This window comes from Clostridium sp. MCC353, assembly GCF_018785315.1.
In the GTDB taxonomy this organism is placed as follows: Bacteria; Bacillota; Clostridia; order Lachnospirales; family Lachnospiraceae; genus CHH4-2.
Genome location: NZ_WQPN01000040.1, coordinates 1 through 49,286, shown reverse-complemented (window position 1 = coordinate 49,286; position 49,286 = coordinate 1). Strand labels below are relative to the sequence as shown.

General features: G+C 46.7%; 37 protein-coding genes and 1 riboswitch. Of the genes, 35 read left to right on the top strand and 2 right to left on the bottom strand.

From position 1 onward, the window contains the following. Positions 1 to 166 precede the first annotated feature (166 nt). A complete protein-coding gene (locus GPL15_RS09590) occupies positions 167 to 1,150 on the bottom strand; it encodes a D-isomer specific 2-hydroxyacid dehydrogenase family protein (protein WP_215698400.1) in 984 nt (327 codons plus the stop codon). A gap of 1,081 nt (positions 1,151 to 2,231) precedes the next feature. Between GPL15_RS09590 and GPL15_RS09585 the strand changes: the two genes are divergently transcribed. The 15 genes from GPL15_RS09585 (at position 2,232) to GPL15_RS09515 (ending at position 22,750) form a co-directional block, all read left to right on the top strand. Continuing rightward, the gene (locus tag GPL15_RS09585) at positions 2,232 to 4,712 is read left to right on the top strand and encodes a hypothetical protein (RefSeq protein WP_215698381.1); all 2,481 of its coding nucleotides are present in this window, start codon (positions 2,232 to 2,234) and stop codon (positions 4,710 to 4,712) included. Between the two features lie 559 nt (positions 4,713 to 5,271). After that, positions 5,272 to 6,564 (top strand): UDP-N-acetylglucosamine 1-carboxyvinyltransferase, encoded by a 1,293-nt coding sequence (locus GPL15_RS09580; protein ID WP_215698378.1) that lies wholly within the window; start codon positions 5,272 to 5,274, stop codon positions 6,562 to 6,564. Between the two features lie 129 nt (positions 6,565 to 6,693). Continuing rightward, on the top strand, positions 6,694 to 9,354 hold the full coding sequence (locus tag GPL15_RS09575; RefSeq protein ID WP_215698376.1) for a DUF5050 domain-containing protein: 2,661 nt from the start codon (positions 6,694 to 6,696) through the stop codon (positions 9,352 to 9,354). 380 nt (positions 9,355 to 9,734) lie between these two features. Further along, positions 9,735 to 10,652, top strand: a complete 918-nt coding sequence (locus GPL15_RS09570) for a sugar phosphate isomerase/epimerase family protein (RefSeq protein WP_215698374.1) — start codon at positions 9,735 to 9,737, stop codon at positions 10,650 to 10,652. Further along, complete coding sequence (locus GPL15_RS09565) at positions 10,633 to 11,418, top strand: HAD family hydrolase (protein WP_215698372.1); 786 nt, start codon at positions 10,633 to 10,635, stop codon at positions 11,416 to 11,418. Before GPL15_RS09570 ends, GPL15_RS09565 begins: the two co-directional genes overlap by 20 nt. 12 nt (positions 11,419 to 11,430) lie before the next feature. Then, positions 11,431 to 12,180, top strand: coding sequence for a nucleoside phosphorylase (locus GPL15_RS09560; protein WP_215698370.1), 750 nt, complete (start codon positions 11,431 to 11,433; stop codon positions 12,178 to 12,180). 16 nt (positions 12,181 to 12,196) lie between these two features. Next, positions 12,197 to 12,991: a GntR family transcriptional regulator gene (locus GPL15_RS09555; RefSeq protein WP_215698368.1), complete on the top strand. Its 795-nt coding sequence runs from the start codon at positions 12,197 to 12,199 to the stop codon at positions 12,989 to 12,991. Then, entirely contained in the window at positions 12,954 to 13,802 is an 849-nt protein-coding gene (locus GPL15_RS09550) for a Cof-type HAD-IIB family hydrolase (protein ID WP_215698367.1), read from the top strand. The genes GPL15_RS09555 and GPL15_RS09550 overlap by 38 nt, the downstream gene beginning before the upstream one ends. 1 nt (position 13,803) lies before the next feature. After that, on the top strand, positions 13,804 to 14,670 hold the full coding sequence (locus GPL15_RS09545) for a sugar ABC transporter permease (protein WP_252198253.1): 867 nt from the start codon (positions 13,804 to 13,806) through the stop codon (positions 14,668 to 14,670). Further along, positions 14,670 to 15,494 carry a carbohydrate ABC transporter permease gene (locus tag GPL15_RS09540; RefSeq protein WP_215698365.1) on the top strand — a complete coding sequence of 275 codons (825 nt, stop codon included), beginning with the start codon at positions 14,670 to 14,672 and terminating at the stop codon, positions 15,492 to 15,494. Before GPL15_RS09545 ends, GPL15_RS09540 begins: the two co-directional genes overlap by 1 nt. Before the next feature lie 97 nt (positions 15,495 to 15,591). Continuing rightward, entirely contained in the window at positions 15,592 to 16,968 is a 1,377-nt protein-coding gene (locus GPL15_RS09535) for an extracellular solute-binding protein (RefSeq protein ID WP_215698363.1), read from the top strand. Between the two features lie 182 nt (positions 16,969 to 17,150). Further along, a riboswitch (SAM riboswitch) is annotated at positions 17,151 to 17,275 on the top strand. Between the two features lie 91 nt (positions 17,276 to 17,366). After that, positions 17,367 to 18,554, top strand: a complete 1,188-nt coding sequence (metK, locus tag GPL15_RS09530; RefSeq protein ID WP_215698361.1) for a methionine adenosyltransferase — start codon at positions 17,367 to 17,369, stop codon at positions 18,552 to 18,554. Positions 18,555 to 18,749: 195 nt separating this feature from the next. Beyond that, positions 18,750 to 20,249 (top strand): HAMP domain-containing sensor histidine kinase, encoded by a 1,500-nt coding sequence (locus GPL15_RS09525; RefSeq protein WP_215698358.1) that lies wholly within the window; start codon positions 18,750 to 18,752, stop codon positions 20,247 to 20,249. Then, a complete protein-coding gene (locus GPL15_RS09520) occupies positions 20,242 to 20,931 on the top strand; it encodes a response regulator transcription factor (protein WP_215698356.1) in 690 nt (229 codons plus the stop codon). Before GPL15_RS09525 ends, GPL15_RS09520 begins: the two co-directional genes overlap by 8 nt. Before the next feature lie 457 nt (positions 20,932 to 21,388). Beyond that, positions 21,389 to 22,750: an MATE family efflux transporter gene (locus GPL15_RS09515; RefSeq protein ID WP_215698353.1), complete on the top strand. Its 1,362-nt coding sequence runs from the start codon at positions 21,389 to 21,391 to the stop codon at positions 22,748 to 22,750. A gap of 142 nt (positions 22,751 to 22,892) precedes the next feature. Here the strand turns inward: GPL15_RS09515 and GPL15_RS09510 are convergent, their stop codons facing one another. Further along, complete coding sequence (locus GPL15_RS09510; protein ID WP_215698351.1) at positions 22,893 to 23,960, bottom strand: LacI family DNA-binding transcriptional regulator; 1,068 nt, start codon at positions 23,958 to 23,960, stop codon at positions 22,893 to 22,895. 287 nt (positions 23,961 to 24,247) lie between these two features. Between GPL15_RS09510 and GPL15_RS09505 the strand changes: the two genes are divergently transcribed. The 20 genes from GPL15_RS09505 to GPL15_RS09410 all read left to right on the top strand — a co-directional run bounded on the left by GPL15_RS09505 (position 24,248) and on the right by GPL15_RS09410 (position 49,154). Beyond that, on the top strand, positions 24,248 to 25,720 hold the full coding sequence (locus tag GPL15_RS09505; protein WP_215698349.1) for a sulfatase: 1,473 nt from the start codon (positions 24,248 to 24,250) through the stop codon (positions 25,718 to 25,720). A gap of 22 nt (positions 25,721 to 25,742) precedes the next feature. Continuing rightward, the gene (locus GPL15_RS09500; protein WP_215698347.1) at positions 25,743 to 26,843 is read left to right on the top strand and encodes a tripartite tricarboxylate transporter substrate binding protein; all 1,101 of its coding nucleotides are present in this window, start codon (positions 25,743 to 25,745) and stop codon (positions 26,841 to 26,843) included. Between the two features lie 25 nt (positions 26,844 to 26,868). Further along, a complete protein-coding gene (locus GPL15_RS09495) occupies positions 26,869 to 27,327 on the top strand; it encodes a tripartite tricarboxylate transporter TctB family protein (protein WP_215698345.1) in 459 nt (152 codons plus the stop codon). A gap of 12 nt (positions 27,328 to 27,339) precedes the next feature. Further along, the gene (locus GPL15_RS09490) at positions 27,340 to 28,854 is read left to right on the top strand and encodes a tripartite tricarboxylate transporter permease (protein WP_215698343.1); all 1,515 of its coding nucleotides are present in this window, start codon (positions 27,340 to 27,342) and stop codon (positions 28,852 to 28,854) included. Then, the gene (locus GPL15_RS09485; RefSeq protein ID WP_215698341.1) at positions 28,851 to 30,311 is read left to right on the top strand and encodes a sulfatase; all 1,461 of its coding nucleotides are present in this window, start codon (positions 28,851 to 28,853) and stop codon (positions 30,309 to 30,311) included. The genes GPL15_RS09490 and GPL15_RS09485 overlap by 4 nt, the downstream gene beginning before the upstream one ends. A 251-nt stretch (positions 30,312 to 30,562) precedes the next feature. After that, the gene (locus GPL15_RS09480) at positions 30,563 to 32,308 is read left to right on the top strand and encodes a sensor histidine kinase (protein WP_215698339.1); all 1,746 of its coding nucleotides are present in this window, start codon (positions 30,563 to 30,565) and stop codon (positions 32,306 to 32,308) included. Beyond that, a complete protein-coding gene (locus GPL15_RS09475) occupies positions 32,305 to 33,174 on the top strand; it encodes a response regulator (RefSeq protein ID WP_215698337.1) in 870 nt (289 codons plus the stop codon). Before GPL15_RS09480 ends, GPL15_RS09475 begins: the two co-directional genes overlap by 4 nt. A gap of 219 nt (positions 33,175 to 33,393) precedes the next feature. Further along, positions 33,394 to 34,677: an ABC transporter substrate-binding protein gene (locus tag GPL15_RS09470; protein WP_215698335.1), complete on the top strand. Its 1,284-nt coding sequence runs from the start codon at positions 33,394 to 33,396 to the stop codon at positions 34,675 to 34,677. Positions 34,678 to 34,739: 62 nt separating this feature from the next. Next, positions 34,740 to 35,612, top strand: coding sequence for a sugar ABC transporter permease (locus GPL15_RS09465; RefSeq protein WP_215698333.1), 873 nt, complete (start codon positions 34,740 to 34,742; stop codon positions 35,610 to 35,612). Positions 35,613 to 35,622: 10 nt separating this feature from the next. After that, complete coding sequence (locus tag GPL15_RS09460) at positions 35,623 to 36,492, top strand: carbohydrate ABC transporter permease (RefSeq protein ID WP_215698331.1); 870 nt, start codon at positions 35,623 to 35,625, stop codon at positions 36,490 to 36,492. A 4-nt stretch (positions 36,493 to 36,496) separates the two neighbouring features. Next, complete coding sequence (locus GPL15_RS09455) at positions 36,497 to 37,921, top strand: sulfatase (protein WP_215698329.1); 1,425 nt, start codon at positions 36,497 to 36,499, stop codon at positions 37,919 to 37,921. Continuing rightward, positions 37,918 to 39,606 (top strand): alpha-amylase family glycosyl hydrolase, encoded by a 1,689-nt coding sequence (locus GPL15_RS09450; RefSeq protein WP_215698327.1) that lies wholly within the window; start codon positions 37,918 to 37,920, stop codon positions 39,604 to 39,606. The genes GPL15_RS09455 and GPL15_RS09450 overlap by 4 nt, the downstream gene beginning before the upstream one ends. Then, positions 39,587 to 40,234 (top strand): SGNH/GDSL hydrolase family protein, encoded by a 648-nt coding sequence (locus GPL15_RS09445; protein WP_215698325.1) that lies wholly within the window; start codon positions 39,587 to 39,589, stop codon positions 40,232 to 40,234. Before GPL15_RS09450 ends, GPL15_RS09445 begins: the two co-directional genes overlap by 20 nt. Then, a complete protein-coding gene (locus GPL15_RS09440) occupies positions 40,224 to 41,858 on the top strand; it encodes a trehalase family glycosidase (RefSeq protein ID WP_215698323.1) in 1,635 nt (544 codons plus the stop codon). Before GPL15_RS09445 ends, GPL15_RS09440 begins: the two co-directional genes overlap by 11 nt. Continuing rightward, entirely contained in the window at positions 41,821 to 42,762 is a 942-nt protein-coding gene (locus GPL15_RS09435; RefSeq protein ID WP_215698321.1) for an ROK family protein, read from the top strand. The genes GPL15_RS09440 and GPL15_RS09435 overlap by 38 nt, the downstream gene beginning before the upstream one ends. Then, the gene (locus GPL15_RS09430; RefSeq protein ID WP_215698319.1) at positions 42,759 to 44,489 is read left to right on the top strand and encodes a class I mannose-6-phosphate isomerase; all 1,731 of its coding nucleotides are present in this window, start codon (positions 42,759 to 42,761) and stop codon (positions 44,487 to 44,489) included. The genes GPL15_RS09435 and GPL15_RS09430 overlap by 4 nt, the downstream gene beginning before the upstream one ends. A 120-nt stretch (positions 44,490 to 44,609) precedes the next feature. Beyond that, on the top strand, positions 44,610 to 45,374 hold the full coding sequence (locus tag GPL15_RS09425; RefSeq protein ID WP_215698402.1) for a MurR/RpiR family transcriptional regulator: 765 nt from the start codon (positions 44,610 to 44,612) through the stop codon (positions 45,372 to 45,374). 215 nt (positions 45,375 to 45,589) lie between these two features. Beyond that, entirely contained in the window at positions 45,590 to 47,182 is a 1,593-nt protein-coding gene (locus tag GPL15_RS09420) for a PTS transporter subunit EIIC (protein ID WP_215698317.1), read from the top strand. 128 nt (positions 47,183 to 47,310) lie between these two features. Further along, entirely contained in the window at positions 47,311 to 48,636 is a 1,326-nt protein-coding gene (locus tag GPL15_RS09415) for a 6-phospho-alpha-glucosidase (protein ID WP_215698315.1), read from the top strand. Between the two features lie 26 nt (positions 48,637 to 48,662). After that, complete coding sequence (locus tag GPL15_RS09410; protein ID WP_215698313.1) at positions 48,663 to 49,154, top strand: PTS glucose transporter subunit IIA; 492 nt, start codon at positions 48,663 to 48,665, stop codon at positions 49,152 to 49,154. The last annotated feature ends 132 nt before the right edge of the window (positions 49,155 to 49,286 follow it).

Below are 49,286 nucleotides of genomic sequence, written 5' to 3'. Positions count from 1 at the left end.
GGGAGCAGAGGAGACGATCTGTCTAAAAAGACGGGGCCCCCACTCTTCAAAGTGTCCACACTTATGGGTACATTATATTTGTTTCCCCTGCCCCGGTCCCCGGCCTGGTTTCCCGCCATCCGGTCTCCCCGCTTCTCTGCGTAACTTTTACTAATTAAATCCCAATTTATTTTAACGCCATATCGCAAGTCCCCGTCTTTGCGCACTGCATTAAATTCTTAATGGAATAGACCACCATGCTTTCCACAGCCTCTTTGGTATAGAAGGCCATATGCTGTGTCATCGTAACATTGGGGAACTGCCTTAAATAGGCCATGTCTCTGTTTCGGATAATATCGCTTCTTAAATCTCTGTGATAAATCCCCTCTTCATTTTCTACAACGTCAAGCCCTACGGCTCCAACCTTTTTGCTTTCCACCGCATTGATTAAATCTTCCAGGCAGATGAGAGGGCCGCGGGCGCAGTTGATGATGATTACGCCGTCTTTCATCTGTTTGATGGTGTCTTTATTTATCATATGATAGGTGGACTCAAGGAGAGGAGTGTGAAGGGTGATGATATCGCATCTGTTATATAATTCTTCCAGTGATACGTACTCGGCCAGGCCCTGCACTGACGGATTCTCGTATACGTCATAGGCCAGCACTTTACAACGGAAGCCTTGAAGGTTTTCGATAACGGCAGCGCCGATTTTACCGGTACCTATAACGCCCACTGTTAAGTTGCGCATTTCCATGCCCTGGAGGCCGGTCAGTGAATAATCGTTGACATTTCCACGGAAAAGTGCCTGCTTATAGTGGCGCAGGGACATGAGGATCAGCATGATTGTATAGTCGGCAACGCCGTATGGGCCATAGTAAGTGTTGCTTATGACCATACCCAGTTCATTGGCGTGTTTGATATCAATGTGGTTGTAGCCGATGGTGCGGGTATTTAGAAAACGGATTCCCTTTTGGTAAAGCAGATCCAGAAGTTCGGAATCTAAATGGCTCATGCCCAAAGTGGTCATGTATTCAAAACCATCTGCCAGATCAATGTTTTCTGTGCTGACAGGAAAGGGGTAATACGTTATTTCTAAATCATGCTCTTTTTCCAACTGTTTAAATGTGCCCATTTCGTCGTCACGGACTTCAAATGCAATAAGTTTCATAGGAGGCCTCCTTCAATTAATTAATAAGCCTGGGATGGTCTGCAGGCTTTGTCTCTCTTTTATAATTAATATAGACATTTTTTCATATTTTTGCAAACACATGCTATAAAGCATAAACGCTATAAAGCGGCAAAGTGAAAAGCGATGGAAAAAGGGGGTTCAACGGCCCTGGGATTGTAACAGTCAGGCAGATACTGCATATGATATGATATAAAAGAATGCAGAGGAGAACATAATGCAGAATAATTATGCCAATGGAGAGCTGGAATATTTCAGAAGCTTGTATCCCATGAGGGCGAGAACCCTGCAGTCCTATGTGGACGAGGCTTGTGATAAAATGGAATATAAATTCAGCCCCATGTATGATGAATATCCTGATCAGTTGATGATTGAACAACTGTGCGGTGATATCTGCGCAAGAGTTTATCAGGAGAGGCCGGAACTGCTGAATGAACCGACGGAGGAACCATTGGAGGCAATTGATGTAGAGGAAGTGGAGACATACGAAACCACGAAAATGCAGCAGCTCCCTCCATGGGGACCGCCGCAGCCCCCACAGCCCCCAAGGCCGCCGCAGCCGCCGAGACCCCAGCCGCCTAGGCCGCCGCAGCCCCCAAGGCCGCCGCAGCCGCCAAGACCCCCGCAGCCCCCAAGGCCCCCGCAGCCATGGCCGCCGCAGCCGCCGAGACCGCCGCAACCCCCAAGGCCTCCGCAGCCATGGCCGCCGCAGCCGCCGAGACCACCGCAGCCCCCAAGGCCTCCGCAGCCATGGCCGCCGCAGCCGCCGAGACCGCCGCAGCCCCCAAGGCCCCCGCAGCCATGGCCACCGCAGCCGCCGAGACCGCCGCAGCCCCCAAGCCCCCCACAGCCATGGCCGCCCAGACCCCAGCCGCCCAGACCTCAGCCCTCAAGGCCGGGCAATAACTGGCTGAACGACATGATCCGGACCATGCTTTTGAATGAAATATACCGCCGCCGGTGCCAGAGCGGAAGATGCTAAAATTCATAAAAGATTAAGTTGAGGTTTTTATGGATAGCATATACAATAGAAAAATAAGAATGGCAAAGGGTGTTGTATTACATGGGAAAAATCATAAAAAAAGCAGGGATTTTGTGCGGTGTTTTTATTGCCGCGCTGGTCATATTTTTTGCGTTTGAAAAGAATACATCTGAGAAGTCCGATACGGTATATACTTCCATGGAAGAGGCAACTCTTCCAGTGGTATATACCGATATGTATAACAGTGAGATGAATATTCTTCACGGATATCTTCAGGAAATGGACCGGGTTGCCGGTGATGATGCTTTGACAATCCTGCCGCCGGACAGAAACCTGCGTCTGCGGATTGCCGATTACGGAGAAAGCGTCCTGGCTGTCCGTTACGAAATACGCAGTTTGGATCTGCAGAGGCTTGTGGAGCGGACTGAGGTGGAAAATTGGGAGGAAAGTTCGGGCAGCACCAATGTGGTTCTGCCGGTCCAGAACCTTCTTACCAAGGACAAGCAGTATCTGCTCCACCTGTTTGTGGAAACGGAACAGCATGGAGTTATCAACTATTACACCAGAATTATGTGGACAGACAATGAAAATATCGGGCAGATGGTGGATTTCGCCAGAGATTTTTCCACCAGGACATTTGATTATGAAGAGGCCCGGACGCTCACCACTTATCTGGAGAGCAGCAATACGGAGGACGATTCCTCATTGGGGCATGTGACCATCAGATCCAGCTATAACCAGATCACTTGGGCGGGCCTGGACATGCAGCTTGAGGGAAGCATACAGCTCACCCTGAAAGAAGTTGACGGAATCATGGGGAATGTCCAGGCGGATTATACCGCTTCCCGGGTAAATGAAGACGGTGTTAAGGAATATTATGAGGTCTGTGACAATTTCACGATGAAATGGAGCCCCCAGAGGATTTACCTGATGGATTTCCAGCGGAAGACCGATCAGATTTTTGACGGGGACAAGTATTTATTTTCCGGAAAGAGAATTCTGCTGGGCATTGGAAATGATGAGAATATCACGGTGCGGAAGAGCGGTAGCGGCAATATTCTGGCGTTCAGGGTGAATCGGGATCTGTGGAGCTATAATCAGGAAAAGAAAGAGGCTGTAAGGATTTTCTCATTCCGGAGCGGCAATGACGACAGCCCCAGAAGCCAGTATGACCAGCATGACGTCAGGATCATTTCAGTTTCGGACAATGGAGACGTGGATTTCCTTGTGTATGGGTACATGAACCGTGGAAAGCACGAAGGCATGATGGGAATCAGCATGTACCGGTATAAATACGAGGGAAATACCATCAATGAAAGCTTTTTCCTGCCCGCGACAGCCAGTTTTGAAAGCTTGTCTTCGGATATCAGCCGGCTAGCCTGTCTGGGTGGGACGGAGATGCTGTATTTTTATCTGAACCATGCGATTTATGGAATCGATTTAAACAGCAAGGAGTATATTGTGGTAGCCGATTCTCTGGATGAGGATGGTTTTGCAGTCAGCCAGGATGGAAAAAGGGTGGCATGGCAGGACGGTTCGGATCTGTATCAGTCAGAATTGATTCATCTCATGGATCTTCAGACCGGGCAGAAAGTGGAAATTACCAATTCTGAGGGAGCGGTCATGAGGGCTCTTGGTTTTGTCAACAATGATTTTATTTACGGTTTGGCTAAAAAGGAGGATCTTTGGACCGTCCATGGCCGGATCGAGACACTGCCTATGTATGCGCTGGAGATCATTGACGATAAGATGGAAATACTGACCCGTTATGAAAAATCAGGCCGTTATCTGGCTTCTGTCGTTGTGGAAGACGGCAGGATTCATATGGACCGCCTGACAAAGAGCGGTGACGGAGGTTATGTTAAGTCGGATAAGGATACCATTGTATGTAATGAAGAGGTAAAAGACCAGAGTATGGATGGAATTGGCTGGTATGCTTCCCCCGAACGCCGCCAGTTGTATTTTGTCCAGCTTACCGGTGAAATTAAGAATTCCAAAAGCGTAAAAGTGAGTACTCCGAAACAGATTTCAGGGGAAACCTCAGAAAATTTGGTGATACAGCAGAGCAATCCGTCCGGAAAATTAACTTTTTACGCATATGGAGCAGGTCAGCTTCTGAGGGTGACGGATGATTTTGCAGAGGCGGTGCAGCTCTCTTATGAAAAAATGGGATTTGTAACCGACAGCAATCATCAGATCCTTTGGGACCGGATCAATCGGAATCCTGCTAAAACCATTCGCGATCCCAAAACTGCCGCCTATAAGCTGACCAGCCGACTGGGGGAAATCACATCCAGCCAGGCATTTGAAGACGTTCTGATATTGGATGCCAGAGGATGTACTCTGAGCCAGATGCTGTATTTCATTGACAAGGGATGCCCGGTGGCGGCATACCGTGAAGATGGAAGTTATCTGCTTCTGTACGGCTATGACCAGTATAATGTTTCTGTTTACGATCCGGTGACGGAAGAAACTTACAAGATGGGATTGGGGGATGGAAACGTTTATTTCGAGAATATGAATAACGACTTTATCTGTGGACTTTCTGTTGATAAGAGTTAGAAAGATTAAGTGAAATGTGGATAACCCGCCTGCCTGAAGCGCGATGCGCTGATGGCGGCGGTGTTTTTGTTTTATGAGGGATAGAAACACGTGACAGTTTTATTTTCCGAAGCCGGGGAATGGGCGGTGTAAGTATAAATATTGCTGAAATATTTTGAGATAATAGATATATTTTTAACGAAAAAAACAGGAGTGCCCTCAGTCTTAGTTATATTGCTCATCATAACTCTTTGGGAAGCACAAATTTCATAAAGTCTTATAATATAAAACTCAGAAAAATTTAATACCGGGCTGTAAAAACAGCCATATTCAGTCTATTTAAACCGACAGACTTAAATTGCATAAATAGCAGTTACAAAAACCGTGTCGAATATGGTAAAATGTGGTATTTCTTAATATTTGCTGAAGAAAATACAGGTCTTTATTTGCGGGCTTTCAGCAGGGGAAAGCCCAGGAAAGCTTTACAAATCCTGTTCATGTGTTATAATTAGCAAAGGTATAGTTGTAAAAAAAATGTAAGAAAATAATTGAATAGAGCAAATGTATATAGAGGTGTAAGATGGAACAGTATATTATGAAGGGCGGTAACCCGCTGGTAGGGGAAGTGAATATCAGCGGAGCTAAGAATGCTGCTCTGGGGATATTAGCTGCTGCTATAATGACAGATGAAGACGTAGTGATCGATAATTTGCCCGATGTCAGAGATATAAATGTACTTTTGGAAGCGATTATGGAGATCGGAGCCGTTGTGGAGCGGATCGACCGCCATACGGTGAGAATCAATGCCGGGGATATAAAAGAAGTATCTGTGGATGATGATTATATAAGGAAGATCAGAGCGTCTTATTATTTTATAGGCGCGCTTCTTGGAAAATATAAAAGCGCTGAAGTTCCTCTTCCGGGAGGATGTGATATCGGCAGCAGGCCCATTGACCAGCACCTCAAAGGATTCCGTGCATTAGGGGCGGACGTATCCATAGAGCGGGGCGCTGTGGTAGCCCATGCCATTGACCTGGTGGGAAGCCATATCTATCTGGATGTGGTGTCCGTGGGGGCTACAATTAATATCATGATGGCAGCCACTTTGGCTGAAGGACAGACGATTATCGAAAATGCCGCTAAAGAGCCGCACATTGTTGATGTGGCCAATTTCCTGAACAGCATGGGAGCGAGCATTAAGGGAGCCGGAACGGATATCATCCGTATTAAAGGCGTGAGAAGGCTCCATGGAACCGAGTATTCCATCATTCCGGATCAGATCGAAGCCGGTACATTTATGTGCGCCGCCGCTGTGACCCGGGGAGATGTTATGGTAAGGAACGTAATTCCCAAGCATTTGGAGGCGATTTCCGCAAAGCTGATGGAGATGGGCTGTGAAGTTGTGGAATTTGACGATGCAGTCCGTGTGGTGGGAAAACCAAAACAGAAACCTACTAATATTAAGACCCTGCCGTATCCGGGATTTCCTACGGATATGCAGCCTCAGATTACGGTTACATTGGCGCTGGCAACCGGGACAAGCATTGTAACCGAGAGCATTTTTGAAAACCGCTTTAAATATGTGGATGAACTGGCCAGAATGGGCGGCAATGTCAAAGTGGAAGGCAATGTGGCGGTTATTACCGGGGTGAATGGATTCACCGGAGCTCAGGTAGACGCGCCGGATCTCAGGGCAGGCGCGGCTCTTGTGATTGCAGGGCTGGCGGCGGACGGCTATACGGTTGTGGACCAGATCGGCTATATCCAGCGCGGGTATGAGCATTTTGAGAGAAAACTCCAGGGACTTGGCGCCATGATTGAGAAGATTGATTCGGAAAAAGAAGTGCAGAAATTTAAATTAAAAATCTGTTGATTGAAGAGATGATCGGGGTGTTGGAAATGTGTTCAGAAGAAACATTTTTAATGCCCCGGTTTTGTTGTGCAAAAAAACGGATAAAAAATGATTTGGCATGAAAGGATTATATGAAAAAGGGGTAAGAGTATGAGCGCGAAGAAAGTGATATTTGGTTTGACGGCGGCTGTTGTTTTGGCAGCAGGAGTGGCTGCCGGGATAATGATAGCCGGAAATCTGGATTTTTCAGGGGAAGAATACCGTCTGAAGAAAACTCCTCTGGTGGAGAATTTTGATGGTAAACCGGATATGGATACCTGGCTGATTCAGGGAAGCGTGGTGGATGAAGATGGGGATCCGGTAGAAGAGGCATGGGTTGGCGTCGGTTTGAAAGGGGACAAAAAGCCGTTTGTGAAGATGGAAACGGATGAAAAAGGCAGATATTCCTGGGAGATGGAGGATGAACAGGCTGATTACTATCTGGTATTTCAAAAAGAAGATTACATAACAGTGGTGATGGAACCGGTAGTGAAAAAAACAGAACCCCACGCCCCACAGACACAGGTCATGCTGCTGGACAAAGAAGAGAATCAGGAAGCGCTGTATTTGCTGGATTTTAAAGGCGTGGAAATCAGAGCGGAAGAACTGGGCAGAGATCAGGAGGCGGCGTTTGAGGATGGGGGCTGGGAAGCGGATTATGAGACTTCCCTGCCAGGTCTTTTGGGGGCACGGGTGGAAATCCGGAGCGGCATTAACTGTACGGATGGAGAGGCGGAACTCAGCCTGGAAACAGAAGAAGACGGAACCTTTTCTGTCGGGCTGAAAAAGGGAGCTTATACGCTGGTCATAGAAAAAGATGGATTTAATCCTTTAACTGCGGTGATGTACGCGAGAGAAGATGAACCGGAACTCACACTTCCATTTGTTCAAAGCTCATCCGCTAAATGGCAGATTGTCCTCACTTGGGAGGGACGGGATGAGGATCCGCTGGATTTGGATAGTCTGGCAGCCGGGCCAAACCGTTTGATTGATTCACTGAACCGGGGAGATGAAAAAAATGGGCGTTATCTGTTTGATTCCTATGGAAAGACAGCCTTTGAAATGATCGAACTGCCCGCAGAACAAGAGGATTATCAATATTATGTGATGGACTATGAATGCGCTGTGAAAGGAGGCACACCAGGCCTGAGCAATTCAGGGGCTGTAGTGTGGGTTTATCAGAACGGGCGTCTGGAGGAACGGTTTGATCTGCGGGAGAACATGGAAAAACCGGTTTGGAATCCATTTGCGGTTAAAGAGGGGAAATTGGTAAAAGAACAGAAGGAAATGGATGAGATTCCGAATATTGAGGGATGGAAGAAAGATAAAGAGCTGGCCCGGATGAATTCAAAGGATCTGAACGCCGGGGAGATTGTTTCCGATGGGGAATGGCTCTATTTTACTAATATTTACGACGATTCAAAGCTCTATTACATTAAAAAAGACGGAACGGGTATGAACAAGTTATGTGATGACAGGACGGCTGATTCCAGCAGCAAAGTGCTGGATGGGGACTGGATTTACTATTGCACCGGAGCGGAAAATGGATGGGGAAACGCCGTATGGAAGATAAAAACTGACGGAAGCGGCCGTGAGCAGGTCAAATTCCTGGACGACGGGCAGTGGCTTAATATCTTAGGAAAATCGGACGGCCGGCTTTTTATCTGGAGCAAGGGAAAGATTGGCGGGGAGATCCTGTATATTGATGATGAAGGTAAGGAAACCAGCCTTGGAAATGGGCTGGGCAATGCGGTCAGCCTGGCTGGAAATTCCCTGTATTATTTCAATGAGGCCGGTTATGACGGGAGTTCAAAAGGGCTCCACTGCCGGAATTTAAAGACGGGAGAGGATACGTTGGTTCTTCCGGATGTGGATTGGTTTCAGTTCTCCATCAAAGACGGTTATTTCTATTATGATGAGGGGATCAGCCTGTTTCGGATGCAGTTGGGAAAAGAACCTGAACTTATAGCTTCGGGCAGTGAAGGAGCTATCGGCAGTTTTCTCATACACGAAAATGGAATTTATTACTATGAAGGCGGCTCCCTGTACCGGACTGGATTAGACGGCTCGGATCATACAACGATTAAAACGTCGGTGGGCTGGTATGACATCATAGATGGGGAACTGTATACGGACTGGGTGAAGTATGACCCGGTTAAGATCAGTGATTTAAACGGTGAAAATGAACGGGTTCTGTTTGATGTGATGCCTTTTAAAAAGGATGCGGCTGCCCAGGCCTATTACCGTTTTTTACAGGAAAATGAAACCAACGGCGACCCGGAATGGCCCTCTTACAGCAGTTTTGCCTGTCTGGATATCAACGGCGACGGATTAAATGAACTGTTTTTCAGCGTAAGTGAGTTCAGCAATTTTACAGACAGCCTGTATTCCTTTGACGGCAGCCTGACGCTGATTGAAAACCTGGCAGAGGGTTATAAATATGGCGGAACCATTGTATTCGATGAAGACACGAAAACTTTTGCGGCCATGTACCGCTACGGGAATATGGGGGCTCCGGATGAACTGACCCTATATTCCACCGAAAATCTTTATCCCCGCATTTTAGACAGCGGTTACCGTTATAGCATCGGCTGGGAGGACAGTGATCCGGAAACCCAGATACAGGCTGTGAAATTCGATGAGATTCTCGCAGATCACTGGGTTGGGAAACCGGCGGTGAAATGGGTGGAAAATACGGAAGAGAACAGGGTGAATTATATTTTAAACGGGCAGACCACCGGGTATGGGGATGTGATGGGGGAATGGCAGTAAAAACCATACGGCTGCATATTGATGATATGTTCAAAATACTGCCCCCATTATAATAAACTTCTGCCCCTCTTTTACAGAGGGGCTTGCTTCATTAAGCCTAGTCTTACAGCACATCTTATTTTAAATGTTATCTATTAAAGTATTTTCCCATTTTGGTATTTATTCAGGTCTTTCAAAAAAATCAAATCTTGCGTTAAAATGAGTGCCATAATAGCATAAATGATACTATGGCTTTTTTGAAATACAAGCATCTATGTGAATATGCACAATAAATACACGATAAAACTGTATTATATTACTGAAGATTCTGAAAGTTATTGCAAAACAATAATTGTATGCTACAATAAATAAAAAAGCCATAGTGCCATATGGAGGAGAGCATGGATTTATCAACTTCTACAAATCTAATATTTTTAAGGCCAGATAAAAGAATTTATCCGCCAAAGCTGGCGGTGGAAAAGATTGTAAATGCAGGTTTCAGAACATTGGATTTTAACTTTTATGACTGGGTAATTACGCAGGGGTCTCCTTATATGGAGAAAGGCGGGGATACGTGGCTGGAAGAAATGGCAGAGCAGGCGGAAAAGCTGGGAGTAACGTATAAGCAGGCACACGCCCATTTTTATAACTTTGCTTCGGATACCATGCCGGATGAGGAAAAGGACAGGCAGCAGAAACAGGTGATACGGTCGATACGGGGAGCTGGGATACTAAAGGCGGAGGTGGTTGTAACACATCCCTGTACCTTCTATTCGGCGGAAGGAAGTTATAGGAGGATATCCCGAGAAAAGAACAGGGAATATTTTCTGAGGCTGCTGGATGAAACAAAGGATGTAAACATTAAAATTGCGCTGGAAAATATGACAGATATAGACACTGCGCCGAAGAGGAAATACGGCGCGGTCCCGGAAGAACTGATGGAACTGGCTGACAGCATTCATGACCCCAGGATTGGGATCTGCTGGGATTTTGAGCATGGGGATTTGATGAAGCAGAACCAGCCGGAGATAATCAGGTATTTTGGAAGGAGCCTGATGGCAACCCATGTTTCAGAACAGCACGGACATTACCCGGTTTATTTGACACACAGGCTGCCTATGACGGGAATGATCCAATGGGAACCGATTATGAAAGCCTTGTACGAGATCGGATATGAGGGGTGTTTTTCATATGAGGCCCATAATTATCTCAATGCCCTGCCGGACTGCGCAATTGATTCTGCCTTGAAGCTGGCATACGACATTGGTGAATATCTAATAAATTTGGGGAGGGGTGCTGATGGTTCGTTTGGTGATTAGCGATGTGGATGGTACCATGCTTGACGAGACCGAGCGCATACCGGAGCGGATCGTGGATCTGGAAATGCTGATTCGGAAAAAGAATATATTGTTTACAATCGCCAGCGGAAGGGAGTATTCACAGGTAAGAGAATTGGAAGAGTTATTGAACATTCAAATTCCTGTCATTTTATGCAATGGTACTGCGGCACGCAGCAAAGATGACTATAGCTGGTGCGAATCAATTCCGCCGGATATTGTAGAGACAATTGTGGACAGCGCGGATAGGTACGGCATGAGCGTGATTCTCAGCCTTCCGGATAAAGAATGTGTGGTGAGAAAGACTTCTTTTGTGGAACAGACAATCGAACAGTATGGACGTTTTGGAGAGGTTTTGGACTTAAAAGGAAAAGGATGGCCCTCCGTCTCTGTTCAGAAAATACTAATTATCGAACGGAATAATCATAGGGCTTATGAAAAAATTCTGGAAATGCTTCACCGCTATGAAAACCAGATCACATTTGTCAACTTTGGAGGATCCATCGATATCGTTCCCAAAGGCTGTACGAAAGCTTCCGGGGTACGGAAACTGTCGGAAAAGCTGGGAATCGATCTGTCGGAAGTTATGGCCCTGGGAGACAGCTATAATGATTTGGAGATGCTGAAAACGGTTGGATTAGGAGTGGCGGTAAACAATGCGGTGGACCAGCTGAAAAGCTGTGCAGATTACATATGCTGTGAAAAATATATTGACGGAGTAATTGAGGCGATTGAAAAATTCTGCTGAGGGGGAGAACATATGTGGGAACAAGATGGAAAAATGTATCATATTCGGTGTAAAAAGGGTGATGTAGGCAGATATGTACTTCTGCCGGGAGATCCGTTCCGGACGGATTTAATCGCATCCTATCTGGATAATGCAGAGATGACTGCCCATAACAGGGAGCACAGGACGTGGACCGGCACTCTGCTGGGAGAGAAGGTTTCCGTGACATCCACGGGAATGGGATGTCCTTCTACCGCAATCGCTTTGGAAGAACTGATTGCCTGCGGAGCCGATACCTTTATCCGTGTTGGAACGGCAGGATGTATAAACCAGGCGAAAAGAAACAAGGAGACGATCGGCGGAATTGTGACCGCTGCGGTACGTGATGAAGGGACCACCAGACAATACGTGCCGGTTGAGTATCCGGCCGTTGCAGACCGGCGCGTAGTAGAAGCATTGGCGCAGGCAGCAAAAAAACTTGGATATTGTTTTGAAGAAGGGATTACATATACAAAAGATTCTTTGTACACCCATATTTTCCCGGAAATGGTGCCCCTTGCGGAGATGTATATGGACCGGCAGAAGGTATGGGAACGGGCCAATGTACTCCTTACCGAAATGGAGGCTTCGGCAGTTCTGGTGATTTCTTCAATCCGGGGATGCAGGGCTTCGGGCATCATGGCATTTTCTGATTTGGATGATGCGGCAGGCGCTGTTGATAAGGAAATACGCACAGCCTGCGAAGCGGTAAAGATTTTAATTGAACAGGACAAAGCGCAGTGAGAGAGGGGGATTAGAGATGGCAGACAGAATTGACAGTTATAAATTGATCCGTGAGCAGATTATCAATGACATTGAACGCGGAGTTTACCAGCCTGGCGATACGATTCCAAAGCAGATGGAAATTGCAGGCAGATATAATGTTAGCCGCGGGACTGTACGGAAGGCGCTGGATGATTTGATCAAACGCGGAGTACTGGTTACCACAAAAGGAAAAGGAACCATTGTGGCTCCTTTTGATACCGGCGTGAAAGATATTTACCGGCCGTTATCTTTCAGTAAGTCAAAACGGGTAGAAAGCAGTAAACTGCGTTCGAAAGTGATAGAAATCCGAAAGATAACGGCAGAACCATGGCTGGCAAAACAACTGAAGATTTCCATTGGAGCGCCGGTCATTTTCCTTCGCAGAGTGCGTATCCTTGATGGAAGGCCGGAGAACTACCAGTGTTCCTATTTTAGCTGTGAAAGGATTGAGGGGGTGGATCTGGAGAGCCTGGATCTGGAACACGGCTCCTTGTTTGAGTATATCAGCCGGGAGACCGGGCTGTATGCGGTGATGAAAAGTGAGGAAATCCGGGCTGTCTTCTGTCCTGATTTTGTGGCGGAAGAATTGCAGATGCATGCCAATGATCCGGTGCTGCTGATAATGAGAACTGTATTCGGCCAGGACGACATGCCTCTGGAGTACTGTGAAGATTATGAATGTACCAATGTCAAAGGTCTTCTGATCGTAACAAGGGGAAGCGTAGGTTATGAAAAAGTATCGGAGGAAGTGGATGAAAATAGTCAAGAAACCGAAACTGATTATCAGTGACATAGATGGAACCATATTTGACAGAAAAGATACGGTGACGGAAGGGCTGAGACGGCTGAAAACCATTTTGGCGGAGCACCGGATACCATTTACCCTGGCTTCGGGCAGATGTTACGCTGATATGAAGAGTTTGATTGAATTTTTGGATGTCAGTCTGCCTGTTATTGTGAATAACGGCGCAGGGATCATGACAGAAAGTCAAATGTACTGGGGGGCACAGATCAATCCGGAAGATATCCGGGAGGCGGTCAGGTATGCCGATACGTGCGGAATGATGGTATCTCTGTATGAGGCTGAGAAGGAGAAGGTTTACCGGCATAATGCATATGTGCAGTCATATATAGACCGGTTTGGCAAAAAATATCAATATTGTGTCACATCGGAGAAAGAGATGGACGAACAGCAGTGGAAAGATATGAGGATACAAAAACTGCTTATAATCGACCCCCAAAAACCGGGACGGATTGAAACGGTAATAAACAAAATCCGGGAAGCGTCTGATCATTTGTCCGTTGTACAGTATGATGACCGTTCCATCGACGTCATGCCTAAATCCTGCAGCAAAGAAAACGGGGTGGCAAAACTGGCGGGAATGCTGGGAATCGCTATGGAAGATATTATGGCTGTTGGTGATAATGAAAATGACATTGAAATGCTCAGACATGCAGGAATCGGAGTGGCGGTGAACAACGCTACAGATACCTTAAAAGCTGCAGCAGACTATATAAGCGCGGAAGAGGCTGCGGCAGGGGTGGCAAAAGCAGTTGAAAAATTCTATGTTTTGCTGGATGACGATGAGGGGGAAAACTAACATGGGCCAAAGGAAAATAATCAGGAAAGCAGAACCGTATTTATGGCTGCTTCCCAGCATGATATTATTCGGCGTTTTTACATTTTATCCATTTTTGGCAACTATAGTAAAGAGTTTTTTTATCCTGGATTCCAGAGGAAGCATCATGCAGTTTGTGGGAATGGAAAATTACCAGAGGATCTTTACGGATAAAAGTTTTCTGAAAGCAGTTTTAAATACTCTGCTTTATGTGATGATGACCGTGCCGGTATCAAAAATCTTTGGTTTCCTGCTGGCAGTACTGGCGAATAAACGCCGGAAATTCTCAGCATTTTACGAAACCGCATTTTCACTGCCCATGGCCATTGCCTCCTCTGTAATTGCAATGATTTTCCAACTGCTGTATGTCCCTTCTCTGGGGCTGATTAATACTGCGTTTCATCTTAAAATCCAGTGGCTCAATGACCCGAAAATTGCTTTGTTCTCCATTGCGGTGATCCAGATATGGCTTTCCACCGGTTATGCCTTCCTGTTCATGCTGTCGGCGGTAAGAAGTGTTTCGGATGATATTGTGGAAAGCGCGAGCTTAGAAGGTGCTTCAGCGCTTCAGAAAATAATACATATTTATATTCCCCTGACTTCTCCGACAATGTTTTACCTGGTTTGTTCTGATATTGCATTTATGATGATGTCCATGGGATTGATTAATATTCTGACCCAGGGCGGACCGCAGAATTCCACAATCACGATGATTTACTATGTGTTCAGGCAGTTCTCGGGATCAGGCAATTATACAATGGCAAATCCGGCTGCGGTTATTGCGTTTTGTATGACTTTTATTGTCACGGCCGTCAGCTTCATCTGGGAGAAGAGAGGGGTGCATTATTAATGAAAAGAAAAGCCGGAAAGGATATTCTGGTGCAGGTTATTTGTATCTTGACAGCAGTCGTTCTATTGTTTCCGATTTTATATGCACTTTCTGTTTCATTTATGGAAAACAGGGATATTTTGTCAAGGACGCCTCACATTCTGCCTGTGAAAGTGACCCTTGAAAATTATAAAACTGCGCTGTTTGGAACCTTGCTGCCCAGATATATCATTAACTCTTTCGTTATTGCCTCCGTATGCGGCATAAGCCGTATCATTATTGGTTCCATGGCTGCATATGCATTTGCATTTTATGAGTTTAAGGGAAAAACGCTTATGTTCTCTCTGACGCTGGCTACCATGATGATACCGGTTGATGTGCTGATGATTTCTAATTATACTACCATTTCGAAATTGGGATGGATGAACACTTATCTGGCGGTCTGCGTCGTATTTCTCGTGAACGGGAACAATATTTTTCTGATGCGTCAGCAGTTTTTGACCTTTGCGAAGAGTATGCGGGAAGCGGCCTATGTAGATGGATGCGGGAGTATACAGTTTTTTATCCAGATACTGCTGCCGATCAACAAACCGATCATCACAACTGTGTTTATTTCTTCCTTTGTAGGGGTATGGAATCAGTATGTCTGGCCGATGATTGTGACCAATAAAGACGAGATGCGTACGGTTCAGGTGGGAATTACCATGTTGAAAAACTGGGATTCCATGATCTTTGGGCCGGTGATGGCAGGGGTAATTATAGCTTTAATCCCAACAATTTTTATTATTGTAGTATTTCAGAAGAAAATTGTGGCTGGAATGATGACTGGAGCGGTAAAAGAATAGTAACAGTTCAGGCAGGTCTGAACTGCTGCAAAGAATAAGCTGCCTGGGAAAAGGGTTGGCAGAAGAGGATATTATTTAATCAGGAAAGGATAAGATTATGAAAAAGACGAGAAGGATCACATCAGTAATTTTAAGCACATGTATGGCGTTGTCTATGACGGCATGCGGTTCCAAAACACAGCAGGAACCTTCGGGCCAGTCTCAGACTGCGGCGGCTCAGGAGGTGACGGAAATCACTTTCTGGCATTCCATGGATACCAGTTATGGGGAAATTTTAAATGCCCAGATAGATAAATTCAATGAAACAACCGGCAAGGAAAAGAAGATTAAAGTTGTACCGGTATTCCAGAATTATCCGGGAACAGACGCCCTTACCGCCGCTATGAGCTCTGATGATACAGCCAATATGCCGGACGTTATCCAGCTTTACAGCGAGAGTGTAAGCCTGGTTCGGGATTATGAGAGATTGGTATGGGCAGAGGATATGATAAATAAAGGAAATTCTTCCGTGGCGAAAACGGATATTATTCCCAATGTGCGCAAATCATTTGAAATCGACGGCAGATTGATTGGCATGCCCTATAACATTGCCTGTTATCTGCTTTATTATAACCAAAACCAACTGAAGGAAGCCGGTTACGCAGAACCGCCAAAGACGGTTCAGGAGATGGCAGAGATGCTTCCTGTCCTGGTTGAGAAAACAGACGCGGATTTTGGCTTAAATGTCCGTATAAACATGAATGAACTGATTAATTTTATCGGCACCCAGGGAAGCAGCGGAACCCTTTTTGGAAACAACGATAACGGCCACTCCGGCTATATGACAGAATTGGAATGCATTCAGAATGGTTCTTTGAAAGCATTTATTGAGGAATGGGGAAAAGTGATTGACAGCGGATGTTATAAAGCGGTAAGGGACAGTATCAATGAAGAATTTGCCGCAGGCCTGCACTCAATGGTTATTATGTCCAGTTCAAGACTGAAAACAATAGAGAATCTGGTCGGAGACGGGTTTGAATGGGGCGTATCAGCAGTGCCTGTTATAAATGCAGGAGACGCGGCCGGATCATATCCCACCGGATCAGGGCTGTTTGTTTTAAACAGGGACAATGAAGAAAAAGTCAATGGAGCCTGGGAATTTGTCCAGTATATGTCGTCTCCGGAAATTCAGGCCCAGTGGGTGGAGACAACCGGCTATGTCCCAGTGAACATGAAAGCTTTTGAAACAGACATATTTAAAAATGCTGTCGCAGACAATCCGAAGCAGTCGGTTCCGTATGAAGTTCTGGTTAACACTCCGGAAAAAGTTACAAGTCCATTTGTACCAAATTATAAGGAAATTGATACTTTGATTAAGGATACGATGATTTCGTATGCGAATAAGGAGCTGGATGCGGATGGGACTTATGCGGCTGTTGCCGAAGGGGTGAAAAAGATATTTGAAGATTATTACCGTGCGAATCCGGTGAAATGATTTTGATTCAGGCATGGGGCGGGCCAGCCGGCCATACCGCTGTACAGTGTTCCGCTAGCGGGGCACTGTACAAGAGGCTTTTCTTCCTAAAGAATGTATGGGAATACACTTGACATAACTCCCATAATACGTTAATATATCACTTGCAGCAAAGAGTCATACAATTGAAAAGTACGTAATATCCCTTATTCAGAGTGATGGAGATACAAAGGATCTGTGAAGTCACGGCAACCCCGAACTGAGCGCATGGTGTCATGCGGGAGAGTGCGGAAGGTGCCAACCTGAGCGAGAAATCGAGCAATAAGAGGATTTGATGCATCCAAACATATCAAGTCCGCAGTAATATTGCTACGGACTTTTCTTGTATCCAAAATTGATATTCCAAGGAGGAAAACTTAGTGGAGAAATTATTATTTACTTCTGAATCAGTAACTGAAGGCCATCCGGACAAGATGTGCGATGCCATTTCTGATGCGATTCTGGACGCCCTCATGGCCCAGGATCCTATGAGCCGGGTTGCTTGTGAAACGTGTACCACAACAGGACTTGTTATGGTAATGGGAGAGATCACAACAAGCGCATATGTGGATATCCAGAAGCTGGTACGTGAAACTGTGAGAGAGATCGGTTATGACCGGGCAAAATACGGTTTTGACTGCGATACCTGCGGAGTAGTGGTTGCCATTGACGAGCAGTCCACAGATATTGCCATGGGCGTGGACAAAGCCCTGGAAGCGAAAGAAAACAAGATGACGGATACGGAACTGGATGCAATCGGAGCCGGAGACCAGGGCATGATGTTCGGTTTCGCCAGCAATGAGACGGAGGAATATATGCCTTATCCCATCGCCCTGGCCCATAAACTGGCCCGCAGGCTGACAGAGGTGCGTAAAGACGGCACTCTCACTTATCTCCGTCCCGACGGAAAGACCCAGGTCACTGTAGAGTATGATGAAGATGGAAAACCGGTGCGTCTGGACGCGGTGGTGCTTTCCACACAGCATGACGAGAATGTGACCCAGGAACAGATTCATGAAGATATTAAAAAATATGTATTTGATCCGGTTCTTCCTGCCCACATGGTGGATGATAATACCAAATTTTATATCAATCCCACCGGACGTTTTGTGATCGGCGGACCTCACGGGGACAGCGGTCTGACCGGACGTAAGATCATTGTGGATACTTACGGCGGATATGCGCGTCACGGCGGCGGAGCATTTTCCGGAAAAGACTGCACGAAAGTGGACCGTTCGGCTGCATATGCAGCCCGTTATGTGGCGAAGAACATGGTTGCAGCAGGATTGGCGGACAAGGTTGAGATCCAGCTTTCTTATGCCATCGGAGTTGCGCACCCCACTTCAATCATGGTGGATACTTACGGCACTGGAAAACTGAGCAATGAAAAACTGGTGGAAATCATCCGTGAAAACTTTGATTTAAGGCCTGCCGGCATTATTAAAATGCTGGATCTGCGCCGTCCGATCTATAAACAGACATCGGCTTATGGACATTTTGGAAGAATGGATTTGGATCTTCCATGGGAAAAACTGGATAAGGTTGAATTATTGAAGAAATATCTGTAATTGATATAACAGTAAAATTTTATAATAGTTTTAGAAACAGTCAGGGCCGGATATGGTATAATATGAACAGTTATACCATATCCGGCTCTGTTTATTTTTTGTGCCGTTTCAGCGGACCACATAAGGCGGGGCAGCTTTTGGACAGGATTTATTTTGGAGCCGGGACAGCGAATTAGAAAAAGGGGTAATGCAACTATGAAATTAAAGACGCGTTTGGCATTAGCCTTTGTGATTATAACCGTGGTACCATTGCTGCTGATCTATGTGTCGGTTTTAGGTCTCAGCAGTTATCAGATGAATTCGTTCAGGAAAGCCTATGGCCTGACGGAACGGGTGGAGTTATTCGGAGGGAACTCTCTTCAGATATTCAACCGTCTGACGAGACAGCTTCAGGAACAGATAAAAAACAATATTAAACAGAATCCGGAACGCTTTGAGGACATGGATTATCTTGATAAAATCAATCAGGAGCTGCTTTCAAAGTATTCCTATTTAATTGTAAGAAAAGACCAGGACATTGTCTACATCGGAGAGCAGGAATTGGGCCAGGAAGATGATCTGGTATCCAGACTGCCTAAATATGGGGATTTGGAGGCGGATATTGAGGGTGGAATATACCTGGATGGGGATACGCAGCATTTGGTTAAGCAGATGGATTTTAAGTATCCGGATAAGTCGGAGGGCAGTTTATTCATCATTTCCCAGGTAGATGATTTTGTGCCGGAAGTGAAGTCCATGTTCGGTGAGATGCTGTTGTCCGGCGTGATGATTCTGATCATGACCGGGGTGATTTTGACCTTTTGGGTTTATCAGTCCATTTTAAAACCGTTGGGACGGCTTCAGGAGGCGACTAAAAAGATCAGGGACGGCAATCTGGAATTTACATTGGAAGTGGAAGCGGATGATGAGATCGGGCTGCTGTGCCAGGACTTTGAAGAGATGAGAATCCGGCTGAAGGAGTCAGCCGAACAGAAATTGGAATATGACAAGGAGAATAAGGAGCTGATCAGCAACATTTCCCATGACCTGAAGACGCCGATTACCGCAATCAAAGGGTATGTGGAAGGGATAATGGACGGCGTGGCATCTTCGCCTGAAAAGCTGGATAAGTATATCCGAACCATATATAATAAAGCGAATGATATGGACCGGCTGATCGATGAGCTGACATTTTATTCCAAGATTGATACCAACAAGATACCATATACATTTTCTAAGATCAATGTGGCACAATATTTCAGAGACTGCGTGGAAGAAGTGGGGCTGGATATGGAGTCCCACAACATTGAACTGGGGTATTTCAATTACGTGGACGAAGATGTGCAGGTAATTGCGGATGCGGAACAGATGAAGCGGGTGATCAACAATATCGTGGGCAATTCCGTAAAATATCTGGATAAAAAGAAGGGGATTATCAATATCAGGATTAAGGATGTAGGGGACTTTATCCAGGTGGAGATTGAGGATAATGGAAAAGGGATTGCAGCAAAGGATCTGCCCAATATCTTTGACCGTTTTTACCGGACGGATTCATCCAGAAATTCTTCCAAGGGAGGAAGCGGAATCGGACTTTCCATTGTGCGGAAGATTGTTGAAGACCACGGAGGCCGGATCTGGGCGACAAGTAAACTGGGGATTGGAACGGAAATTCATTTTGTATTGAGAAAATATCAGGAGGTTATTCAGGATGAGTAAGATATTAATTATCGAGGATGAAGAGAGCATTGCGGAGCTGGAAAAGGATTATTTGGAATTGAGCGGTTTTGACGTTGAGATTGAAAACAGCGGCGAATCCGGTCTGGACAAAGCTCTGCATGAGGAATTTGATCTGGTGATCCTGGACCTCATGCTGCCGGGAATTGACGGTTTTGAGATCTGCCGCCGGGTGAGGGAAGTGAAGAATACTCCCATCATCATGGTATCCGCCAAGAAAGAGGATATTGATAAAATCCGCGGCCTGGGGCTTGGAGCGGACGATTATATGACAAAGCCGTTCAGCCCAAGCGAACTGGTTGCGCGCGTAAAAGCCCATCTTTCCCGTTATGAACGGCTCATTGGCAGCGGAGTCCCCGATAATGAGATTATCGAGATCCGCGGGCTTAAAATCGACAAGACGGCCCGCCGGGTATGGATTAATGGGGAAGAGAAAAACTTTACAACCAAGGAATTTGACCTGCTCACATTCCTGGCCCAGAATCCCAACCATGTGTTTACCAAGGAAGAGCTGTTCAGCAAGATCTGGGATATGGAATCCATCGGCGATATCGCTACGGTGACGGTGCATATTAAGAAGATCCGGGAGAAAATCGAGTTCAATACGGCGAAGCCGCAGTATATTGAGACGATTTGGGGAGTCGGGTATCGGTTTAAGGTGTAATATTGACATAGCACTTGATTTGGTGTAGAATAATCTTAGCTAGGAAGTTAAATATGTCCATTTGGACACAAAGCGAAATCCCGTGTATGCCAGTACACGGGATTTCTTTTTGGCTAGCTGTCTTTATGGTTTCGGTCTAACCATTTGCAGATATAGTAGCCAGCTACGCCTGCCATGACCGAAAGAAGGAAGTTAAATATGTAATCCATTTGCACACCTCCTCTCTGCTGGAGAGAGTCGACAGCATATCTATTGCATCGTATTAATATGAAAATGTCTATGGAGCGGCCGCCGCAGTTTTGTGCACGAATGTCGGTTTCGCAATCCATTTCCCCGTAAAGTCTTGGAATTTTTGGCGCCGGATGATAAAATTGTTTCATCGTAACGGTTCAGATGTCTGAACTGTTGCATTTCATCTGTAGTTTAAACATTTTAGCGGGGAAGTGGATGTGAAATTATGAAATACCTTGAAACAAATCCTGAATTTTATAAAAAGGCGGCGGCTATCGCGATTCCGATTACGCTTCAAAACCTGATCACCATAGGAATCAACATGATGGATACCATTATGCTGGGGTCTCTGGGGGAAACGGCGTTGTCGGCGTCATCTCTGGCCAATCAATTCATTAATTTATTCCATATCTGCTGTATGGGGATCGGTATGGGGGCGGCGGTGCTGACTTCACGGTATTGGGGAAAGAAGGATATGTATTCCCTGAAAATGGCCATAACCATTGCGATCCGTTTCTGTCTTGTTTTTGCGTCTGTATTTACGGCTTTAGCGGCTTTTATGCCGGAGACAATTCTGCGCCTTTATTCAAAGGAAAGCCAGGTGATTGTTCAGGGGGCTGTGTATTTGAAATGGTCGGTGCTCACATTTGCATTTATGGGATTGTCACTCATTACCACCAACATCATGCGGAGTGTGGATCTGGTACGGATTCCCCTATACACGTCTGTAATCGCATTTTTTGTAAATATAGGGGCAAACTATACATTTATATTTGGTAAATTCGGAGCGCCCCGCATGGAAGTGGCGGGAGCAGCTTTGGGAACTGTGATCGCCCGCTTTTTTGAATTCGGCATCATATGCGGGTATTTTGTTTTTGTCAATAAGACGGTCAGGTACAGGCTGAAAAACCTACTATCTCCCTGCAGGGCTCTGCTTAAAGAATATTTCCGGGTCAGCATACCGGTTTTGATCAGCGACAGCCTTTTGGGAATCGGCAACAATATGGTGGCAATGGTGATGGGGCATATCGGAGCCAGTTTTGTATCCGCCAATGCCATAACCATGGTGGTCCAGCAGTTGAGCACCGTATTTATTCAGGGAATTTCATTCGCCAGCGCAGTTGTCACGGGGCAGACCCTGGGGAGCGGAGATGCGGAGCTGGCCAAAAAACACGGATATACATTTTTTATCTGCGGAACGGTGCTGGGCTGTCTGGCCGGAGGGGTGATCCAGATCATCAGCGGGCCGGTGATAGGTGCTTACAATATAACGGCTGAAACGGCGGAAATCGCCCGGCAGCTCATGAGGGCAATCAGCATAATCGTTATATTCCAATCCATGAACAGCATTCTGACCAAAGGCGTGCTGCGGGGAGGCGGAGATACGAAGTTTTTGATGATCGCCGATATCTTTTTCCTTTGGGCGGTGTCCATTCCTCTGGGATATGGAGCAGGGCTTGTGTGGGGATGGCCGGCATTCTGGATTTATGTGTGCTTGAAGCTGGATCAGATTTTGAAGGCGGTATGGTGTATTTTCCGTTTGAGAAGCGGGAAGTGGATTAAGAAGATAAACAGCGCTGTGGAATGAGATCAGGCGGAATGAGGTGGGGCAGAATCAGGCAATGTGGTATTTGGTCCGGTGAGATGAGGGCTTCGGGCATGGTGTTGTAAATATGGCAAAGGTATTTTCCGGGCAGTATAATTCGCGCGAGTTATACTGCCCTTGTATTTTAAACAGGTTTATACTGTTCTTTGATCAACTCAATTTCTTCTAAATTCTCTTTCATAATAATCCTGGTGAGAATGTAATGGTCTTTGAATTTTGGCATCTGATTGGCGGTCAGATAGTCAAAAAGAATTTTGACTGCGTAATACCCCTGCTCCTGGGGACATTGGGTGATGGAGGCGGTGATATTCCTGTTTTTTATCCCATTTCCTATTTCTTTGGAATAGTCATAGCAGATAATCTGCGCCTTTTTATAATATCCGGCTTCGTTGATTGCCCGCAGATTGCCAAGGCTGTAAGCTCCGGTGCAGACGAAAAGGTTAGTGTCCGGGTAGGCAGCCAGAGCGGCGGAGGTGATCTGATAATCTTTGATATCGTCACCTGTCATCTCATAGATGTTCTGAAGTTCAATCTGGGGATATTCTTTTTCTAACTGTGTCTTTAAGCCTTCAGCGCGCATGATATGGCCCATCATCTGAAAACTTGGGGAGAACAGAAGGAGTTTTCCCTTGTGAGGCTGGAGCATATTCAGCAGTCCGGCGGTGATCTGCCCTACTCTGGTATAATTGCAGCCCACGAAGCTCAAATAGTTGGTGTCACCGATGATATTGGTCAGAAAGACAACCGGAAAATTACGGTCGTATAATTCATTTAAGCGGTTCTGGATCAGAGGGCTGTTGATTGGGACGATGGCGATTGCATGGACGCCTTCGGCGACAGCCTGGTCGATCAGTTCTAATTGTGCTTTGGCGTCAAAATCCGGACAGAGCCTGATATCTACAGAGATGCCGAAATCTGCAATCTCGTCCTTGCACTTTTCTATTCCTACAATGACATCCTGAAAATAAGTGTTGAGATTCTGTACATGGAGGATGACGGTGATTTTTAAATTCTTATTGCGGATGGTCAGCCCTTTTGCTACGGAATTGGGCCTGTATCCCAGCTCAGCGGCCAGCTCTTTAATTCTTTGGGACACTTTGGGATCGACCCGGCCGCGGTCATGCAGGGCCCGGTCCACGGTGCCGGTGGATACCCCTGCCAACTCGGCAATTTTCTTGATTGTAACTCCCATAAATACCCTCCTTAAAACTGCGTGTTCGATATTATAGGTTGATTTTATCAGGAATAAGTAAAAAAGTCAACGTTAAACAAAAGTGAAGTATAAAATATGCATAAAAAATAAGACGAAATTTATAATTAATAAACAAAAAATAAAAAAGTTTATTTTACATCTTGACTAAAAATGCTGAAAATATATAATAAGTGTATGATGCGTTATCGAACACGCATATAAAAATATACATTGAAGAAAAATGACGGAATAGTTAAAGCTGCTGGAATGAGGATTGGAGGGAAGCGATGAGAGCGGTTATGGTTATGTATGATTCTCTGAATAAACGGTATTTAAGCCCCTATGGAAACACATGGGTAAAGACGCCGAATTTTGAGAGACTTGCCAGGCACTGCGGAACTTTTGACAACTGTTATGTGGGCAGCCTGCCCTGTATGCCGGCCAGGAGGGAACTACACACAGGACGGTTGAACTTTCTGCACAGAGGCTGGTGCCCCATAGAGCCATTTGACGAATCCATGCCCGGTATGTTGAATGACGCAGGTATTTATGCTCATTTAATAACAGATCACTGCCATTACTGGGAGGATGGAGGCGTAAATTACCAGAACAGATTTACAACCTCTGAATACATCCGCGGACAAGAGGGAGATGCCTGGGCGGTTATGATGGACGGATTTGACGGAGCACGGAGAGGCAGGAGGCAGGACCGGGCCAACCGCGGATGGATGAAGCTGGAGGAAGAGTTCAGCCACGTCCGCTGCTTTGAACGGGGGAAAAAGTTTCTGACGGAAAATAAGGACCGGGATAATTGGTATCTCCAGTTGGAGTATTTCGATCCCCATGAGCCGTTTTATGTGCCGGAACGGTTCAAAAAGATGTATACGGATCTGCCTTCCGATATGGACTGGCCGTTTTACAGGCCGCTTCAGGGGGAGGACCGGGAGAATTTAAAGGAATATGTGGTAAATTACGCTGCTCTGGTAACTATGTGCGATGAGTACCTGGGAAAAATTCTGGATCTCTTTGATAAATACGATATGTGGAAGGACACCCTTCTGATTGTCAATACGGATCACGGCTATATGCTGGGGGAAAAGGACTTTGTAGGTAAGAATTATATGCCGGTCTATGACGAACTGGCGAATATTCCATTTTTTATGCATATTCCTTCCGGAGAAGGAGACGGAGAGCGGAGAAAGAGCCTGGTTCAGACACCGGATATCGCGCCGACGGTGTTGGATTTTTTCGATCTTTTGCCGGGGAAGCATATGCTGGGGAAATCCATGATTGAAACGCTGAAGGCAGACAAGCCGGTTCACGGCATGGTTCTCTACGGCTACCATGGAATGCATGTGAATATCACCGATGGGGTTTATACATACATGCGATGCGCCCAAAACGGGGAGAACCAGCCGCTTTACCAGTATACGCTGATGCCGAGCCATATTATGAAGCCTATGGCATTGGAGGAAATCAAACAGGCGTCTCTTTATCCGGGGTTTGAGTTCAATGACTATACGCCGGTGCTGAAGATCCCGGTGGATGAGCGGTATGACAAGAAAGCATATTACCGCTACAGCGACCACATGAAGTATGGAAGCCTTTTGTTCAACCGGAAAGAGGACCCGCAGCAGCTTCATCCCATAGAAGACGAAGAACTGGAAACACGGTACGCCCGCAGGATGACGGAGTTAATGGAGGAAAATGAGGCCCCCATGGAACAATATATCAGGCTGGGGCTGCAGGAATACATTTAAAAATCAGTAGGAGGAGTAAGTGATGAGAAAATCAACTATGAGAATCGTATGTACCGCAATGTGTGCAGTTTTGCTGGGAACAACAGGGTGTTCGTCAGGGAATGCCGGTAAAACAGGCGGCAGTGAACCGGCTTCGAAGACAGAGAGCTCAGCAGGAACCGCCGGGGCTGCAAAGGCCGGGGAAGGGGATAAAGCCGGTGATAAGACTGGTGATAAAGCCGGGGGCGAAGCCAAACTGGACAAGCCCATAACCGTGACCGTGCCGTTTAAAGTGGGCAGCGCAACGGATGTAAGGGCCAGAATCATTATGGATTATGCGTCCAAGTCTTTAGGCCAGACTGTCACCATATATAATGCGCCAGGAGCGGCTGGAATGATCGGTATTACGGAAATGATGGGGAAAAACAGCAAAAATTACGAGCTGAGTTATTGTACCACGGCTATTTTTACATCGATTCCATTGTTTAACCAGACTGCTTATACCAAAGACGATATCATCCCGTTGGTTTCCACGGATACGGAACAGTTCGGCATGTTCGCCTGCCCGGAGAAATCAGGAATTTCTACCTATGAAGATGTGAAGAACTACAGCGGCAGAATCAAATACGCTACCGGAGCTCCCGGCTCCATGGGCCATATCATGTGTGCGACTTCCATGCTGCTTCTGGGCCTTGACGCGGATCACATCGTTACGGATGGTGCTTCCGTCAACCTTTCTGAGTGTCTGGGCGGCTCCAACGACCTGGCCTTTGCAGGTCTTGGGCTGGCGAAAGACTATGTAAAAGAAGGCAAGCTGGTGCCGGTTTATACATTTAATGAGGAAGATTATGAAGGATATGACGGATTTAAGGTGCCGTCCTTAAAATCTCTGGGCGCAGATTTTGCCTGCGAAAGCCTTCTGTTTTTCGGAGCCAGAAAGGATACGCCTGACGAAGCGGTACAGATCATCACGGAGAGCATAAAAGAAGCGCTGGAAAATGAAGAGTGCCGGCAGAAACTGCTTGATGCCGGAGTTATGGAGATTGATATGCGTGACGGCGATACCATCAAGTCCCATATGGATGAGGAGCTGGAGAAATTCAAACAGTACGGACCGGAGATCGGCCTGCAGCTGGTCGGGTAAGCCTGAGAACGGGAGGAGTTTCTGTATGGAGATAAAGATAAAAACAAATCTGGTGAGCGGTATCCTGTTTCTGATCCTGTCCGGCGTTCTGCTGGCTGTCATACCGGCCCAGATACGCCAGACTTACCAGCAGAATCAGTACATAGACGCCAAGGCGATACCCCAGATGGTGGGCTGTATAACAGCGCTCATCAGTGTGATTTTGATTGTTAAAAGCTTGGTGCTGCACCAGGAAACCATAAAAGTGTATGCAGTGAAACCGGAAATGATGGCGGTGCTCTATTTCTGCGGCCTCCTGTTCTACCTGTTTCTGATTCCCCGGCTCGGATTTTTCCTGTCCAGCCTTTTGATGGGGGTGGGAACCATGGCATACCAGAAGGTGAAAAGTGTAAAACAGTGGCTGGTTGTATTGGCGATTATGGTTGTGATTTATTTCGGATTCAGCAAAGGGCTTAATATTATGCTGCCGGAATTCGCTTTATAGGAGGAAAATGATATGGCTGATATTTTTGCGGGCGCGCAGTCGGTTTTCGGACCGCTGCCGCTGCTCTATATTGCTTTAGGCGTCCTGGTGGGAATTATTTTCGGCGCTATACCCGGTCTGACCGGTACCATAGGAATCAGCTTATTTCTTCCGCTGTCCTATACCATGAGCCCGTCGTCGGCCCTTCTGTTTCTCACCGCGATCTTTTGCGGAGGAGAATTCGGCGGTTCCATCAGCGCAATCTTGATCGGAACGCCGGGCACCAATGCGGCGGCGGCCACAATGATGGACGGATATCCCCTGGCGAAACAGGGGAAAGCCAGAAAGGCCCTTCTCATGGCCCTGGCGGCATCCACATTTGGCGGCATTTTCAGCGCCTGTGTGCTTTTGTTCGGAGCGCCTGCCATTGCGGAGTTTACGGTCAATTTCGGACCGGCGGAGTTTTTTACGCTGGCAGTATTCGGCCTGTCCATCATTTCCAGCGTCAGCGGAGATAACATATGGAAAGGCATGATTTCCGGATGTATCGGAGTTTTGATCTCCCTTGTGGGAATTGACAGCATGACGGGAACCTACCGGCTGACCTTTGGAAATATCAATATGGTCCGGGGGCTGAGCTTGATCCCGGTGCTCATGGGACTGTTTGCCGTTCCCAGCATTTTAGAAAAAATTGCCGACTGTTACCGGAAAAAAATGGAAGAAAAAGTGGTTGTAGAGATGGATTATAAGGACGGTCTGTCCATGAAGGAGATCCGCGGGGTGACTAAAACCATGGTCCGCTCATCGGTGGTCGGGACCATTGTAGGTGCAATTCCCGGTACGGGCACTGGCCTGGCCTCTTTTCTCAGCTACGATCTGGCCAGAAAGGGATCGAAGAGAAAAGAGAATTTCGGAAAAGGGGAACTGGAAGGGATTGCGGCCTCGGAATCTGCCAATAACGCGGTTACGGCCGGTGCTCTGATTCCCCTGTTCACCCTGGGAATTCCGGGAAGCCCTTCCGCAGCCGTACTGATCGGAGCATTCATGATTCACGGAATGGTGCCGGGACCATCGCTGTTTCACGACCAGGGGCCTTTGATTTACGCCGTCATGATCGGTATGTTTGTGGCGAATCTGTTTATGCTTCTGGAAGGGCGGTTTCTGTCCAGAGTATTTGCGCTGATTACGAAAGTGCCGGATACGGTGCTGGCACCGATTCTTCTTATGCTCTGCGCGGCAGGGGCTTATTCGGCCAACAACGCTGTGTTTGATATCGGCGTGTTCCTGATCTGCGGTTTTATCTCATTTGTGATCGGCAAGCTGGGATTCCCGGTGATGCCCATCTCTCTGGGGTATGTGCTGGGATCTCTGGCCGAGTTTAATCTGCGGCGGGCTCTGGTGCTGTCGGAAGGAAGCTGGTCCATCTTTGTAACAAGGCCCATCAGCTGCTTCTTCCTGGTTATTACTGTAGTTTCAGTGATACTAACCCAGAAAAAATGTATGGATCTGCTGAAAGGATTGTTAAGTAAAATGGGGGTAGGAAAATGAGAGCGATCATGCTGATGTTTGATACTTTGAACCGCCGTTTTCTGAAACCCTATGGCTGTGATTGGACCGTAACGCCTAATTTTCAGCGGCTGGCTGAAAAAACGGTCACATTTGACAACTGCTATGCGGGAAGCCTGCCCTGTATGCCGGCCAGAAGGGAGCTGCACACCGGAAGATATAATTTCCTGCACCGCAGCTGGGGCCCATTGGAACCGTTTGATGACTCCATGCCGGAAATGCTTCAGAATCACGGGATTTATACCCATATGATCAGCGATCACCAGCATTACTGGGAGGACGGCGGGGCAACCTACCACAACCGGTACAATACCTGGGAGATCGTCCGCGGCCAGGAGGGCGACCGGTGGAAAGGAAATGTCTGCGACCCTCAGGTGCCGGAACATCTGGGCAGGTGCTGGAGACAGGATCTGGTAAACCGGAAGTACATAGACTGTGAGGAGAAACAGCCCATGGCCCAGGTATTTGAACTGGGACTGGAGTTTCTGGAACAGAATAAGGACGAGGATAACTGGTTTCTGCACTGGGAGTGTTTCGACCCTCATGAACCTTTCTATACCATGGAAAAATATAAGAAGCTCTATCCCCATGAATACGGCGGCCCGTTGTTTGACTGGCCGGAGTACAGGGGTGTGACGGAAACTCCTGAGGAAGTGGCCCACTGCCGGTATGAATATGCGGCCCTTCTCTCCATGTGCGATGCATATTTGGGAAAATTTCTTGATTTCATGGATGAAAATGACATGTGGAGAGATACTATGGTCATTGTAAATACCGACCACGGCTTCCTTCTGGGAGAGCATGATCTCTGGGCCAAATGCGCCCAGCCATGGTACAACGAGACGGTGCACATTCCCCTGTTTATCTGGGACCCGCGCTATGAGTGCAGCGGTGAACGCCGGGAATCTCTGGTTCAGAATATCGATATTCCGGTAACACTGCTGGGGCTTTTTGGCGTAGAGGCAGCGAAAGACATGCTGGGCCATGATCTTTCTCAGGTCATAACAAAGGATGAACCTGTCCGGGAATATGCCCTGTTCGGCCTTCACGGCGCCCACGTCAATATTACGGACGGCCGCTATGTCTATATGAGAGACAGCGTTCCGGGCAATAAACCGCTGTATAATTATACACAGATGCCCACCCATATGCGCTGCTTGTTCTCAGCCGAAGAGATGAGGACGGCCCAGTTTGTAGATGGGTTCGCTTTTACCAAGAACACTCCGGTAATGAAGATCAGCGCCATGGAGGATGCCACTGGCGATACTGCTTTAAAAAATAATCCGGGCACAGTGCTGTTTGACTTAAAGACAGACCCCTTGCAGATGTCGCCGATTCACGATGAAGAAGTGGAGCAGAGAATGATCGGGAATCTGATAAAGCTGATGAAAGAAAATGAAGCGCCGCCGGAGCAGTATATCAGGCTGGGGCTGAGGTGAAGTGAAGTATAAAAATAATCTGCAAATCGACAGTTATAAAGGCGGACCTTACACAGCTTAATCGCTTCAGGCATTAAGTGAAAACAACCTCATGTGATATCAGAATTTAAGATATCACATGAGGTTGTTTTAAGATATCTTAAAAACGTTTTCATAAGCTGACGTACCAATGCGGGGAACACTGGCATTATCGGTTCAGATTTGATATACTGCATTTAATGAACTGACTGCAAATACCTTGGAGGAACTGTATGGAACGCTTGAAAGAGAATTTGAACATCCGGAAAAAACTGGTCATCATCTATGTTCCCATCATCATTTTAACCGTGTTTGTATGTTTTGCCAGCTTTGTCAATTTGATCGAAAGAAGGACAATAAAAGAGTTCGGCACTTTTAAAATCACTTCTTTAAAGCATATCGCAGATAAGAATGAAAACATGATAGAGAACACGATTTATATTTCCAATTCCTACCTCTTTAACAATGAGATAAAAGATTATGTGAATATGAAGGATGAAGAACCGGCATATGACAAGGTTCATAAGTATGACAGGGCGAAGCTGAGCCTGATCGATAATGAGAATATATTCTATAATTTGGAATATTACATCACGTTTTTAGGCATAGGGAATGATAACTACATTACCACATCCCAGCAGGCCACCAGGCAGCAGGATCGGGAGCGCCAGGCTTATATTGAAAGCATTATTAACCAGAACCGGACAAGCCTTGTGTGGAGTCCGGCCTACTCTTATTATGGAGAAAACATAATTTCTGCTGTGAGATATCTGGTGGATGTCCGAACCGGTAATCAAATCGGAATCATGATCTTTGATTTCCCGGAAACGGTGTTTTCTAAAGCATATGATGAATACCTGGATACGGGAGAGTATATCGAAATTGTAAAATCCGATGGGCAGCTCATGTCTTCCTCTGATAAAGAGAGGCTGGGGAAAAGCATAGAGGGGACAAAGCTGTTTCAGGAAATTCAGGGTTTTAAAGAAGGATATTTCTATTCAGAAGAGGAAAATTCAATTGTGGCATTTTCTAAAATAGACAAGATGGACTGGTATATAATAAGCAGCACTCCATTAGAAGTGGTATTATCATCTTTTCATGATGTACGGCAGACGCTGGCATTGATTCTGATCGTGACTACGCTGATCTTTCTCATGCTGACAGTTGTCGCATCCCGTTATGTGGCCGTCCCCATAGTGAATCTGGCCCATGAAATCCGTGAATACCATGGAAAGGAAGAGGAAGCGGAGGAAAAAATGCCGAAGAACGAGGTGCGGTACCTGCATGGCGAGTATAAAAAGATGACAGAGCGAATCGAGCATCTGATCAGCCGCATTTTAGCCGAACAGGAGGAAAAACGGATCTCTGAGATTGAAGCCCTGCAGGCCCAGATTAATCCACATTTTCTGTACAATACCCTGCAGTCCATACGGAATTTAAACCGTCTGGGGGAGCGGGAATCCATTGATAAAGTGATCGTCGCGCTGGTGCGCCTGCTCTCCGAATTGCTGCATAATAAAGAGAGTATGCATAAAGTTGAGGAAGAGATCAGATTTTTAAAGGATTATGTATATATCCAGCAGGTGCGGTATGGGCATAACTTTGAGGTGGTTTATGAGTGCCAACAGGAAACGATGGAACTCACAATACCGAAACTGATTTTGCAGCCGATCATTGAAAATGCTATTTTCCACGGTTTATCCGGCCGGGAGGAAGGCGGCGTAATCAGGATCTGCACAGCGCTTAAAGAAGAGCTGCTGGAAATTGTAATCGACGACAATGGAGCCGGATTTGATTCAGATAGTCTGTGTGTAAAGCAGGTGGGAGAGCAGGTGAAACACGGAATCGCGCTGGAGAATATAAAAAACCGGCTCAGGCTTCTCTATGGGGAGAATGCGGAACTGGTGATAAAAAGCAGGGTCGGGGAAGGGACATCGGTGACGGTACGTATTCCTGCCCGGATGGGAGAAAAAAGATGAAAGTAATGATTGTAGACGACGAAAAACCAATCAGACAGTGGTTTGAATCCATATTAATCTCAATACCGGACACAAAAGTGACAGGCACATTTCCCAATGGAAAGGCAGCCCTTGACGGCTGTAAAGCGGAAATTCCGGATCTCATTTTTACGGATATTCTGATGCCGGTTATGAATGGAATTGAGCTGATCCGGGCTGTGAAGCAGGAATATCCGGAGGTGGAAATCCTGATTTTAAGCAATTATAATGATTTCGAATACGTCCATCAAGGGCTGAAGCTGGGAGCGAAAGACTATTTGCTGAAGGCTCAGACCGGAGATGAGGAGATCAGGGAATTTGTGCAGAAAATCGAGGAGGAGCAAAGACAAAAAAGCCTTGAATCCCAGGAAAAGCAGATGGGTATTCTGGAGTGTCTGGAAAAACTGGAGCAATATTCTTTGGAAACGGCTGGAATGAATACAGAAGAGTACCGGTGCGTCAAACAGAGGCTGATGCAGATTTTGGAAAAATACAGGAATGAACCGGTGGGGGAATCTTCCGATTATCTGATAAACCAGATCATCGAATACATTCATTTAAACTACAGCAAGCCGGTTAAGCTTCTTTCACTGGCGGAAGAACTGAATTACAATGCGGATTATCTGTCGCAGACATTTAAACAGAAGACGGGCAAGAATTTTAACGCCTATCTTACGGAAATCAGAATGGAACGGGCGAAAGAACTGCTGGCTGATCCGGGAAGAAAAATCAAGGATGTGGCCGCGGAAGCAGGATATCAGAATGAGATGTATTTTTCCACTGCTTTTAAAAATTATACGGGAATGTCGCCTAAAAAATATATCACTTTTATAAAAACATCTAAGTAAATTATAAAATTCTAAGAAAATAAAAACCTGGCCATAGTTCTTCAAAAAACCAATAAGTTTTTAGAAGAAAATGACCAGGTTTTTTTTATGTTAATTTCAGGCGGAATTTATTACAATATTTATAAGTTCAACAGACAGGATGTTCTGCTGAATTATTACCAAAATGACTTGGCCAGGTCAGATCATGTACGCGTGCCGGGCACGCAGATAGGAGAAGATATGAAAAAAAGTTTCTTAACAGCAGCGGCCTTTATGGCAGCCGCCGCGCTTATGGGATGTTCGGCAGGGGCCGGGGCAAAGAATGTGAATGAAAAAGTGCCGGAAGAAAAACAGGAAAGCCAGAAGGAAATCGATATATGGACCAGGGGAAGTGAAACGGATGCGGTCGCGGAGCTTTTGAGACAGGCGGTCAGCGATTACAGTGAAGAAACAGGGGTAAAGGTGAACCTGCAGTTTATTGCCTTTCCGGATGTGGTGACGAAATGGAATTCTGCATTTGCTTCCGGCACAGCGCCCGATATCATCGACCTGGGAATCGGAAATATCGCGGAAAGAGTGAATTTAGGGCATTTGATCCCGTTAGATTCGTATTTTGAGAAATGGGAGGAGAAAGATGATTTCATTCCGGCAATGAAAGATCTGGGAAGCTATCAGGATAAACTTTATGGAATTTCCCACCGCCCGGATCCCCAGGTATTTGTATACAGAAAAGATCTGTTTGAAGAAGCCGGATTAGATGGATCGCGTCCGCCTAAGGATTGGAAAGAGATGCTGGAATATGCAGAAAAGCTGACCATAAAAGACAAAGACGGTAATGTGGAGAGAGCCGGTTTTGCCATGCCGACCAAGGATGCCAGAGTGCTGGCCAACAGCTTCATCCATCAAAATGGAGCCAGACTGGTGGACGAATCAGCGAATCTGCCGCTTTTTGACCAGCCGGAGGCATTAGAATTGGTCCAGTATATGGATCAGCTTCATGACCTTTCCACCATATTTGAAAATGACAACTGGAGTGAAAATCCTATTTTAAAAGGGACTGCGGTCATGGGATATCTTCCCAACAAAAATTTCGCTCAGTATATAAAAGAAAACCCGGATATGGAGGATAAATTCGGTGTAGCGGCCTGTGTGCCCAATAAAGAACCAGCCACCTGGTGCGGCGTATGGCTGTATGGAATAACTTCCCAGTCTAAAGACCCCGATCAGGCATTTGACCTGATTTCCTATCTGGCCAGCCGTGATGTGCTGTCAAAACGGATGGAAGAAACCGGAATCCCCACGCCGTATCTGTCTACAGCGGAGGCTTATATTGAGATGGATCCGGTTTTAAACCAGGCGGTCGCAGATGCCATTGAATGTGGATATGGAAATCCCAAGGTTACGTGGTCAAAAGTATATGAGGATACGCTGGATGAGATGCTGGAACAGGTCTTCTATGGTGTGAAAACGCCGGAAGAAGCGCTGGCCGCCGCTCAGGAAAAATTGTTGAAAGAGACGAAATAAATCAGTAACAGGTGGGTGCCGGAAGGTACCCATTTGTTAAATGCTGAGAAAGAGGTGTTGGTTTGAAAAAACAGAGAAGACTGGGGCGGGATTACACGGCGTATTTTTTTGTACTTCCTTTTTTCCTGATCTTTACATATTTCTATTTTATTCCCATATTTAAAGTCATTGGCGACAGTTTCACTGATTTTGACATGTTCACCAAGCGCAATTTTATAGGCATGGAAAATTACCGGGACCTGCTTCAGGATGAAGCATTTCTGCTGTCAATTAAAAATACGCTGGTTTATGCGGCGGCCACGCTGTTTCCGGCATTAGCCATAGCGCTGCTGCTGGCGGCAGTTATTAACAATCCATTGATTAAAACCAGAGTTACCAGGATGTTTATCTTCATGCCCCATGTCATTTCCATGGTGGCGGTATCCATGATCTGGCTGTATCTGTACGAGCCGGGAAGCGGTATTTTCAACACCCTGCTGGAATGGATGGGGCTGCCGAAGAAACAATGGCTGTTGGATCCGGATCTGGCTCTTCCATGTATTATCGTTATGGATATTTGGAAAAAAAGCGGCTACTATATGGTGATTTTCCTCTCCGGATTAAAGGCAATTCCGGAGGAGTACTATGAAGCGGCAAAGATGGACGGTTCTTCGGGTATCCATACTTTTTGGCATATTACATTTCCGCTGCTGAAGGATACCAGTTCATTTCTGCTGATCACCGGAATGATCTCCTGTTTTAATGTGTTTGAACAGGTGAATATCCTGACAAAGGGTGGACCGCTTTACCGAACCACTACGCTTGTGCATCAGATCTATACCACTGGTTTTACAAGATACGAGTTAGGGTATGCGTCCGCCATGTCTGTGGTGCTGCTGATCATAGTGGGCGGCATAAGCGCCGTCAATTTCCGGTTGACGAGAAGGGAAGAATAGGAGGTCGGATATGCATATAAAAAATAAGATAAAGGCGCTGCTTCTCAAATCATTTATCGTGCTGACAGCAGTGATTGCGGCTCTGCCCATCGTTATACTGGTCTGCACTGCTTTTAAATCGGATGCTGAGATTGCGGCTGGGTTCACAAGCCTTCTGCCGGAAAAATTTATGTTTTCCAACTTAACCGCCGCAATGGGAATGGGAGACTGGCCGCGCTATTTTCTGAACAGTACAATTATCACAGCGGCTGTGACGCTCATCAGCCTCTTAATCAATTCTCTGGCGGGATATGCGTTTGCCCGGCTGAAATTTTTCGGCAATAACCTGTTATTTTACTGCGCCATGGTGGGAATGATGCTGCCGATGCAGATTATGATGCTGCCGGTATTTCTACAGATCAAAGAATTTCCGCTGATGGGAGGCAATAACTGGCTGGGCGCCGGAGGTGTGGGGCTGATTAACAGCTACATCGGAGTAATCCTCCCTATTGTGGCCAATCCCTTCGGGGTATTCATGTGCAGGCAGTATTATCTGGGGTTCCCCCGGGAGTTGGACGAGGCATCCAGAATTGACGGATGCGGGTCACTGGCCGCTTACATCCGCATTTACCTGCCCATGAGCAAACCGCTTTTTGCCACGCTGGGACTTTTAAAAGTGGTGGATACCTGGAATCAGTACACCTGGCCGCTGTTAGTCATTAACCGGACGGAAATGCAGACCGTTCAGCTTGCGTTAAACGCCTTTAAGGGCGAAACGTTTATTCAGTGGAATTATCTGATGTCAGCGACCATCATGATCGTTCTTCCTGTCCTGGTTTTGTTTATATTCTTACAAAAATACTTTGTACAGGGGATCGCTACTACCGGAATGAAAGGATAAGAAGATGAGTAGGGAAGGAAATGGAAAGAATGTAATCTGGATATTGGCGGACCAGCTCAGGGCAGACGCCTTGTCGGTCAATGGAGATCCTAATGTGAGCACGCCCAATATCGATAATCTGGCGCTTCAGGGAATTAATTTTAACCGCGCGGTGAGCGGCACTCCGCTGTGTTCCCCGTACCGGGGAGCTCTGCTGACCGGGTGTTATCCGCATAAAAGCTCAGTGGCCGGCCATGATTTCACTTTGAACCCCAAAAGACATACCATTGCAGAGGTATTTAACGGCGCGGGATATGACACTTTATACTATGGAAAATGGCATCTGGAAGGGCTGAATCCCAGAATCGGGACAGGGGTTGACCCGCAAAAGCAGTTTGTTCCGAGAGATCACAGGGGAAAGTTCTCCACTTGGGTGGGGTATGAGAACAATAACAGCCAGTTTAACTGCTGGGTTCATGGTCACGATGGGGAACAGGAGGTGCCGCTGCACCGCCTGCCCGGATTTGAGACGGATTCTTTGGTGGATATGGGGCTTCAAAAGATCCGGTATTATGGTGAGGAAAAGAAAGAGGGCAGGAACCGGCCGTTTTTTATGGTGATCAGCGTTCAGCCGCCTCATGATCCCTATATTGCGCCGGCCCGATTTATGGGAAAATATAACTCCCGGAAGCTGGTTATGAAGGACAATGTGCCGCCCTATGGGGAGTTTCAAAAGAGGGCCAGGCAGGAGCTGGCAGGGTACTATGCCCTGATCGAGAATCTGGACTGGAATGTGGGAAGAATTTTAAACGAACTCAGGGAAAATGGGCTGGATCTGGACACCCACATCATTTTTTTCAGCGATCACGGGGATATGCATGGTTCGCATGGCATGTTCCGAAAGACCAATCCTTATGAAGAGGCCATACGCGTCCCATTTATCATCGGCGGAGAGATGCCGATGACCTATTATGACAGCAAGTCCGGCGTGTCCGACCTGCCGGTAAATCATGTGGATGCAGCGCCCACCACTCTGGGGCTGTGCGATTTGGAAATACCTGAATGGATGGAAGGAACGGACTATTCCTGGGTCAGATCGGCCAGCCGTGTCCCGGGTGAGATTCCGGACAGCGCCTATCTCCAGTCCGTGGTGCCCACCAGACACTATGACAGCATCGATATTCCATACAGAGGGATCGTAACGCGTGACGGTTGGAAGTATGTGTGCCTGGAGAACCAGGAATGGCTGCTGTTTAACTTAAATGACGACCCTCTGGAACTTATAAATCTGGCCCACAATTCATTATATATCGATAAGAGGATTGAGTTAAACCGCAGGCTGAAAGAATGGGCGAGGGACACGGAAGATGATTTTAATGTGCCGGACGTGCCATATCTGGTCCGGGAAACGCCCCGCCAGCCTTTAGAGGGGATGGAGGAAAGCATATGACAGAGATAGAACTGCGTGTAAAACAATTGTATCCGGATCATTACCAAGAAACGGCAAAAAAAGTTGAAAATTTAATGGGGAAATGGAAAGGGAAAATTAAGGAAAAAAAATCCTGGATCGATCAGACTGATGTGCTTCTGATCACCTATGGGGACGGCATTAAAGAGAAAAACAGCCCATCCCTTCCGGTTTTAAAGCGGTTTGCAGATGAAGAATTGAAAGGATATATCAGCGGAATACACCTTCTCCCCACATTCCCGTATACATCGGATGACGGGTTTTCCGTTTCGGATTTCAGATCCATCCGGAGAGAGCTGGGAGACTGGGAGGATATTCAGAGCCTGGGTCAAAGTTATGATCTGATGCTGGACGCTGTGGTGAACCATGCATCCAGGGAAAGCGAATATTTTCAGGGGTTTTTAAAGGGAGAGGAAGGATACAGGGATTTTTTTATCGAAGCGGATCCTTCGGAAGATTACAGCATGGTGACACGCCCCAGGGCCCTTCCTCTTCTGACGGCCTTTGAGACAGACGGCAGAAAGGTATATGTCTGGACCACATTCAGTGAAGACCAGATTGACTTTAACTATAAAAATGATAATGTTTTGCTTGAGATTTTGGATATCCTGCTGTTTTATGCTTCAAAAGGCGCCGGATTTATCCGTCTTGATGCGGCCGGCTTTATCTGGAAAGAAGGGGGTACAACCTGTATGAATTTACCTCAGGCTCATGAAGTGGTGAAGCTCATGAGACTGGTTTTAGACAGGTGCGCCCCAGGCTGTACCATAATAACGGAGACTAATGTGCCCCATCAGGAGAACATCCGCTATTTCGGCAATGGATTTGACGAGGCCGGGCTGGTTTACCAGTTTCCCCTTCCGCCTCTGACCTTCTATTCCTTTATCAGCGGGAGCGCTGTGGAACTGAGCAGATGGGCGGAAACTCTGGAAAAAACCAGTGATAAAACAGCGTATTTCAACTTCCTGGCTTCCCATGACGGAATTGGGATAAGACCGGTGGAGGATATACTGACTCAGGAACAAAAACAGCTCATGGCCGATACCGCAGTGGAACGCGGAGGTCTGGTGAGTTTCCGGTCTATGCCGGATGGTTCTGAGATTCCGTACGAATTAAATATCAGCTATCTTAGCGCCATTGCCGGTGATGAAAAGGATATCAGGAAAAAGGTACAGAAATTTATGGCCTCCCAATGTATTCTGCTGTCGGTTATGGGCCTGCCGGCAATTTATTACCACAGCCTGCTGGGATCTGAAAACTGCCGGGAAGAGTACCTTTCATCTGGAATAAAGCGCAGGATTAACCGGGAAAAGCTGGATTACGGCAGGCTGAAGGCCGAAATCCATACTCCGGGCAGTTTAAGAAACCTGGTTTTTGAAGAGTATAAGAAGCTGATTTCCATAAGGAAGAGGTATCAGGCATTTGCGCCCAACAGCCCGCAGAAAGTTTTGGAGACAGATCCAAGGCTGTTTGTCCTGGTTCGGGGAGATGGGGAAGACGAGATACTGGTGTTGGTAAATGTATCGAATGAAACCGTACAACTGGATACAGGATATAACGGCGCGGAGCTTTTAACGGGCAGCCCGGTAAATGGCAGATTAGAGGTGCCGCCGTATGGATACATGTGGGTAAAAACAGGTGAAAACTATGACAGACAGATGGAATAAGATTCTCATATTTGGCGACAGTATTTCCACGGCAAACCATGGAGATGGGGGATATATGGAGTTGTTAAAGGCATCCATGGGGGCAGAAAGAATAGAAAACCGGGCGAAGTCATCCAGCGGACTGGCTTTGACAACGCCTCACAGCCTGGCGTGTCTTCTCATGCAGGACGAACCATTTGTGGAAGAGGAAAAGATGCTCATTTTAATCTGGCATGGGAGCAATGACTGGTATTGGGGAACCCCTATGGGATGTCATGGAAATGAAGCCGGATATACCTTTTGGGGTGCTCTGGATTACGTCTTAAAATGTCTGAGAAAGAGGTATCCACAGGCAGATATTATATGGCTTACACCATTGGAGCGGGTTCAGCGGCCATATGGGATGGAAAATGTGGAGGATCGTGCTGGCGACAACATTTTGGGGCTGACCCTTGAGGATTATGCGGGTGCGTTAAAAGAGGCAGGAAAACGGTATGGATTTCCGGTTATCGATATGAAACAGGAGGCAGAACGTGCAGGCATGGACATAGAAAGCCATTTTGAAGATAAAATCCACCCCAACGGGGCGGGATATGTGATGATAAACCGGATTATCAGCGAGGAGATAGGAAAAATATATGGGGTATGAATTTTTAGAGAGTTTGGAAAGAGGAAAATTTTTTCCCAAAAAAGAATATAAGAGGGAACAGAACTATATCTATGAAGAGGCCAGGGAGAAGATACCGGAGCCGGTTCTGGAAGGAAAACGGGAATGGACCGATTGTTATGATTATGCCGTTAAACTTCTGTTTGACAACATACACCAGCCGAAAACAGGAAGCGGTTTTGTAAGCGATTTTGTGGACGCTGCATTTAACGAAGATATCTTTTTATGGGATACGGTTTTTATCACGCTGTTCTGCAATGTGCTTCATCCCTATGTCCCGGGCATCTGTTCCCTGGATAATTTCTACTGCCGTCAGTTTGATGACGGGGAGATCCCCAGAGAGATGGTTCGGGATACAGGAAAGGATTTTCTGCCCTGGGTGAATGGATTCCAAAAGCCGCTGTATTCTTATTTCCATAATCACTATGGACACAGGAAATTAAAAAGCCAGCGGCCGCTTTGCTATGAGGAGGTATATAAGCCGGATCTGGGCCGTGAGGTAGAACCGTATCCCTATCTGACGCTGGATAACCTGAATCATCCGCTATTGGCATTTGCGGAATGGGAGAGTTTCTGCCATACCGGGGACAGGGAAAGGCTGTCCGCGGTTGTGGAACCTCTGTATCAGTATTACCAGGCGTTTAAATATCATTTGAGGCATAAAAGCGGTTTATATGTTACGGACTGGGCCAGCATGGATAATTCCCCGAGGAACAGGGAACTGGGGCTGGCAGTGGATACCAGCTGTGAAATGGTGCTGTTTGGCAGAAATCTGCTTTCGATTATGGCAGCAGCGGCATCGGATGATAGAAAGCTGGCACAGCGGAAAAATGAAATAGAAAACGATATAGCTTCTTTAAAAACGCTGATTAATGAAATGATGTGGGATGAGGAAAGCGGTTTTTATTATGATCTCACCATGGATGGAAAACCGATCAGGATAAAGACGGCCGCCGCCTTCTGGGCGCTGATATCCGGTGTTGCAGAGGAGAGGCAGGCGGAACGGCTGGCCGGCTGGCTGGAGGATGAAAAAACATTTAACAGGCTCCACCGGGTGCCGTGTGTTGCGGCGGACGAACCGGAATATGACCCCATGGGCGGATATTGGAGAGGTTCGGTCTGGGCGCCCATCAATGCGATGGTGGTGCTGGGGCTGGAAAGATGCGGCAGGCATGAGCTTGCAAAAAAGATCGCTCTGAATCATCTGGACTGCATTGTGAAGATCTGGAAAATGACTGGAAGTATCTGGGAAAATTATCCGCCGGATTTTTTATCAAGCGGAAATGCAGATAAAAAGGACTTTGTGGGATGGTCGGGTCTGGCGCCGGTTCTGTACCTGATCCAATATGGAATTGGAATTTCCATAAATCAAAAAACGGGAGATTTAATATGGGAATTAGAACCGGAATATCTGGAACAGGGGGCTGTCGGCTGCTGGCGTTACTGGTTCAGGGGAAAAACGGTCAGCCTGTGTGCCCGTAAAGAGAAGGGTGTGGTAAAAGTTTCCGCATCGGGCGAGAAGGCATTCAGACTTCACATCAGAATGGGAACCCGGGAGGTGATAAAAGATGTGCCGGAAAAGTCAGAAATACGATTTACTGTTTGATGTGGGAGGGACCGCAGTAAAATTATGTGCGGTTAAAAGTGAACAGCCGGATATAGGAACGCTGAGACTGGAAGACAGGATGGATGTGTTTCCCTCAGGGTCCAATGGTTCCCGGGAACAAATCCTGAATAATTTTTCTGAAGCTGTTATGAGGATGGAGGAAGAGAAACAGATCGAAATTGAGCGGATTGGCATGGCATTTCCTGGCCCATTTGATTATGAGAGGGGAATCAGCTATATGCATGGGCTGAATAAATACGACGCCATTTACGGCTGCAATATAGGGGAAGCTATTAATGTGATATTGAAAACCGCCTATCCATTTGTGTTTATGCACGATGCTGAGGCATTTGCATTGGGAGAATGCCGGTACGGAAAGGCGCGGGATGCCAAAAGAGCGATGTACCTCTGCATTGGAACAGGAACCGGCAGCGCATTTACCGATTCGGGCTTTCTGGTGAAAAAAGAGGGAGACGGAGTGCCGGATCAGGGCTGGGTCTATGACTGCCCATTCCGGGATGCCAGAATAGACGATTATCTGTCGGCCCGGGGGCTGGAGCGGCTGGCAGTCCGGGAGTTCGGGCGTATCTGTGAGGGAAAAGAGCTCTATGAGATGGCCTGTGGGGCGCAAGGCAGTGAAAGCAGGCGCCGGGCGGTCAGGTGTTTTCAGGAATTCGGCCGGGATGTGGCTGATGCTGTTAAACCGTTTCTGGAACGGTTCGAGCCGGAAATCATAGTGCTGGGAGGGCAGATTTCAGCCAGTTTTTCATTTTTTGGCGATGAATTGAGAAATGTTTGTGAAAAGAAACACATAAAGGCTGATGTGGCGGAAAATACATCGTCCAGCATCATGAAAGGGCTGTACTATCAACTGAAAGAAGTGGATACAGGAGGAGTGCTATGAAAAAAACGCAGAGCCGTTATAACCGGAAACCATCGTCTAAGGTGAGGGGATATGAGAATACATGCATCAGCGGGTATGAGGCCATTTTGTCAAAACTGGGGGAAACCTTGACGGACGACAGCGTATTGGTGGTGGAAACTTATCCGGGTGTATATGACCGGGAGGTGATACAGGAGCTGCAAAAGATAAAGCCGGCTGTTTTTATCGATATGGAGTCCATTTTCAAACCGGAAGAAGAGCTGAATGAGCAGTTGAAATATCATCTGACTGATGACCGGGTCTTTGGAAAAATGTATTTTGGTGATGTATATGATCTGCTGGATCAGAAAAGCCTGGAATCTGCCAGAAATGCTTTGGAGGCGGAAAAGGGGATAAAAATCATATACGGATTCGGAGCTTCGTTGGTTAAAACAGGTGATATACTGGTTTATCTGGATCTGTCGAGATGGGAAATCCAGCTTCGCTACAGAAAGGGAATGGGAAATTATCATTGTTCCAATTATGACGAGGATTTGTTAAAAAAATATAAACGGGGATATTTTATTGAATGGAGAATTGCAGATAAACATAAGGCGTCGATTTTTGATAAAATTGATTTTTTTGTGGATACTCATGTGGAAGGACAGCCGAAGATGGTGGACGGCGGGGCTGTGAGAGAGGGATTAAAACAACTGGTTAAAAAGCCTTTCAGGACAGTTCCGTATTTTGATCCCGGGGTATGGGGAGGACAGTGGATGAAAGAGGTCTGCGGCCTGGATGAGAGGGAAAAGAATTATGCCTGGAGTTTTGACGGGGTCCCTGAAGAAAATTCTCTTTTACTGGATTTTGGAAACGGGATAATAGAAATTCCCGCCATGGATCTGGTGCTCTACCAGCCCGTTCCGCTGCTGGGCGAGAAAGTCTATGCCAGGTTTGGAGCGGAGTTTCCGATCCGGTTTGATCTGCTGGATACAATGGGAGGACAGAATCTGAGCTTACAGGTCCACCCCAATACGGATTACATAAGAAAGCAGTTTGGCATGGGCTATACCCAGGATGAGAGCTACTATATACTGGATGCGGGAGAAGATGCAAAGGTCTATCTGGGGCTGCGGGAGGGTGTTGATAAAGAGGTGGTGATGGAGGAACTGGAGGCTGCTAAAAGGGGTGAACGGCCATTTGATGCAAAACAGTTTATCAATTGTTTCCCGGCCAAAAAGCATGACCATTTTTTAATTCCCGCAGGAACCTGCCACTGCTCAGGCAGAAATACCATGGTTCTGGAAATCAGCGCCACCCCGTATATCTTTACATTTAAACTTTGGGACTGGGACAGAACAGGGCTGGACGGCAGGCCAAGGCCGGTTCATCTCGAACATGGCAGGGAAGTGATCAGATGGGACCGCACGACCCGCTGGGTGAAAGAGAATCTGATAAACCAGGTCTGGGAAAGGGAAGCTGGGGACGGTTACAGAGCCGAACACACCGGTCTGCATGAACTGGAATTCATCGAAACTACAAGATACTGGATCGAGGATGAAGCGCTGGTCCATGGCTGCGGTTCCGTCAGGATGCTGAATCTGGTAGAAGGGGAAAGGGCGCAGATCATCAGCCCGGATGCCGCATTTGAACCGTTTGAAGTAAATTATGCGGAAACGCTGATTATTCCGGAACAGGTTGGAGATTATATTATAAGAACTTGTGAAAAAAAGAAGATTGCTGTAGTCCAGGCATATGTGCGGACATAAATACAGGGCTGATTCGGGCTGATCCAGGCAGAAAAAAGATTTTACTCAGATTCAAATTTCTACTATAATAGAGATGATGGCCGGTAATCTTAATGGTAGGAATGGAGAGTGGGCAAAATGATGGATTTAAGCAAACTGACCGATGGGAAAAACCTGTCGGAGATGGAAAAAACGGTTTTATATTACATTGTGGAACACATCGACCAGGTGCTGAAAATGGGCGTCCGGGGTGTGGCAAAGGAGAATTTTACCTCTTCTTCCACCATCATGAGACTGACCAAAAAGCTGGGTTACAGTGGTTTTGTGGATATGTATTACAAACTTCTTCCTATGGTGAAGAATGCGGAAGGCTGTATTGATGAAGACCTTCATTTCATAAACAGTTTTTGCAGCAATAACCTTCTGCAGTATAATTCCTATGATCAGATGAAACTGTTTGCGAAAAAGATCTGTGACCTGGACAACCAGTTTATCTTCATCTATGCCACCGGATTTTCTGCCATGTCGGCCGAGTACTTTAACAGGAAACTGCTGGTTCTGGGGCGGAAATGCATTGTTTCCAGCGGCATGGATTCCATCGGGGTATTTGAAAACAATCTGGCGGATATGGGGATGCTGATCACCATTTCCCGGTCGGGCGAGACCCAGAGCGTGGTGGACCGGGCCAAGATCGCTAAGGAAAACGGTATTTTTATCGTCAGCTTTACCAATGAACTGGAAAACCGGGTGAACGCGCTGGCGGATATTTCCTTTCGGATTGAGGACAATAACAAACTGGATGACCGCAATATGATGGCGAATACATTTTTTCCCAACGTGCTGATGCTCATGGAATTGTTGATTTATGAGTATTATAAAGTACTGCAGGTGACGCCGGATGACTAAATATTAGATTATGGTTCGGATGACCGGGATTTGTTTATACCTGGAGCCGGGCAGTAACGATATATGGGCTGTTTACAGCTATTTTAGAACGTGTTCCGTTTCGGCGGAACACGTTTCTTTCATGGCCAAAACTATATACAAACAAAAAATGGTTGGTTATAATGCAGACATGAATTTCACGTGGGATTAAAAAATGATGTTGGAGGATTGGCGAGATGAAAGAAAAAATAATGGACGTGCTTCAGCGCTTTTCAAAAGCGATGTTTATACCTGTTCTGATACTTCCCATTGCAGGTATTCTGATTGCAGTTGGAAACCTGTTCACAAATGCTAGACTGATAGAAATGATTCCTTTTTTGGATAATCCGGTTACTAAAGGGTTCGGTTCCATTTTATCCGGTTCCCTGGTGGCGATTTTAAATAACTTAGGATTGATCTTCTGCGTGGGAATTGCCGTGGGACTGGCAAACAAAAAGAAGTCGGAAGCTGGCTTTACCGCTCTTTTAGGCTTTCTGGTATTCATCAATGCGATGAACAAATTCATGGATCTTACCGGGATTTTATATACCGGAGATTCGTTAAGGGGAACAGGACAGACCCTGATCCTGGGAATCCAGATTCTGGATATGGGCGTGTTTTTAGGCATCATTTTAGGTATCGTAACCGCTATGGTTCACAATAAATTCTGTGAGATTGAATTTAACAATGCGTTCCAGATTTACGGCGGTTCCAGATTTGTATTTATCGTATTGATCCCTGTTGTGGTTGTGCTGGCTGTGGCTCTCACCTATGTGTGGCCCTTTGTACAGGCGGGAATCTCAGGGCTGGGCAATTTCATCAACCGTTCCGGCAACTTCGGAATCTTCCTGTACGGTTCTTTGGAACGTCTTTTGATTCCTACAGGACTTCATCATCTGGTATACACACCGTTCCTCTACACCTCATTGGGCGGCGTGGAAACTGTGGGCGGACAGGTGCTGGAAGGCGCCAGAAATATCTATTACGCAGAAATGGCAGATCCTTCTGTTGCACTGCTGTCACAGTCCGTAGTCTGGGATGCCAGAGGTATTTCCAAGATGTTCGGCCTGATCGGCGCATGTCTGGCTATGTATCATACGGCAAGACCTGAAAATAAGAAAAAAATTAAAGCGATTCTGATTCCTGCGGCAGTTACTTCATTTATCGCAGGTGTGACGGAACCGATTGAGTTTTCATTCATGTTTGTGGCGCCTGTGCTGTTCGTAATCCATGCGGCTCTCAGCGGTCTCAGCATGGTGGCGTTTAATATCTTCAACTGCCGCGCCATCGGCCCCAACGGATTTATTGATTTCCTGCTCTATAACCTTCCGCTGGGCAATGCCAAGACACACTGGATTACTTATATTCTGATCGGATTAGTATTCTTTGTGATCTATTACGTGGTATTCCGCATCCTGATCACCGCCCTCAATTTAAAGACATTGGGCCGTGAAACGGAAGGAATGGAAATGAAGCTGCACTCAAAAGCGGAGTACAAGGAAAAGGTTGCCGCTGAAAAAACAGGTGCGAAAAATGACGCCGTAGATGCTGCCCTGATCGTGGAAGCCCTGGGCGGAGCGGAAAATATCACCAAGGTGGATAACTGCTACACACGGCTCAGGCTGATTTTGGCGAACCCGGAACTGGTGAAAGAAGACGTGCTGAAACTGGAAACAGGGGCCAACGGAGTGATTAAAAAAGGCAATAATGTCCAGGTAGTTTATGGCCTGAAAGTGAATTCCGTGAGAAAAGCGGTGGACGCTTATCTGGGACGGAGCGCGGAACAGTAATTGGACGCTGAATAATAAATGGAATACAGAATGGCTGTCGATAGAAGATTAAAGATCGAAAGCAGAATAATTGTTAATCGCTGATATGAATTGCAGGCCGCTTACAGCGGCAGAATGAGAGGAAATATATGAAGAAATATTCTGTAGTTATCGCAGGAGGCGGAAGCACTTATACGCCTGGTATTGTTATGATGCTTATGGATAATCTGGACCGGTTCCCGATCCGCTCTCTGAAATTATATGATAATGACCCTGAGCGCCAGGAAACCATTGCAAAAGCGCTGGAGATCGTCATGAAAGAAACAGCTCCTGATGTGGAATATTCTTATACCACAGACCCTGAGGAGGCATTTACCGATGTGGATTTCTGTATGGCCCACATCCGGGTTGGAAAGTACGCAATGCGGGAACTGGATGAGAAAATCCCGCTGAAATATGGCGTGGTAGGCCAGGAAACCTGCGGACCGGGCGGAATCGCATATGGAATGAGAAGTATCGGCGGAATGCTGGAACTGATCGACTATATGGAGAAATATTCCCCTGACTGCTGGATGCTAAACTACTCAAACCCGGCCTCCATCGTGGCAGAAGCCTGCCGGGTGCTGCGCCCAAATTCCAAAGTGCTCAATATCTGCGATATGCCGGTAGGAACCAAACGCCGCATGTCCTATATTGTGGGAAGAGATCCGAAAGACATTGATGTCAGCTATTTTGGCCTGAATCATTTTGGATGGTGGACCGGCGTGAGGGATAAAGACGGAACGGATTTAATGCCCCAGCTTCTGGAATATGTTTCTGAAAATGGCTATTTAACACAAAAAGCGGTAGAAACCCAGCACATGGACGCCAGCTGGCAGGAGACCCATAAAAAAGCTAAGGATCTGCTGGCATTAGACCCCAATTTCCTGCCCAACACCTATTTGAAATACTACCTCTACCCGGATTATGTGGTTTCCCACAGCGATCCTGAATATACCAGAGCCAATGAGGTGATGGAAGGAAGGGAAAAACACGTATTCGATGCGGCCCGCGCAATCATTGCCGCTGGTACTGCAAAAGGCGGGGAATTTGAAATCGACAACCATGCTTCATTTATCGTGGATTTGGCCCGTGCAATCGCCTATAACACCCATGAACGGATGCTGTGCATCGTGGAAAATAAAGGAGCCATTTCCAATTTTGACCCCACAGCCATGGTAGAAGTGCCCTGTCTGGTAGGCTGCAATGGTCCGGAACCGCTGTGCCAGGGAGATATCCCAACATTTGAAAAGGGCATGATGGAAGAACAGCTGGCAGTAGAGCGTCTGGTTGTAGAAGCCTGGGTGGAAGGAAGTTACCTGAAACTCTGGCAGGCCCTTACACTGTCCAAAACAGTGCCCAGCGCCAGTGTGGCAAAACAGATTCTGGATGAGCTGATCCCGGCAAATAAAGGCTACTGGCCGGAATTAAAATAAATATACTTTGAGGGGAGTATTCACATATGCTGGGATTTTTCAATAAGAAAAACAAAAAAGAAAATGCTTTAAGAGCCGCTGTCAGCGGCGCAGTTGTACCAATGTCGGAAGCTTCGGACGAGACCTTCGCTTCCGGCATGCTGGGAAACGGCGTGGTAATCCATCCGTCTGATGGTATGGTAACCGCCCCCTGTGACGGGGAAATCACGGTTTTTATGGAAGACAGCAAGCACGCGGTTGGATTGAAGACGGAATACGGCTTTGACCTCCTCCTCCACATCGGAATCGATACCGTGAGCCTGGAAGGCCAGGGCTTCGAAAGCTTTATTAAGGCCGGACAAAAGGTTAAGACAGGAGATCAGCTGATCCGCTTCGACAAGGAATTCATCGAATCCAAGGGCCTGTGCGCCGATGTGATCATGATCATCATGGATTCCCCCGACCTGAAGCCAATGGAGTACCGAACCGGTATTCAAGCGGTGGGCGGGGAGACGATAGTGGCGGAAATCTTTATTTAGTTGATTAGTGAAAGTAACGCCGTGAATCCTGGGGATGGGGACGGACGGGGGAGGAGGCCCGCTTGGAGGGTTGGCACCGGGCGGAACGGAATCCGTTGGCGATGAAAACCGGCTTCCAACCGTAAGTGAAAC

Bases quoted from the DNA above. Each gene is read 5' to 3' on its own strand.
- GPL15_RS09525 (WP_215698358.1), top strand. From the start codon at position 18,750: ATGAAATTAAAGACGCGTTTGGCATTAGCCTTTGTGATTATAACCGTG.
- GPL15_RS09545 (WP_252198253.1), top strand. From the start codon at position 13,804: ATGGGCCAAAGGAAAATAATCAGGAAAGCAGAACCGTATTTATGGCTG.
- GPL15_RS09425 (WP_215698402.1), top strand. From the start codon at position 44,610: ATGGATTTAAGCAAACTGACCGATGGGAAAAACCTGTCGGAGATGGAA.
- GPL15_RS09515 (WP_215698353.1), top strand. From the start codon at position 21,389: ATGAAATACCTTGAAACAAATCCTGAATTTTATAAAAAGGCGGCGGCT.
- GPL15_RS09450 (WP_215698327.1), top strand. From the start codon at position 37,918: ATGACAGAGATAGAACTGCGTGTAAAACAATTGTATCCGGATCATTAC.
- GPL15_RS09470 (WP_215698335.1), top strand. From the start codon at position 33,394: ATGAAAAAAAGTTTCTTAACAGCAGCGGCCTTTATGGCAGCCGCCGCG.
- GPL15_RS09455 (WP_215698329.1), top strand. From the start codon at position 36,497: ATGAGTAGGGAAGGAAATGGAAAGAATGTAATCTGGATATTGGCGGAC.
- GPL15_RS09535 (WP_215698363.1), top strand. From the start codon at position 15,592: ATGAAAAAGACGAGAAGGATCACATCAGTAATTTTAAGCACATGTATG.
- GPL15_RS09540 (WP_215698365.1), top strand. From the start codon at position 14,670: ATGAAAAGAAAAGCCGGAAAGGATATTCTGGTGCAGGTTATTTGTATC.
- GPL15_RS09440 (WP_215698323.1), top strand. From the start codon at position 40,224: ATGGGGTATGAATTTTTAGAGAGTTTGGAAAGAGGAAAATTTTTTCCC.
- GPL15_RS09520 (WP_215698356.1), top strand. From the start codon at position 20,242: ATGAGTAAGATATTAATTATCGAGGATGAAGAGAGCATTGCGGAGCTG.
- GPL15_RS09410 (WP_215698313.1), top strand. From the start codon at position 48,663: ATGCTGGGATTTTTCAATAAGAAAAACAAAAAAGAAAATGCTTTAAGA.
- GPL15_RS09590 (WP_215698400.1), bottom strand. From the start codon at position 1,150: ATGAAACTTATTGCATTTGAAGTCCGTGACGACGAAATGGGCACATTT.
- GPL15_RS09475 (WP_215698337.1), top strand. From the start codon at position 32,305: ATGAAAGTAATGATTGTAGACGACGAAAAACCAATCAGACAGTGGTTT.
- GPL15_RS09480 (WP_215698339.1), top strand. From the start codon at position 30,563: ATGGAACGCTTGAAAGAGAATTTGAACATCCGGAAAAAACTGGTCATC.
- GPL15_RS09510 (WP_215698351.1), bottom strand. From the start codon at position 23,960: ATGGGAGTTACAATCAAGAAAATTGCCGAGTTGGCAGGGGTATCCACC.
- GPL15_RS09565 (WP_215698372.1), top strand. From the start codon at position 10,633: ATGGTTCGTTTGGTGATTAGCGATGTGGATGGTACCATGCTTGACGAG.
- GPL15_RS09560 (WP_215698370.1), top strand. From the start codon at position 11,431: ATGTGGGAACAAGATGGAAAAATGTATCATATTCGGTGTAAAAAGGGT.
- GPL15_RS09420 (WP_215698317.1), top strand. From the start codon at position 45,590: ATGAAAGAAAAAATAATGGACGTGCTTCAGCGCTTTTCAAAAGCGATG.
- GPL15_RS09445 (WP_215698325.1), top strand. From the start codon at position 39,587: ATGACAGACAGATGGAATAAGATTCTCATATTTGGCGACAGTATTTCC.
- GPL15_RS09495 (WP_215698345.1), top strand. From the start codon at position 26,869: ATGGAGATAAAGATAAAAACAAATCTGGTGAGCGGTATCCTGTTTCTG.
- GPL15_RS09505 (WP_215698349.1), top strand. From the start codon at position 24,248: ATGAGAGCGGTTATGGTTATGTATGATTCTCTGAATAAACGGTATTTA.
- GPL15_RS09430 (WP_215698319.1), top strand. From the start codon at position 42,759: ATGAAAAAAACGCAGAGCCGTTATAACCGGAAACCATCGTCTAAGGTG.
- GPL15_RS09575 (WP_215698376.1), top strand. From the start codon at position 6,694: ATGAGCGCGAAGAAAGTGATATTTGGTTTGACGGCGGCTGTTGTTTTG.
- GPL15_RS09460 (WP_215698331.1), top strand. From the start codon at position 35,623: ATGCATATAAAAAATAAGATAAAGGCGCTGCTTCTCAAATCATTTATC.
- GPL15_RS09570 (WP_215698374.1), top strand. From the start codon at position 9,735: ATGGATTTATCAACTTCTACAAATCTAATATTTTTAAGGCCAGATAAA.
- GPL15_RS09500 (WP_215698347.1), top strand. From the start codon at position 25,743: ATGAGAAAATCAACTATGAGAATCGTATGTACCGCAATGTGTGCAGTT.
- GPL15_RS09415 (WP_215698315.1), top strand. From the start codon at position 47,311: ATGAAGAAATATTCTGTAGTTATCGCAGGAGGCGGAAGCACTTATACG.
- GPL15_RS09485 (WP_215698341.1), top strand. From the start codon at position 28,851: ATGAGAGCGATCATGCTGATGTTTGATACTTTGAACCGCCGTTTTCTG.
- GPL15_RS09490 (WP_215698343.1), top strand. From the start codon at position 27,340: ATGGCTGATATTTTTGCGGGCGCGCAGTCGGTTTTCGGACCGCTGCCG.
- GPL15_RS09585 (WP_215698381.1), top strand. From the start codon at position 2,232: ATGGGAAAAATCATAAAAAAAGCAGGGATTTTGTGCGGTGTTTTTATT.
- GPL15_RS09550 (WP_215698367.1), top strand. From the start codon at position 12,954: ATGAAAATAGTCAAGAAACCGAAACTGATTATCAGTGACATAGATGGA.
- GPL15_RS09555 (WP_215698368.1), top strand. From the start codon at position 12,197: ATGGCAGACAGAATTGACAGTTATAAATTGATCCGTGAGCAGATTATC.
- GPL15_RS09580 (WP_215698378.1), top strand. From the start codon at position 5,272: ATGGAACAGTATATTATGAAGGGCGGTAACCCGCTGGTAGGGGAAGTG.
- GPL15_RS09435 (WP_215698321.1), top strand. From the start codon at position 41,821: ATGTGCCGGAAAAGTCAGAAATACGATTTACTGTTTGATGTGGGAGGG.